Genomic DNA, 57,671 nt, shown 5'->3' with positions numbered 1-57,671 from the left:
ACCTGCACAGTAACCTTTCCTCAGTCCTCATTGCTTGTAAACAGCATACAGCATAGGGAGACTGCAAGACCATTGCTTGCGCTACCAGCAGTGGAAGCTCAGCAAATCTGCGGGCGGAGATCGCGTTGCTGGCATGGTCTGGAGGAGGTGCACGTACCGGCATTCACATGCTACAGTTAGAGGCAACCCTGCTAACCCCCAATCAGCCCATCAGTGGACCTGGCTAAGAATCAAAGGCTCAGCTCAGGCGAGGCGCTCGGCCCGGGCTGAGCTGAGATCCTGACTGCCGCATCTGCGCGGTGGTGGACCAGTGCGATTGTGGTTAGATGCCTCCGATTCCCAGACCGTGGAGAATCATCTCCACCGCGGTCGCCACAATCACTGGTAGAAAGACCAGGCGGATAACGCGGTTGCTCAAGCGCGAGAGCAAGCGGGAGCCGATCAAGGCTCCGAGGAGAATCCCCAGCGCGACCGGAGCGGCCACCAGGGGGGGAATATCGCCTCGGGCGAAGTAGATGCCAGCGCTGGCCGCAGCTGTCACGCCGATCATAAAGTTGCTCGTTGTCGTCGAGACCTTCAGGGGCAGGCGCATTACCACATCCATCGCCAGCACCTTAAAAGCGCCGCTGCCAATGCCCAGCAGGCCCGAGATGACCCCAGCCAGGAACATGAGGAACAGGCCCAGGGGAGTACGCGTTACCTGATAGCTTACCTCACGCCCGAGATGCTCATCGGGATAGCTACTTGCCAGATTCAGGTGGGCTGCCAGCCAATCGTTCTGCACGCCAGAGGGCAGCTCTTCGCCTATTTTGAAGAGTGTGGGCAAGGCCGATAGCAACAGAATGATGCCGAAGATAATCCCCAGGACGCCTGGAGCGAGCAGTCCGGCCAGGAAAGCGCCGCTGATGGCTCCGGTGGTGGTGGCCAACTCCAAGAACATGCCTACACGCATATTCGTGATGCGGTCGCGCACGTAAGCTGCTGCCGCGCCGCTGGAGGTGGCGATCACCGAGATGATGCTGGCACCGATAGCGAAGCTGATTGGCAACCCGAAAGCCAGCGTCAGCAAGGGCACGATCAAGACGCCGCCGCCCAGGCCGATCAGGGAGCCGAGAAGACCGGCAACCACCGAGCCGCAGAAAATCAGAGCGAAGACGAGGGCGGAAAACTGGAAGTGGGCCAGGCCACTGAGATGGGCGCTGCTGGTGCCCCGGTCGCCGAAGAAGAGGCTATAGAGCAAAATCAGGAGGACGGCCAGCGTAATCAGTACATAGCGGGCGTCGCGCTCTAAAGCGAAAGCGACGATCGAGGTAGCGACGCGCAGCACTGGAGTAGCGATCAGCACCACCAGGCCAAGCACAATGAGCGCAGGGGCTTGCCATTGGAGTAAACCAGCCAGCAGATCGGGAAGCGTGTGAGGAAACCGGGCTACACTCGTCGTCCCTGGGCCGCCAGGCTGCAGGAAGAGCCAAGCGACACCGATCAAAATAATGGCGGCGCTTACCAGGACGCCGCCCTGTAGAATCCAGCCGATAATGGTGGCAGCTTGAGCATCAATGGCGCGTGCTGCGGTTGCTGCCGTCTCAGTCGCAGTCTGCCGCTGCTCCAGCTGGGTGGCTGGCAGCGGCCCTGTGTTGTTACGGGTCATGCTCTCCTGTCTCTCCTGCTATCCTGTGATGATCAGTAGGTAGGTCACGGTCATGCTGGGGTAGAGGTGCCAGACTACTGTTGCACTGAACGGGTCAGCAAGGTGCGCTGGCTCTCTTTCTCCCCCCCATCTATGAACTATAGGTCACTTTTTGTAAAAATGCCATCCCATCAATCTCGCGTTCAGGTGCAGGAGCATGGGTCTGCCTGTCCTTGAAGAGCGTTGCGAGCGTGTTTGATCACATTGCTGATGACCAGCGAGACCAGAGGCAGACAAGGCGAAGAGACTGGCCGGGAAGAGACGAGTGGAGCTGGAAAGGTATCCCGACTCCTTGCTTGCTACTCTCCAGCGCTGGCACCTGGGGCCGCGTTGCACGAGGTGCCAGCGCTGCAAGCCTAGCTACTGAGGGGTATCTCCCTGATCCCACCACAGACCCATGCGGGCAGTGGTGCCGCCATCGACAAAGAGCACCTGGCCCGTAATGAAATCGGCGGCATCTGAGACGAGAAAAGCGACCGCCGGTCCGATATCTTCGGGGTGACCGACGCGTCCCCAGGGCACGAGGGTATTGCCCAACTCGCGGGTGTAGCCTGGAATGGCGAAATAGCGCGGTACCTCGATAATGCCGGGACCGACGGCGTTGACGCGGATGCGCTGCGGGGCCAGCTCGATAGCCAGCTCGCGTGTGAAGGCTATGATGGCCCCCTTGGTGGCAGCGTAGGCTGAGTGGCGCGGGAAGCCGGCGTAGCCATGAATCGAGGTAATATTAACGATCGAGCCGCCGCCGCGCTTTAGCATATAGGGGACGGCCTGCTGAGCGCAGAAGAAATAGCCGCGCATATTGAGGTCGAAGACTTCATTGTAGGTCTCTTCACTGATTTTGAGAAAATCATCGGCGCGGGTGACCCCGGCATTATTGACCAGGATATCCAGGCCGCTCAGGGCCTCAGCAACCTCGTCGACGACGCGACGGCACTCGGCCACGTGGGCCAGATTGCCCTTGACGGCGACCGCTTTGCCACCCAGAGCTTCAATGCGTGCCAGCGTTTCGCGGGCGCCCTCTTCGCTGTGCGCATAGTGAATACCAACGCTAGCGCCCTGGCGCGCCAGCTCGACGGCAATGCCCTGGCCGATGCCCATGCCGGCACCGGTGACTAACGCCAGGCGACCGGAAAGCATTCCCATAGCTTCGCTCCTCTTCCTTTCCCCTGGCGGGGAGTTTGGACTGTGACCTCGTTGTCCTTGGCTGCCTGCGAGTCAATAACACAGGCCGACTGGTGGACTCAGTTGGTGAACCTGGACCAGGCTCGCCCTTGCCCTCTCTGATGAGTCCCCATCGGGGTGACTGCCTCGCTCTCTCTGGACTCTCTGTCAAGCGGCAAGGGAAGTAGACCCGACGAAAAACAAGGCCAAAACCTGAAACTCAGCCTCGGACGGCCTCCCAGGCTACAATCCCTTCACGCTGAAGGCGGCGCACACGCCCGTAGCGCTCCAGCCAGCGCATATGCGCCTCCAGTGCATACTCCAGATCGGGGGGGAAGCCGAAGGGGCCGAGCAAAGGATCGGTCAGCTCAATCAAACGGACGAGCGTCAACGGCTCTGTGGCCTCGGCCAGCAGGCGGGCAAGCACAGCATCGGTGCGCAAGACGAAATCGCGGCTGGCCTGTAGGAAGGTGGTCACCTCCTGACCGCGCATGATGGGGAAATGGCCGGTGAGCAGGATCGCTGGCTGCAGCGAAGCGATTGTCTGGATCGAGGTGAGATAGATATCGCGGTCGGTATAGGGAGGAGGAGCCGTCGGAGCGCCATCGCGATCGATCTGGGTAGCGCCGTTGAGAGCATCGCCGATAATCGCTACGCGCCGGCGGGGTTCCCACAGCATCAGGTGGCCTGGCGTATGGCCGGGCACGTGGAGCACCTGGAGCACCAGCTCCGGCCCGCAACGGATATCCTCGCCGCCGGTCAGGCCGAGCGCTGTCGGGATCGGATTCCCTTGCCAGGAGCGCAGCATCTGGGTCATCTCCGGGACATAGGTCAGGCCATGATCGGCATGATAGGCGTCGTAACGCTCGCGGAAGATCGCCTCTGCGTCCTCGATCCAGCGCCGATCAAGAGCCGGCACCAGCGTCAACGCTCGCGGGCAGGCAGCGCGCAGCGTCTCCAGGCCGCCGAAGTGGTCGACATCGCCATGCGTCACCAGAATCATATCCAGGTGGGCGGGGTCGCCCAACTGTTCCGCGAGCCAGGGGATCAGCACCTCACGCGCCAGCTCGGGCGTGCCCGCATCGACCAGCAGCGAGCGCTCGCCAACGATCAAGTGATGGGCCATCAGCTTCTTGCCGATGTAGGCTTCCTGGCGATAAATGCCAGGTACAATCTCCATGACCTTCCTCCATTTCTTGACGCGGCTTGACGTTCAATGGCCACGTAACGTATAGTTGCTGTGGCAGGGCCACCGCCTGACAGGTGCCAGAAGATGAGAGGTCGGCATGTTCTAATGGTACATCAGACAAGTGCCGCTACTCAATGCATTCGTCCCCACTACCTCTTACCCAGTCAGCCCCCTCAAACGAGCACACGGCCTCGGTCGCTTGCGGCCCGGCTCCTGTCCTGCTCTGGGGCCGCTAGCGATATGGTCGGTCCGTCGGTAGAAAGAGGCATGAGGAGAGCCAGTCTGGTTCCTCCCGGAACATAAGGAAGGGAGAAAAGAGGCAGATCGGTAGAGCACGATATCGAACGAAAGGAAGCAATTAAGCGATGGCTGATCTCATCGTCGAAACCTCTGCCGGCAAAGTCAGAGGGACCACCATCCACGATATCGCAACCTTCAAGGGCATTCCCTATGGTGGGCCGACGGGAGGAGGCAACCGCTTCCGCCCGCCGACGAAGCCGGAACCCTGGGCTGGAGTCCGCGATGCCCTCAAGTATGGTCCGGCCTGTCCGCAGCCGCCCGAAGGGATGAAGCGTCTCCGGGCCATCATTGGCGAGGCAGGGCGCGAAGAAGAAAGCGAGGACTGCCTCTTCCTCAACGTCTGGACACCGGCGATCGCCGATGGACGCAGGCGTCCCGTCCTCTTCTGGTGTCATGGTGGTGGCTTCAGCATGGGTTCTGGCTCGGCAGCCTTCTATCGCGGCACCAATCTTGCGCGGCGTGGCGACGTCGTTGTCGTCACTGTCAATCACCGTCTAGGGCCGTTTGGCTACCTGCACCTGGCCGACCTCTTCGGCGACGACTATGCCGAGTCCGGCAACGTAGGCATGCTCGATCTCGTCGCAGCTCTAGAGTGGGTGCGTGACAACATCGAAGCCTTTGGTGGAGATCCCCAAAACGTCACCATCTTCGGTGAGTCGGGCGGCGGTGCCAAGGTTAGCGTCTTGATGGCTATGCCCTCCGCCGCCGGCCTCTTTCGGCGCGCCATTGTCCAAAGCGGGCCTGCCCTGCGCATGGCCACGCGCGAAAAGGCCAGCGAACGCGCCGAACGCCTGCTTCACGCCCTGGGCATCTCGCGAGCCAATAGGGAGCAGTTGCACGAGATCCCAACGCAGCGCATCATCGAAGCCAACGACGCCGTCAACCCCAATGCTCTTGGTCCCTGGGGACCAGTCGTCGATGGCCAGATTCTTCCGCAGCATCCTTTTGATCCCCAGGCACCGGCCATCTCCGCGCAGGTCCCGCTTATCATTGGCACCAACAAAGATGAAGCCACCCTCTTCCTGCTGAGCGATCCGCAGCTCAGCACACTTGACGAGGAGGGTCTACGTAAGCGGACCCAGGCCCTGCTCAGAGCGAACGATGCTGCTGAGCGCTTGCTGACGGCTTATGCACGTGCCTATCCCGACCGGACGCCGGCGGAGCGCTATGCGGCCCTGGTGAGCGATGCCATGATGCGTATCAATTCCATTCGCCAGGCCGAGCGCAAAGCCCTCCAGGGAGGAGCCCCCGTTTATATGTATCTCTTCACCTGGGAGACGCCGATTCTCGACGGCAGACTCAAATCCTGCCACGCCCTGGAGATCCCCTTTGTCTTCGACAACCTGGAGCCGGCGCGGCGCTTCCTGGGGGCCACTGCTGGTCTCACGCCGGAGCTACGGGAGCTGGCCGCCAGGATGAGTGGCGCCTGGCTGGCCTTCGCTCGCAACGGTGTACCTGCGGCTCCCGATCTGCCGGACTGGCCGCCCTATACATACGAGAGGCGGGCCACCATGATCTTTGATCTGCATTGTCGCGTCGAAGATGATCCTGGTGGCGAGCTGCGCCGTGCCTGGGAGGGTCTCCCCGTACGCAGCATGTCCGAATAGGCTGGGACAGTAGAGCCGCGTATAGTAAGCAAATAAATAAACAAGCGATCTCATGTGATGCAGCGCAAGTAATGAGGACAGGAGCGCAAAACAATGGATGAGCTGATGCAGGAGACGCGCGCCTTCCTGCGGCGGCTGGGTTTGCCGCCGGGTGACGCGCACGATCTGCCCACCTCTCCCAAGCGTTTCCCCGATGGAGCCCAGTATCGCGTCGAGATTCCCAGTGTAGAGGGGCCGGCAGCCCTGGAAGCCGTACGTGAAGCGGCGCGTGAATATGGTGTACGTGTCCATCGCGTCTCTCAGGGCAGCGGCATCATGTTGCTGCGCCGCGATGAGATTCAAGCGATGGCTCGTCTGGGGCACGAGATGGGTATTGAAGTCAGCCTCTTTGTCGGTCCGCGTGCCGGCTGGGATACAGGCGCCCAGTTCTGGAGCCGCTCAGGGCGCAACCTGGGAGCCAGGCAGCGCGGTATGGATCAGCTCCTCTATGCCCTGGAGGATATCCGTCGCGCCGCTCAATTGGGCATTCGCTCGGTACTGGTGGCCGACGAGGGACTCCTGTGGGTTGCCAGTGAAATGAAGAAAGCGGGTACGCTACCGTCGAACTTCGTCTTCAAGCTCTCCGTCCAGATCGGCACCGCCAACCCGGCGGCAGCGCGTGTCATGGAGCAGCTTGGGGGCAGCACCCTGAATACCCCCACCGATCTCTCGCTGGCGCAGCTGGCGGCCATTAGGCAAGCGACCGACATGCCACTTGATGTCTACGTCGAAGCTCCCGACGACTTCGGTGGCTTCGTGCGTCACTATGAAATCGCTGAGCTGGTGCGTGTTGCCGCCCCGGTCTACCTCAAATTTGGCCTGCGCAACGCCCCTGATGTCTACCCCAGCGGCAGTCATCTGGAAGCCACCGTCGTCGCCCTCTCACGCGAGCGTGTGCGGCGGGCCAGTATTGGCCTGGAACTCTTGCAACGTTACTATCCCGAAGCCACTACCTCTGAGCTGGGAGCGCCGGGGCTGGGTGTTCCCGAACTCCCGGGTGCAGATTAAGCAGGCTCACCATTGCAGACAAAAACAAAAGGAGCGACCGGGTAGGGGAATGACTCTACCCGGTCGCTCTTACTTGCGGCATGGGTTGTCAGCAGATGTACAGGCGGAATGGGGAAGCTAGGCCTCCAGCGTCGTCACATCGCCCAGCGGCTGGCCCAGCTCGCGGGCGCGCAGGACGCGGCGCATAATCTTGCCGGAGCGGGTCTTCGGCAGCGCGGTCACAAACTCGATCTCATCCGGTGTGGCGATGGGGCCGACGTTCGTGCGGACGTGCTGCTTCAGTTCCTGAACCATCGCCTCCGACGGCTCATTGCCAGCCTTCAGGATCACAAAGACCTTAATATGCTCGCCCTTGACTGGATCGGGCTTGCCGATCGCGGCGGCCTCGGCCACAGCCGGATGGCTCACCAGGCTTGACTCGATCTCCATTGAACCCAGGCGATGGCCAGCCACCTTGATCACATCGTCGACGCGGCCCTGGATGCGGAAGTAGCCGATCTCGTCGATCGTGGCCGCATCGCCCGCGAAGTAGACATCGGGGATTGTCTCCCAGTAGGTGCGATAGCGGGCCGGATCGCCGTAGATCGTGCGCATCATCGACGGCCAGGGATGGCGGATGATCAGGAAACCGCCCTTGCCCGTCTCGACAGGATTGCCGTCCTTATCGACCACCGCTGCGTCGATGGTCGGCAGCGGACGGGTGGCGCTGCCCGGCTTCAACGGCAGGATCACTGTCGGGCTGATCAAGATGGCCCCAGTCTCCGTCTGCCACCAGGTATCCATGACTGGCAGCGCATCGCGCCCGATGTTGTGGCGATACCACATCCAGGCCTCGGGATTGATCGGCTCGCCGACTGTGCCCAGGATGCGCAGGCTGGACAGGTCATGCTTGGCCGGCCACTCCTCGCCGAAGCGCATCAGGCCACGGATCGCTGTGGGCGAAGTGTAGATGATGGTTACCTTATACTTCTCGACCACGCTCCAGTAGCGATCGGGGGCGGGATACTGTGGGGTGCTCTCGAAGAGGACGCCGGTGGCGCCATTCAGCAAGGGGCCGTAAACGATGTAGCTGTGGCCGGTGACCCAGCCGATGTCGGCGGTACACCAATAGATGTCGTCGGGCTTGATATCGAAGACAAACTTTGTCGTGGCATAGACGCCGACAGCGTAGCCGCCGTGGACATGAACCACCCCCTTCGGCTTACCAGTGCTGCCACTGGTGTAGAGAATGTAGAGGAGATCCTCGCTATCCATCTCCTCGCATGGCACCACCGTATCGTTGGGGATATCCTGGAGCAGCTCGTCGGCGAAGAGATCGCGTCCGGCCTGCATCGGAACCTCGGTGCCCTCGCGCTTGAAGACGATCACCTTCTCGATCGTGGGAGTATTGGCAAGCGCCTCATCACAGATCTTCTTGTACTCAATCAGCTTTCCCCCGCGATGGGCCGTGTCGACGGTGATGAGCACCTTTGCACGAGCATCGTTGATGCGTTCCTCCAGAGCGCTCGCGGCGAACCCGCCGAAGACCACCGTATGAATAGCGCCCAGGCGGGTAGTGGCCAGCATAGCGGCGACCAGCTCGGGAGTGACAGGCATGTAAATAGCAACGCGGTCGCCTTTCTTGACACCGAGGTTCTGGAGGGCCTTGGCCAGGCGATTGGTCAGCACGTACAGATCCTCATACGTCAGCGTGCGGCTGGAGCCATCATCGGCCTCCCAGTAGTAGGCTACCTTCTGGCGCGTAGCGGTTTGCATATGGCGGTCAAGGCAGTTGTAGACGATATTGAACTTGCCGCCAACGAACCACTGGAAGAAGGGCTTCTCTGTCCACTGGAAAGTTGTATGCCAGGGCTGGAACCAGTGCAGTTCGCGCGCCATGTCGTTCCAGAATTCCTCGCGATGCTCCAGCGACCAGCGATAGAAGTTCTCGTAGTTGTCGAAGCCCTTGGACTTCATGTAGGCCATGATGTTGGCCCGCTCAACGACTTCGGGGGATGGGGGAAAGAGCCGCTCCTCCATCAGGATGGTGTCGGTGTTCTCAAAGCCGAGGTTGCTCATGACTGCTTTGTCCTTTCTGTCTGACGCTTGCTGCCATCGCCACCGACGGCGATGGAGTGGGGTTGAAGAAGAAACGACGTGCTGCAAGCTGATTGAGAAGGGCCAGTGTCGCGACGCGCCACGCGCGAGCGGTTAAAAAACGACCCTCTACCGGTCTATTGCCTGGCGAGCCAGGTTGCGCACCCTGGCCCGGGGCCATGCCAGGCACCGTTAAAGGGCCAACTCCCGCGCGTGATACAGATGGAGAGGAACGACGAGGTCCTGTCACTCCAGGTATTCCGCCGTGTGATACTGTATCGCGCAACCTATCGCACTGCGATACGTTATGCATGGTAGCATATTTGCTTGCCTGCGTCAAGGGTAGCTTCTACCTACCTGCGCGAAAGTACCAGCTCTGCCTGGTAGACAGATTGAATGTGTTGTTATGTCAAGTTCCTCAACGGAGAGTTTAATACTCTAAAATTTGGTATTAATGCAATTTGAACAGCTTTGAAGAGGAAATGCTTCATGATTGAACTCCCTCGCTGAGGAGAAAGGCTCATGTTCAGAACGACACTGGCAAATCGAGAAAGAGGATCTTGGGTAGCAAGAAGAGATCCTTGTCGATCCATGAAAGAAAGGACCTGGAGCAGCCGAGTCAAGGCGTACTGGTGCTGGTTATGGAGGCGTAGGGGATTGGCGCTGTGCGTGTTGCTCCTTGCTCTGCTTGTCGCCTGTGGAGGGAATCCAGCGAGTGGCGTAGCCACGCCGACTGCCTCCTCTATTTCCCTTTCCACGCCGACTACTGGTGTGACGGCCACCGTACCGACGGCGACTGGGGGAGGCACAGACTGGACCACCTACCATCGAGACAACACCCGCAGCGGCTACATAGCCGGCGTGCCTGATCCAACGCGCCTGGTCTCGCTATGGACTACCCATCTAGACGGAGCTGTCTATGCCGAACCTCTCGTTGTGCATGGGCGGGTCATCGTGGCGACCGAAGGCGACTCGCTCTACGCCCTTGACCTGAACAAGGGAGGTGTGATCTGGCATACCAACGTTGGAACGCCCGTACCGCTCGCGACCCTTCCTTGCGGGAACATTGATCCCCTGGGCATCACTGGCACGCCGGTCTATGATCCTGCCACCAACCTGATCTTTGCCGTAGCTGAAGTGAGTGGGCCGCGACATCTGCTCGTCGGCGTGGATGCCGACAGCGGAGCCCTCAAATTCAGCCGCAGCATTGATCCTCCGGGAGCCGATCCGCGTGTTCACCAGCAGCGGGCTGCTCTGGCCCTGGCCAATGGGCGCATCTATGTTGCCTATGGAGGACTCTACGGTGACTGTGGCGATTACCGTGGACGTGTGGTCGCCGTGCCTACCACCAACCCGCAGGCACCCATGCTGACCTTTACCGTACCCACGCCCCGCGAAGGAGGGATCTGGGCCCCTGCTGGACCGGCGGTTGATGACGCCGGTGACCTCTATGTCTCGGTAGGCAATGGCGCTGTCACCTCGGGCGCCTGGGATCATAGCGACTCGGTGTTACGTCTCTCCCCCACCCTCCAGCTTGAGGATGGCTTTGCTCCTACACAGTGGGCCAGCGATAACGCCGCCGATCTCGACCTCAGCTCCTTAGGGCCGGTCCTGCTGCCCAACGGCCTGCTCTTCATCGCCGGTAAATCGGGAATTGCCTATCTGCTGCGGGCCAGTGCTCTGGGTGGCGTAGGGGGGCAGCTCCAGGAGCAGCAGCTCTGTGATGCCTATGGCGGAGCGGCGCGCGTCGACAATGTCATTTATATCCCCTGCTCACTTGGCGTGCTCCAGGTAACCATTGCCAGTGGCCCGCGCCTGATCCGCGGCTGGCAGGCGCCAGCAAACATCAACGGCTCACCTATCGTGGGCGGAAATACCGTGTACGTTGTCGATCGCACGGGGGCGCTCTACGCTCTCAATCGCCAGACGGGGGCGGTCCGTGCTCGTCTCGCGATTGAGCCAACCTCGCGTTTTGCCACACCGACACTGGTGGGACGTACCCTGCTCATTGGCACGATGAGCGGGGTTGTGGCGGCAGAGATCGCCTGAGTCTCGCGAGTGAGAAGGGGGAGGGCGACCGAGGGGGGAAGAAAGGTACAGAGCTGCGAGGCCAGGCTGGCCTGGATGGGGCGGAGGAAGCTCCGGCACTGCTGTGGCCCCAGTTTCCTCCGCTGGCGTGGCCTGGTGTGGCTCTCGTTGCCAGCACCGTCCTGCAACGCATCCCCTTAGCTCTGGCGAAGCGCGACTCCTAGCGCGCGCAGCGTATCCTCCTCGGCTCTCTGCTGGGGTGGGGCTTTGACTCGAAGACTGGTGATGAAAGTTCCCTCAAAGGTGCACTCCAGTCCGGCCTCCAGCGGATCGTTCGCTTTGCCGCGACCTGCCCCGGCTATGAGACTCAGGCTGCCTTCGGTAGCGAAGGGCCGAACGGGCAGGCTCGCGAGCTGAAGGTGGGCGGTCACGCGGTTCTCCGCCTCACACAAATGTTGCAGGTGGAAGCGTAGGGTGGGAAGAGCGCTCTGAAGCGTCTGCAGCAGCTCCAGAAATTGAGGCTTGCTGAGATGCTGCGTGCCAGTCCCGTAATACACGAAGTGGTCAGCGAGGTAGGCGGCGGCTTGCTGGTAGTCCTTTTGTTCCAGAGCCGAGGCGAGCGCCACTAGTATTGCTGCCTTACTCATGCAAAGACCTCCTCTTCATGAATTTTTTGTTGTTGGCACATCTCAGACAGTAAGATCTCTCTTCCCTGAGAGCCTGCTTGATTGACCAAGGTGGAACGGTCATCCTCTTCCTGATACGTCATGTCCAAGGAAAAAGGTGACACTGCTGGTCAGAAAACAGGCATTAACCTCCTCTGGACACTGACAGTAAGTATGGTAGATAGAAGACGAACCAGCTCGTCGAGTACGAAGGGCAGCGCTGCCGAGAGCGACAGCTCGCGCCCGACATGCTCGCTGAGCCTGACCTGATCTGGCCGAGCACAGCGAGCGCGGTGAGGAGCCGTCGCCTTCTGATGACTCAGCCGACGGTGGCTGCGAGCATGATGGCCGGGAGCTTCGTCGGTGAAGGTGCGGCCAGAAACTCGATCAATTTCGGAAAGGTCTTCAGTGCCTTGCGTCCCTCGGTCACGAACCAAAGCGGGGTAGGTGTGCTACGGAAGGGGCCGCGCAGCACAGATTTCTGCGCGCGGGAGAACATCAGCGTATTGTGGACCACGCCGATGCCGGACTGGATATCGTAGCTGTCGTGGCCGGGGAAAGCTCCCCAAGTAGTGGCGGCCAGGGCGAAGCCGATGCCGGCCCAGTAGTTGACGCCGATAGTTCCATAGCGCAGGTTAGCGACGGCGCGCTCGACGGCGTGGGCGATGGCGGGAATCTTCAGCGACTCGGGATGGACGATCAGGGTGGCGTTGAGCGTGCCCCAGAGCCGTTCATTGGCGAAAGCCACGGCGCGATCGATATACTCGGCAATGCTTTCGGCAGCGAGAGCGGTCTCGGCGAAGAGGCCGCAGAAAGCCTCGGTGGTATAGCAGATATCGCCCTCGCGCTCGGGATCGAGTCCGGTGATGAGGGTCCAGGGGAGTCGCCCATCGCTGCCCTGTCCATACAACTCGGCCTCGGGATGTTCGGTGACGAAGGCGCGCTGGCGCTCGCTGGCGCCGGGGTAGTAGGCTAAGCGTGGAGGAACGGTCTGCAAGACACGCCGGATGGCATTGAGCAGCTCAGGCCGCTGCTCCCAGCCGGCATGCTGAATCAGTACGCGTGTGGCGTTGCAGTTGAAGCCGGCGTTGTTGGTGAGAGAGCTGACAATGTGGGCGGCCTGATAGGCAAGATCGCGCGCTGTCCAGGGGCCGGGAACGATGATAAGCGGGCTGACATTGCCAAGCTCGCCAGTGACACGCTTGTTGATCAGGGGTTGGCGAGCCGCTTTGCGTCGAGCCCCCTCGGGGCCGGGGCCGAAGACGATGGCCTCGTAGGTTTTGTCAGAGCCAGTGATGTGAATCTCCTCGACGCCTGGATGCTGGCAAAGGTAGGCCCCTTCTTCGGCGCCTCCATAGATCAGACGCAAGAAGCCTCTATCGATCAGCGGTTGAAAAGCCTCGCTCAGCAAGGGACCAAGATAGGCGTTTACCGGATTGGCTTTAAACAGGACAACCTGATCTTCGACGAAGAGTTTGTAGAGGATATCCATCGGCCCAATGCTGGCGACGTTGCCGGCGCCCAGTACAAGCGCCACTTTGCCGCTGTGTTGGTGGTCCTGGTAGATGAGAGCCTGGGTGTGCGGCAGCTCACTGATGCTCACCCCCGGTTCCATCCAGATCTCTGCGGTGAGGCCCATAAAAAAGAGGCGGTCGTAGACGCTCTGCGGAAAGACGCGCGCGGCCACCTGGCCGTTGGGCATGGTCAGCACCGGGCCGGGAATCCGGGGATGGCCGTAGCGCTCGATGTCGAGCAACGACTGCCGAAGCTGGCGCAGGTTGTTGATGACTGGTAAGACGCCCGCTCCCCACTCTTCGCTGGCCGCTGGCTCGTCGGCGGCGAGACCTTTGGCTTTGAGGCTGGCCTCAACCCAACGCGGGGCAATGGCCACGAAGTTGCTGAGGAGCTGCTCTAAGATGGCAATGCGCTCGCGCACCGGCACTGCGACCCAGTGGTCTTTGTGGGCCTGCAGCGCCTGCACGGCCTCATCCATGTCCTGCTGCGTGGATGGGGCTATACTGCCACTCACTGTGGGGAAGTGAGGAGAGCCGTGTCGGGTGCTGCTGGTGCTCATAAACTATACCTCCATTTGAAAGCATGGCTCACTCTACCCACTAACAAGAGCCATTCTACAGTATGTGACAGGCCAGGACAAGGGGAGGAGGGGGGGGTAATGAGGGAGTGAGTAAATAAGAAAGCTAATCTGTTTGCAAGATGTGTATACGGTTTTCTGGCTTTCTTTTCACGGCTGCTTGCTGCTTTTTCCGTCTCAGTGTATTTCCTCTTGTTATAGAGTCGAGGCGGACAGAAAGCCCTGCTAGCTTGGGGCGCGCCCCTGGCCGAGGCTGGCTGGACCGGCCAGGGGCATTGAGCTGAGCTATATTGAGACTCCGCGGCGCTTTGAAATGCTCAATCTGAGAACGGCATCAGGCGGTAGTGACCATTGCCTGTCGTCCTCGTGAACTAGCTGGCCATCGACAATGGAGCGCAAGGGATAGATGCAGAGCCAGCTCACCATCTGACTCCTGGTCATGGTGGCGCTCATCGGTTAGTATTCTCCTATTGTAGCAATTGTTTGATATAGTTGAAAAGTGCGGATTTCTTTTGTAGATCGACCCCTTTCTGGCGGTGGATCTTCTCGATCTCTCGGGCCAGCAGGCGTTGTGCTGCGGGCGAGGGCATTTGAGCCAGGGCGCCCAGAAGCTCCTGGCCTCCTTTCCGTTGAAGCTGCTCAGGGGTGAGGGCTGCCAGTTCCCTGGCTTTGGCCCGCGCTTCCTCCAGACCCTCGCCTTTCTCTTCCTGGGGGTCAGCGGGGTCGGCGCCGTTAGGGGGCGGCATGTTGGTTACCTGGTGGAAGTAGCCGTAGCCGGCGCTGGTCTTGCCGCCGATACCGTAGTCAGCCAGGGCCTGCTTGAGCAGGGCCAGAGCGAGGGCAGTATCGGCGCGGTCGCCAGGTGTGGGAGTACGTGGAGCGATGGCGAAGGCAAAGGTAGTCTTGGCCACGGTGAGGAAGGTGATCGGTACGGGCTGTTGATCGTTGCTGGGAGGTTTGCCCCCCTGATAATAGTCGGGATAGTGGGGCGTCATGACATCCAGCTCCAGCCTGGCCTCTCCTTTGAGTGGCATGGCATCGAAAAAGATGACGCTGCCGGCCTGATCGAGGGTGCCGAAAAGGCGGTTCAGGTCAGCTTCCGCTTTCTTTCTCTGCCGAGGCTGGCCTTGCTCATCGGGGATGGTGACCTCCCAGTCCTCTTGAGCGGCGTAGTTGCGCGTCAGACCTTTAAGGGCACTGCCGGGAACGATTGGCAGGCTGTAGTTGCGGTGCAGCGTCAGGTCGGTCTCCAGGACAGAGTTACCGCCCAAACCGACAACCATGCGCCAGTCGATCTCGGCCTCGAAATGAAGGGCGTTCAGAGCGCGGGTGAACGCCTGCCAGCGCTGGTACGCACCTGTGGCGAGGGCCTGGTCGGGTTGGTAGCCTTGGGCCAGGGCCTGCAACCACTGCTGGCGCGCCGCCGGGGACGCTTTGCTATCGGAGTCTGGCGAGAGCTGAAGAACCGCGCTGGGAATGTAGCGGTGGAGTTGCAGCCCCAGGTTGGGGCAGACTTTGGATGAGCCAAGGGCCTGCTGGACCAGGCTGGCTGCCTCCTGGGGCAGAAGATAGGGTGATAGGTGGCTCTCTGCGGTAGCCCTCTTCTTTCCACTGGGGCCACCTGGGGACTGCGGCGGTCTTCCGGGGGACCTTTGCCCTGGATGACTATGCTCCATTCCACTCATGTTCTTACTCTCTCCCTCCTTGCTGTCCTGGCCCGGTAGCCTGTTGGCTATCCTCTTTGGAGAGCTCGGCTTCGGCGAAACGACGGAGCCAGTCGCCGAAGGCCAGACATTCAGTGGTCGCCCGGCGGTACTCCTCTCGATCGGCCTCCTCCAGTACCCAGCTCAACAGGGCATCAAATTTCTGGTCTTCGTTAGCGACAAAACCACGCTGGTGCATCCAGTTGGTCAGATGCTGCAGTAGATAGCCGTAGGCGCTTAGTACTTGCTGCTCCTGTCCCCCCTTCTGCTCCTTTGTTGCTTTGGCCTTCAGAAAGCCGAGGGTGGCCCCCAGGCCGTTGATCTGCACCATCTGGTTAAAGGTCAAGGCCCGTGTGCGATATTCGGCCTGCAATTCTGCTGAGGGTAGCTTCTTTATCTCTTGAATACAGTTCCAGGCGAACTTGCCGCGCTCTTGTTCTAACAGGCGTCGTGCTGGTTGTTTCTCTTCTATCATAGTATTCACCTATTCTATTTATTATCTTTTATTATCTTTCTTCTAACTAAGAAGAAGGACGATAGCTTAGGGCCTACCGGTAGCGGAGCCAGTGAGCGGGACGGGGGGACTCCAGCGCACCTTGACGAAGCCGCGCCCTACGGTCTCGTCGCCGCCGAGCTGCAGGTAGGGGCCGGCCCCAGCCTGCTGGCTGAGGGCCTGGGCCTCTTGGAGCAGTTCCAGGCCCTGGCGCGGCACTTGGCCCTGCTCGCTGGGACGTCGCTCGTTGGTCGCGTAGATAGGAGCGTAGAGCAGGGTGTCTGTCGGCAGATGTTCCTCTGTCCAGAGGGCGCCCTCTTTGACCGTTTTCTTCTCCTGATCGATGGCAATGCGGGTGATCACCTCGGTTGAATAGAGCACGAAGTCGCGGAAATCGTCGTCGGCGAGGACGACCAGCGAATGTTGCAGTTTGTCTGCCCAATAGCCATCAAAGGGGAGGGCGTGCTCTGCCAGCCAGTGCGCTACGCTGGTCACCTGTTGGCTCCTGCTCACCTCGAAGCTAAACTCTTCCAGCAGCAAGCCGGGGCCGCTTTGAGAGGTGATCACCTCTGATTGCTCAGTCACAAGCGCCTGGCCATTCTTCAGTCGGGTCGACGGCAACTGCGGAAAAGTCTGCTCCTGGTGGACGTGGATGAGATCCTTTCTGAAGCGTTCCAGGACGTCGAAAGACGTGGTGTAGGCGAAAACTCCCTGGAGGGAGCGCACAGGGAAGAGCAGGATGCGGGCATCGCCGACAATCAAGGCCCCAGCGTGAAGCTGGTCTGTCTCTTGAGTTTCACGCTCGTGACCAAAGAGCGCCTTGACCCGTCTGTCGGAGTTGCTGCCACACTGATCGGCGATCAGAGCGCGCAGTTTCCCTTTGATGCTGCTGCCCTGGATCATGGGATACTGGGTATGGCGCTCGCGCTGAATTGGTAGCTCGACACTGCTCAGGCCACTACCCACGCCGGCATGCAAGGGCGTTTCTGTATAGATGTACATCATGCTCGTTGCTGTAATCATTTCACCAGGCTCCTTTAAGGGTCATACCGTATCCTATTTCTTTGCCGATATCTGTTAGCTGGTAGAGATCTCCATCTGTTTGCTTGTCAAAGAAGTAGACGCTTCCTTCAGGAACGCAGCGTCGGGCCGTTTTGCTCTGGCCGCCGTGATGGCGGGGGGTCATCTGCCAGCCGCCAATCCACCGATAGTGGCTGATAGCCGCGGCGATGGGTTGTCCAAGAGCTGCAGGCCAGCGCTCTGGTCGCCAGCCACCGGCAAAGATCGCCGGGGTGGTCAGATAGAGCAGAAGCCGCTGCCCGCGTTCGGGATCTGGTGGCTGAGGTGTGGCGGCCCGCACCGGTGTAGCCTGGGGATCAATCAGCCAGACGGTTGCAGGACGGCTCTCACCGCCCAGGATATGGACGAAGTGCGCCGGAGGCGCAGGCAGGCGCAAGAGCGAAGCGGTCTGCTCGTCAGGTAGCAACTGATCGCTGAGGGGGTCAGCTGTCTGAGCCAGGCGCAGGTCGACCATAAAGCCATAGCCGGGTCGCATCCGAACAGCGTAGATAGTATAGAGCATGCCCTCCTCGGTCGCCCCTGTGCTCTCCTGACGGGCGATCCCCGTGCGAGGCTCTTCCTCATGGGTCTCGCTGGCGGAGACGATCATGGCGTCGGTCAGCTGACCATCGGGGCGCAGGGCTGCCTCCAGTCCTTCTGCTGTCAGCCAGCCTTGCAGCTTGCTCCCCTTGCCAAGCGGTTGCTCTTGCTCCTGGCCTTGAGGATAGAGCAGTTGCAACCCCTGGGGAAGGTTCGTCGAGACCCCGGCGGGCGAGGCCGGTTTCAAGCGCAGTAGGCGGGTTTGCTGGCCTTGTGGCCCAGGTCCGCGCAGCAAATGGGCGGGCATAGGATAGAGCAGCTCAAAGTTCTGGCTCCCGTTCTGGGCTGGCCGGCGTCGCCCGAGCGTGATGAGCTGAATGCGCAGGCGCCCATAGCTCTGTTGATCGCCGATGAGGGCGGTCAGCTCCCGATCGAGGAACAGCTCCGGCAGGCTTTTGCGCTGATCCCAGTTGCTGGCAATCAAAGCCCGCAGCGCTCCCTGCAGAGTTTCTGGTGTTGGAGGAAAGAGCGATTCCGCAAAGCCCACCTCGCCCGCGTCGAAGGGGCGCCCGCTGCGAAAAAGGAGCGTCTCATGTGGCTCAATGAAGAGATACATTCTTTCCTGCCTCCCTCGCAAGAAAAGCCAGAATCTGCAGCCAGTTCAGGACCTCCTTCAGGCCAGAGTTGTCGGGGCCGGAGAAGGCGCCAGGGTGGCTCTTTTCCATGAGAGCTGCGAGATGGACCAGGGCATAGGCCAGGGCGTAAGGCATGAGCCTGGTGGACGATTCGGAGCTGGCAGTGTCCCGCAGTGTCTTGTCGTGGGCCAGGCTCTGCGATGGCTTCTTGTCGGACTGAAGGGCGGTAGTGTTCCATTGCCGTTTCAGTACACGCGCGATCTCACTGCAACGCGCCTCCTGTGGCAAGCCCTCTAGCCCCGGCAGCTCCCTTTTGAGGATGTCCAGGCAGCGTGGCGACAGCGTAGTGCTCGCAAAAAGGTTTACTACATGTTGGAAGATTTGCAGCGGGAGCATAGTCAGCCAGCCACCCTCCGAAAAAGGATATTCCCAGCGGCAGCCAGCAGAGAGCATATTGCCGGAGCGCCAAAGGATCGTCACCACCAGGGCATTGCGGCCATAGCGCTGTTTAGCCTGTTCCTCAGCCTCGCGAGCCATCCGGCGTACCAGTGTCAGCGGCATCAGGTGATGAGCGATGGCGATGCCCATACTGACCGTGGCCGTTCTCGTCCCGCTGGAGGCCTTTTGCACACTCGACCCTACGATCTCGTGATAGGCCTGCTGCAGGGTTGAAGCGATAGCGAACGCCTGCGCCAGCGGAGCAAAAGCCAGCACATCATCGCCGCCAGCGTAGATCAGTTTGCCGGGACGCTCGTCCTCGACGATTTCGGGAACGTGCTGGCGAGCGAATGTCGAGAGTGCTGTGCTGATGCTACGGTGATCATCCTGGCTCTGGATCTCGCCAATAATGGTGCCCATCTGATCGCCGTCCATTTGCAGCAAGGCGTAGTAGGGGGTTGGCTCGCCGAAGTGCTGGTAGAGCTGTCTCAGGGCCTTGCGAGCCTCGTCGAGGAAGGTCGGATGGAGGACCAACTTGCCAGGAGTTACAGGCTCCCGGGACTCGATCACGGCACTGTAATCCGTGCGTAGCCGCTGGGCGGTAAAGGTCTCAGCAAAGACACAATCGCCATCAACCTGCATGAGCCAGGAGTAGCGAGCTGGCTGCCCATGCTGCTCTTCCTTCCGCGCTTTCTGCTCCAGATAGGGAAGGGCCAGGCGAGCTTTCAGTGGCTTGACGATCTGGCTCCATCTCTCTATAGTCTCCCTCCTGGTTGACTCTGATGTCTCCTCCGGGGTCAACAGTTGATCGATGAAGGTAGCGGCGGCCATCGTGCTGGTTGATGGGAAAGCCAGGCTCTGGTTTGACACCTGATAGCCATTCCCGGAGCCTGAGCGGAGGCTCTCTGAGAGCAGAGCGAAGCGCTTCACTGTGTCGATGGCGTCCAGGCGCTCGGAGCCATCCAGGGCGAGGTCCTTGCCTGAAACCCCTGCTTTTTGGGAGATCTGCCTCCAGAACTCTCGGACCTGGTGCCGGCTGCCGCCCTGGGTGTGCAGAGCCTCGCGCTCGCCGGAGAGGGTGCTCTTCTCGCCAGGCTCATCTTGAGCGACGAAATCGCGCAGGCTCTTGCGGGCATCGAGCGCCTGGGAGGTGCGTTTGAACCAGTCCCCATATGCCAGCGGGCGGCCCTGACCATCGGTGTTGGCGGCAATGGCCCAGTAGATTTCGAAGAGGCGTCGGGGATCGGTCTGGCGTTCCCAAATGGCGCGCAGTACCTGGTCATCCTTCCAGCCGGAGCCATTGCTGGCAAAGAGCTGCTGGTAGACTTCACTGCAGATCTGCTGCCAGGTGGCGTAAATCGCCCGCTCGCTCTGCTCAGCCGTTTGGCGGGCTGCTGCCAGCGGGTCAGGCCGGGTCTCCGTTGGGGAGAAGACCGCAACGTAGCGATTGGGCAGGTCGGGTACCCAGCGCGTGCGATCAATGCGCGGGTCGGTCGGGAAGACCAGCGCTTCCTTTGGCACAGTTGTGAGGGCCGCCTCCATCAGGCGCGAGAGCAGGAAGCTGCCCAACCAGAGATCGCGCGTCTTGCGCGCCTGAGCGATGAAAGATTGCACCGGCCCCAGGGCGAAGATGAGCATGTAGGACTGGGTCATAACTCTATCTCCCTTTTAGTTGCTTCTGGGAAATTTTTTATAAAATTTTTAATGACATTGAAATGTCTCTGCTGTAGTAATCTATTTTTAAATATGGTTGCAACACATAAATAAGAGCTATCAATAGTTGTAATATGCAAATGAAGAGGCGAAGCCAGGCGTTTCTTGAGCGTAGGCAAAGGCAGGCCGAATGCTCTGCGGTCATCTGCTGGCAGAGATCGGCGATATTGCTGCAACTGCTTGCCGACAGCCTCTAGCGCCTCATCTACTCTTAGCCATCCATTTTGGGGAGAGAGGAGAGCTATATAGCAATTACCTGGGGCAATGATATCAAAGCGGGCGTTTTCAACACTGGATAGCTTACTAACACTGAGAAAACGCTTAATCTCTTGAAGTCCCAGTGTAAGGAGAGCAGCCAACGTGTCAAGATCTGTGGCCTGGCCTGGCGACAGTAGGGGTAGCTCTAGCTCAGAAGCGAAGGAGAGAGCAGATGAGCGAATCACCAGGCTGCCAGCGCAGCGGCGAGAACGCGCGCCCAGTCCGCCAAGGTTGGTTAGGAGCCAGAGGCTGATAATGGCCTCTATTAGGGCTTGCTGATCTTTCTCGTGTGCTGTAAGCGTAAGCTGAAAGCGGGTACCAGGCTGATAGTACTGGCGGCAAGGTCGATCTTTGGTCCTGTCCATAGACCAGAAGAGATAGCTTGCGCCTGGTTGATCGTCGGTCCGCTTGAAAGTGGGCAACTCTCGCTGTGGCAGCGTCACCTCAGAGATACGAATGCTTATCGGCGAGCCATGTTCGGCCTCTCCGAACACCTGCGCCTCGCGTCGGCGTACCTCCGCCAGATTGCCTCCGGTAATCCCGCCGATCAGTGCCCGATACCAGTAGCGCAGAGGCCCCCGCAACGAAGGAGGACGCAGCTCTACCTCTGCCTGATTGGCCCCGGCCAGAAAGAGCGGAGTTGTGACCTCGATCTCAAACGTTGCTTTTAACATTGTTAAAACTCACTTTATTACGAAGAAGTTGAGAGGAGAGTCTGCACTCTCTTTTCCTGATGATAGCCTTTACACTACAGCTTTGCCGCCTCAGAAGCTATGAACTTCCTCACAACCTGTGATGAATGCAGAGTGCGATGGCATCCCCCGGTCGGGAGTCTACCCCTTTGATAGACGGATTGCTAACGGCTAGCCGAAAGTGGCTGTATGCGTGTGTCTTTCAGCTTTCTTGTGTAAAGCCTGCCGGGTTGATTTTGCATTAGAAAACGGCGAATGAAGGGAGGGGAGGATCGGAGTAGGTTGCTGCTAGTAGAAGCCCAATGCGGCAGTAGAGGAGAGCGGCGGAGCAGCAACGACCAGCACTGCACGGGCAGAGCTGTCCTTGCCGCTCCGCCAACCAGAGAGAAGGCGGCAGGAGGTGATCTTCTCATCAGAGGTCGCCGCGCACTGCATGCGCGATGTTCGATGCATGGGACAGCACGCGACTGAGAGCGTTCAAGAGATCGAGATGGATTGCGCTTGACTCCCAGCTAGGAGAGAGGCCACTCTGCAAGCGGCGCACGTGGCGCAGATGGAGCTGGCGCTTCATCTTGCTCAGCTCCGCCTTCCGCACAAAGAAGTCGTTGGCCAACGAGGTATCCTGCGAAGCCAGTGCAGCCAGGGCCTGCTCCAGGGCCTCCGTCACCTCGTCGTGGTAATTGAGCAGATCCTGCCAGCCCTCCTCAGAGAAAGCAACCTGGCGGCGTTGCTTGCGTCGGGCCAGGCGCATCATCTGTCGATCGATGATATCGCCGATGGCCTCAAGATCAGTAATAATATAGAGGAGTGCCAGCTCGCGCTGGACCTGCTCGCGCGTCAGGCGGCTCTCATCGAGCTGCGTCAGATAGCGCTTAATGGCTGCATTAAGCTGATCAAGCTGGTCATCCAGCTCATTGATGCGCTCCGGCACGCGGGCATCGGGCTTTTCGAAGGCCAGCATACTCAAGCGCAGCATCTCCGTCACGATATCGGCCATACGGAGAACCTCGCGCGTTGCCTGGCCCAGGGCGACCGCCGGCGAGGCCAGGGCCTCGGGATCAAGATAGCGCGGCCCCAGTTGCTGCTCATAATGATTCTCCTGCTCTGGCAGGAGCAAGGTCACCAGACGTGTAACGGGAGCAGCCAGCGGAACAAAGACCGCGGCCAAGGCCAGATTAAAGATCAAGTGAGTCAGGGCCACCTGCCAGACAGGTTCCAGGCCGAGCCGGGCCAGCAGGTTGGTCAATAGCGGCAGCAGAGCCAGAGCAATGGCAGCCCCCAGTGACTTGGTGCCAGTATGGAGCAGGGCCAGACGGCGGCCTGTAACCGAGGGGCGACTGATGGCTGTCAACAGAGCCGTCAGCGTTGAGCCGATATTGGCCCCAAAGAGCAAGGCCAGAGCCGCAAAGACCGAGAGCGCGCCACTGGCTGTCAAGACCAGCACCAGGCCGATGGCCGCCGCACTCGACGCGAAGGCCAGAGCCAGGAGCAAGCCCAGCAGGGCCAGCACCAGCGGCGCCCCCATCAAAGAGCGCAGTACCTCGGCGGTGATCGGGCTGGCTGCGATCGGGGCGCTACCAACCTGGAGCGCCGCCAGTCCAAGCAAGATCACCCCAAAGCCGAAAGCCGCTTGACCGAGGTCGCGCTGCGGCTTATGCTGTGTCAACAGGCCCAGGGCGGCCCCTGCTCCGGCGATGGGGATGGCGTAGTCGGTCACATGGAAAGCAAGCAACTGCACGACCAGCGTGGAGCCGACGTTGGTACCCAGAATCATGACAAAGGCCGTCGTCAGCGGAACCAGTTCAGCGTTCACCAGCTCCACCAGCAGCGAGGAGGTCGCGCTCGAACTCTGCGTCAGGGCCGTCGCGACGACGCCGACACCGAAAGCCATGAAAGGGCGCTGGGCCAGCGCCATCGTTGCCTTCTGCAGGCGCGGACCGGCTGCGCGCTGCATAGCCTCCGACAGGAGGCGCAGGCCGTAGAGCAGTAACAGGGCCCCGCCCAGTAACAGGCCCACAACCATTGTCGGATTGCTTGTCGTTGCCATTGCTTGCTCTCTCTCCCCCCCATTGCTTGAGTTTAGTGAGATAGCTTGGATAGCCTGGAAGCAGGCAATTGCTCACACTTGCAGGCACCGCTCTGATGGCGCAAGCGTGGATAAGCAGATAAACTAGCAGATCGCAAGGTGGGCTGTGGACTCACCTTCTGCACGTGATGCTGTCTGGAGCGGCGCGGGCGCGCGATGGCCGACCCTTGTGCTCGTCGCTGTGTCCGGCTGCTCTGCTCTCAAGGCATGCTTTGCCTGGTGCCAGTAGCTCTGAGGCCCGCCTGATGGCCTGGCTCGCTGTGCCCACGCGGGCGGCGCTGCCCGGCTGTTCTGTGACTGGGGAAGTGTTAAGCTGATATTAACCTTATGTTAAGGGAATGTTAAATACACTATAGCATGCGGAGACGACGATCGCAAGAGGAAGCGGCAAAGCTGATGGGGAAGCGTAAATTTCTAGCGCCCAAGCAGCGCAGGTTATAAGTAGATTGGCGTTGGCGGGCCGGACTGTTTCTCTGCTCTCTGCCAGTTGGCGGGACTGAGATCGTTTAGAAACAGGGGTTCAGGCCTTCCCTCGCTAGCTCTACTCAACCTGATCAGTCGGTCAGCCGGCCTGTCTGTCTGAACATTTCAAGGAGCAAGGATGATAAAGGATAAATTCAGATATTGGCCTAGGAAAGGTTATTATTCAGGCAACTCAGTGAGGACGAAGCATTTGAGAAAGAGGCCTTTGCAACCTGCACGCGAAAAGATTTTTCATTCCGATATAGGATAAATATTATTGAAACATTATCTCTTTAATCAAGAGTACACCTGTTATGGGGGGTTTGAGCATAGCCTACAGGGGAAGAAAGGCTTCCTTTTTGACTATCTGCATAGGTCGTTCGTTATACCAGTGAACCTCAGCAAGGAAGCGGAGAAAGATAGCAGGAGAAGAGTAATCCTGTAATCTGTTATACAAAGGAGAGAAGAGCACTTTCTATGAAACGTGCGCCAACCGCCGACATTCTCTGGCTCTTTATCCTGACCCGCATCGCGCTCATCGTGGTGACCTACTTTGCGTATACGCTACTCCACGGACCGCGCCCACCGCAGTATATAGCGCCACCGGTAAGCTTGCTGGCGACGGCCATGTCGTGGAAGCGCTGGGATGCTATACACTATGTAGAGATTGCTCAATTTGGCTATCGCAGCCCTTTTGATAGTGCATTCTTTCCTCTCTTTCCTCTCTTGATCAGCATCTGTGCCCATCTCGTGGGAAATCACGGGTATCTCCTCTTTGGCATGCTCATCAGCAATCTCGCTCTGCTCGGCGCTTTATTCACGCTCTATCAGCTTGCCAGCGAGGCGCTGGGTGATCAAGTCAGCCGTCGCACGCTGCTCTACCTCTGTATTTTTCCAACGGCCTTCTTCTTCTTTGCCGCCTATAATGAATCGCTCTTTTTGCTATTGGTAACTGGCTGCTTCCTGGCCTTGCGCCGACGACGCTGGTGGCTGGCCGGGCTGCTGGGCATGCTGGCCTCCCTGACTCGCTCGCCGGGCATCTTACTCGTGCTGCCCTTCCTTTGGGAAGCATGGATAGCCCGCGATAACCTGGGCCTGCTGGCCGAGCCGGCTGAACGCAGTCACTGGCGCGCCTTTCTCTGGCGAGCGCTGCCGGTTGTGCTGATTCCGGTAGGCACTGCTCTCTACAGTCTCTATTGCTGGCATCTCTTCCACTCACCTTTCAGCTTCGCGGCGGTGCAGTATCGCTGGTCCCATCGCACCGTCTGGCCCTGGGAAGGCATCTGGAAGGCGCTGGTAGAACTCTTCTGGCTGCAGCCCGTCGGCTCGCTCTTCTCGGTCCATCTGGTGCTCGATCTCAGCGCCACTCTGGGCTTTATCGTGCTGGCTGTGCTGGGTTGGCGCCGTCTGCGCTTCAGCTATACGCTCTGGATGGCGGCCTTGCTGCTGCTCTATTTAGTGGAACCGAGTATCAATCAGCCCGATTCCCTGATCTCCAACCAGCGCTTCGTCCTGGAGATGTTCCCAGGCTTCATGACCCTGGCGGCCCTGGCCTGCGAACATCGGCGCCTTCATCAAGCGATCACTTTGATCTTCCCGCCGCTGCTGGCCACCCTGACCATTATTTTTATCATGGGGCTCTGGATGGTCTGAGGATGATTGGCTAACCGGGGTTCGTAGCGCTCTAGCACTGCGCTCGCCCCGGACGGCCAATGCTTGCCCCTTCTATCTACAATTTGGATGTACGCGATACAGGTTATGACCGAAACGCTGTTCATAGACAATCAGATCAAGAAGCAGGCAGTACGTGCAAAACCACCGCGGGTCGGCCTTGGGTTCTTGTGCGTCGCTCTGCTGCTTGCTGGTTATCTGACCATTATCGTGGCGGCCATTGCTCCGCTCGAGCAGTTAGCCAGGCATCCTGTCGCCGGCCAGCTCCCAGGAAAGGCTCTCGGGCTTTTTGGCTTCTGGGTGCCAGCCAGACTAGTACTCTTCTTCAGGCAATTTTGGCCTTTTTTAAATAGAGCAGATCTCTCTTTTCATTTGATGATTTTTATTCTTTTTCTGCTCTATCTGGGCCTGCTCTGGCTGAGCTGGAAATTGGCCACCACGGCGGGTCGTCGCCGGGGGATGCTGTGGCTCACGGGTGCTGTACTTCTCATCTGTGGAAGTATACTCGTGGTGGCGCCCGGGATGCTCTCGCACGATATCTTTGTCTACGCCGGCTATGGCCGTGTCATGGTAGCGCATGGGGCCAATCCGTACTTTGTGCCGCTCTCTGCTTTCCCGGGTGATCCTCTTGCCCCGCTGGATGACTGGAGGACGGCGGTGGCGGCCTATGGTCCGGTCTGGTTGCTGATCTGTGCCGTCCTCAGCTGGCTCCTGGGGGCCAATGCGCCAGCCTATGTGCTGGCTTTTCGTCTCCTGGCCTTGATGGCTCACCTGCTCAATATGGTCCTGATCGCTCGCCTGCTACGAGCACTGGGGCGTTCGGAGCGCGTGATCACGCTGGGGGCCATGCTCTACGCTCTCAATCCGCTGATGCTCTTCGAAAGTGCGCTGGGGGCCCATAACGATGTCTTGATGATGACCTGCATGCTGCTGGGTTGCTGGTGCTGGGCTGAGGCCAACGGCAGAGGCTTGGAGCGTGTGCGTTGCTGGTTGCCGGCTCTGGTCTTCATGCTGCTGGCTGTCTTGATCAAGTTTACGGCCCTGCTTGGGGTGGCGCTCTTCCTCTGTCTCCTGCTCTTCCGTACCCTTCAGCGCGACGGCAAGCAGCGTCTGCTGCTAGCGCTGCGTCTGCGCTGGCGACCGGCGTTAGCACAGCTACTCCTGGCGCTTGGCTGCGCAATCGTCGTGGCGGGACTGGCCTATCTTCCTTTCTGGCTCGGCCATAGTCCTCATGAGGTTGTTGTCAGCCTGTTGGCTCCGCCCTCGACGAGTCGCGAGCTAGGGCAGTTTTCGATTCTGCGCGCTATTCAGGAGTGGCGACATTATCATCCACAGCCGCTGGAAGGTTGGATGGGCCAGCTGCTCGCCCTCCTGGGACGGCGCAGTACCTGGAATCTCATTCAGGGGCTGGCGCTGCTGGTAACTCTAGGCATGGCCCTGTGGCTGCTCTGGGAGCAACCGCGGCTAGAGCGTTGGGCGGTTGGGGCACTGCTGATGATGGGGGCAATCTTCCTGGTGACGCCCTGGTTTTTCCCCTGGTACCTGGCCTGGCTCCTCGCGCTGGCTCCGCTCGCCTGGCCGCGGTACCAGCAGCCGGCGGCATTGGAGTACGCCTTGCAGATCTTTGTGCTGGTCTTCTCGCTCTCTGCCTTTGCCATTTATTTCTCTCGTGGCTACCTGCCGGCAGGGGGTGGCTGGATCGGCTGGATGGGTTTCAGTACCGTAGGGCCTCCGCTTCTGGCTTTTGGTCTGACCTGGCTGGGAAGCTGGTGGCAGACCAGAAGACGGCAGCGTACCGACGGCGGTTTCCAGCTACCTGTGTCTGGCTCTTGAGGTTGTCTTTGGCCGGGCCAGGGCGTATACTGGCCCGGTAAAAGATTGCTTGCTTGATTTGTGAGGACCCGCGGAAGCGAAGGAGGGTGCATGTTCTGGTGGTCGCGCCTGGTACTGGTGAACGTTGCCAGCCGATCAGTTCCGTTTTTTGGGGTGATCGCAGCGTTGATCTCGCTGCAGACGCTGCAGGATGCGCTGCATGTCTGGGGCTATCCCGCGGTGGCGCTCTTTATTATGATTGAAAGCTCGGGCATTCCCTTTCCTGGGGAGACCATGCTCTTGCTGGCCTCGTTTCTGGCAGGGGTCGATCGCCAGTTGCAAATTCCTCTCGTCATTGCCTGCGCAGCGCTGGGGGCCATTGTGGGCGATAATCTAGGGTATCTGCTTGGGCGCCACGGCGGCAGGCCGCTGGTGGAACGCTTCGGACGTTATATCTTCCTCAAGCCTGAGCATCTGGAGCGCGCCGAGCAGTTCTTTGCCCGTCACGGAGACAAAACGGTTTTCTTCGGACGTTTCATCGCCGTGCTGCGGGCCTGGGCGGCCTTTCTGGCCGGTGTGAACCGGATGCGCTGGCGGACATTTCTGGTCTACAATGCGGCGGGTGGCATTATCTGGGCGACCGTTTTCGGATCGCTGGGCTACTTCGCCGGACGCGTCTTTCACGATAATTTTGCGGCTGTTGAGCGCCTGGCCCGCACCATTAGTTGGGCCGGGGCGCTGGTATTGGTCATAGTGGGATTGGTGGCTTTGCTCCTCTACCGCCTGCGCCGCGCTCGTCTGGCCAGGCAGCGGCAGACAGCGCTTGCTCAGCGTCGTCAGGATGAGGGCAGTCACGAGAGCGGCGCTGTTGCTTCCGTTGAGCAGCAGGAGAGAGCACTCGCGGCGGTCCCGCGTGCTGAAAGAGCCTCGTCCTCCTCGGCGGACCCCGCCAGAACCGAACCTGATGCGCCTCCTGCGGGCGAAGAAGGGAAGGTGTCTCAGCAGTGGAGGGAAGAGGAGGCCGCGGTCGATCACGAGGACTGCTGAGTTCTCTTGCGGGCTGCTGCTCCCTTGTGTCTCCACATCTTGGAGGAGCTTGAGGATCGTCCTGCGGTTTTCCTGCTACCTGACAGGTTCCCCGATTTAGTACTACTGCTTTGCTGTCTGCCAGCAGAAACATGCTACAATAGCGACAGATGCTATCTGGGGAAAAAGCGAGGTCGCCTATGCCGGCATTGCGAGAAGGCCAGCGGTTCGAACGCTATCGCGTGATCAGACTCCTTGGTAGCGGAGTAGCCGGTGAGAGCTACGAGGCTGAGGATACGCTACTGCTACGGAAGGTGGTACTCAAGCTGTTGCATCCCTGGGCGCCGCTCTCGGATGCAGCGCGGCGGCAGTTTTTCCGCGAGATGCAGGGGATCAGTCAGCTCACTCACCGCTACCTGGCGCCAGTGCTCGATTATGGGGAGCTGCACGGCGCTCTGTATGTTGCGCGGCGGTTGTTCAGTAGTGGCTCGCTGCTTAACAGCGACGGGCGTTTATGGTTTAGTCCGCCACTGGAGCTGTCAGCGGCGGTGAGCTACGCTCAGCAGTTGGCGCAGGCGCTGCAACATGTGCATCATGCCGGCTATCTGCATGGAGGGCTGAGCTTGACGAATATTATGGTGCTGCGCGGGCCAAATGTGGAAGGCGCGTCGGATTATGCCCCCTTCATGCTGGCCGATGTGGGCCTGGCTCACTTTGTGCGTCGCTTCGGGCGGCTGCAGCGTCCCATCTTGCCGGTGACGGCAGCTCCAGAGCAGCTCGGCGGACGAGCGACGCAGGCCAGCGATCAGTTCGCTCTGGCGGTGATTGTCTATACGTGGATCGCTGGACGCCCTCCTTATTTGGGGTTACCCGAGGAGATCGCTCAGGCGAAGCTGAGTGAGTCGTTCCCGTCCCTCCTGTCGCTGAATCCACAGATACCTGTGGAGATTGAAGGGGTGATTCGCCGCGCGCTCTCGGTCTATCCCGAGGATCGCTATCCTTCGGTGCTTGCCTTCACCGAGGCGCTACAGCAAGCGGCTCCCCGCCTGGTGGCCGCTGCCGGGCAGGCTGCCCCTGGTCCGCAGGGGGAGCCGCTCCAGGGAGAACCGATCTCTCTGCCGGCAGACGGCAAGGCAAGGGAGCCTGCGTCTGACGGCAGCCAGCTGGAGCAAACCGCAGCTGGGCAGTCGGAGGCTGTGATGGTTGCAGGCGAGGAGGTGCACGCTGCTGTACAGACTGCTCCTGACGAGCCAGCTGAGGCTGAGTTGTCGGAGGAGGGAATGTCTACAGCGAGTGCAGAGGCGCTGATAGCTTCTCCTGTGCAGGAAGCTATCCCGGCAGATGCGGAGGTTGTGACCGTGCTGGCCGGACCGCAGTCCGATGAGACAGTCCTTGCGGCTGAAGCCGGGACCCAGGTGGCGGATGGGGCCGCGTGCGATGAGCAGCCGGCGACAGGCAATGCTGGAAGCTCTGCCTCACTCTTGCCGGAGCCGCAGCAAGCGGCGGCGAGTGACCAGAACCAGGTGATGGCCCCGGAGGAGAGCGAGCCAGTGGCGGAGTCGCTGACGGCGAGCGATGAGGCGGCCCTGCCTGAGCCAGGGCTGAATCCAGAACCGACGGCCATAGAGGCCACCATCAAACAAACAGACGGCCACGCTCTCTCTGGCTCTGCCCTGACCTATTTTGAAGCTCTGCTCCAAGCGACCCGTCCCCCAAATGTACCAGCCCCTGAGAGGGCGAGAGAGGCAGCTTCTTCAGCGGTGGGCGAGCCAGCAGCTTTCGCGCCAGAGGTTGCAGCGGCTATCATCGCAGGGCAGGAACAGGCTGACCCGCCTGAAAGCGCAGCAGTGGTCCAGCAGACTGTAACTGTAGAACTGCCGCAGACATCGCCCGCTGAGGTTTCCCTGCTCGAAGTGCTTTCGGGCCTGCATACGCGGCCATCGACTGCCCCTGTATCTGCGAGCCAGGGGCCGCAGGAAGCAGAAGTAGTCCCTATCGCGGAGGCTGCCCAGGTGCTGCGCGGTGCTAACGGCGCTCAGCCTGAAGCAACTCATGAGGAGGTGAGCGCCGTTACGGATGGCCGAGGAGAGGCAAGCCAGGAGGGCGAGCGTGGGCGGACGGACGAAGAGCCGGTGACAGCGCGAATTGAGCCGGCACCTGCTCCGGCTGAGGACCCGCACGGTGAAGCAGCTCCAGCCTATATCCTGGTCTTGCCGCCGACAATGGCTGGACGTCAGGCCACTATTGTAGAGCTTTCAACTCCCGAGGTCAGCATCGGACGCGCTGGTGATAGCGGTATTCTGCTTGAGGGAGATCGCCGTGTCTCGCGTCGCCATGCCTTTCTGCGACGGGCAGGAACTGAGTTGCTTATTCAAGACGGAGATAACACCGAGGGAGTTTTTGTCAACGGCCAGCGTCTGGAGCAAGGGGGAAGCCGGGTGCTCCGCTCTGGTGATCAGCTTCGCATTGGTGACCACGAGCTGATTGTGTGCCGGAGCCGGCAAGAGGCTCGCCAGCTCCAGCAAGAGCGCACCGTCTCCACCGGCCAGACCGACGCTCAGGAAGCTTCCGATCCTACGGCCTCCTCGTCCTCCTCACCGGCGCTCTAGACGAAAACGCCGGCCAGCGGTGGTGCTCCGCTCCTTCAAACTGGCCTGGCTGTCGCTATGCTGCTCGCCTGCCCCTCTTGCCGTCGGCGATCAGAATGGCTGGCTGGGAGGTGAGACGGTCCCTTCCCCGACTGGTAAGCTCCCCAGTCGGGCTTTTTCGTCTTGTTCCTGTTCTTGTGGATCGCGCTCAAGCGTTCTCTTGCGTGGTGCTCTGTGGCCGCTGGGCTGAGGGTGAGATTGAGTAAGAGTGGGAGGGCCTCCTCTTCCCAGATGCAGTACAATGAGAACCATAGCCCATTGGCTGATGTGAGGAGAGGAGAGGCAACCTGTGGTCTATAGCCTGCTCAAGGCCATTGTGAGCATCTGTTTCAATCTGCTCAATCTTCTGCTGGTAGGCAATTTGCCGCCGCTTGGTGCGGTCAATGTGGTCGTTGAGAACGAAGGGCGCTTTTTGGTCGTGCGCACGGCCCGCGGCACCTGGAGCTTTCCAGGCGGTTTTATGCGCTGGCGCGAAACGCCCTTCGAGGCGGCGGTGCGCGAGTGTGAGGAGGAGACCGGCCTGCGCATTCGGGCGCAGAGCATTATCGGCTGCTATTGGTTGGTAAGTGCTTCCGTGACACAGATGAGTTCGCTGACGGCGGTCGTCTGTGGCGAGGTGATCGGTGGCCAGCTGCGGGCGAGTATGGAGGGTGAGCCGCTCTGGCTAGAGCGTGAGGAGGCCCTGCGCCGCCTGGGCGAAGCAACTCAGTCCATCTTCGCTGACTATGAACGCTTTCTTGCCAGGCAAGCAAGCGATAGGCAGGGACCAGAGTCAGAGCGGGAGCTGCATTCGGGCCAAGGACACTAGCCTGTCTGATCGCCCTGGCCCTGGCCGTGTACTGCCGCTGGAGAGACTCTCGTCGGTGGCCGAGCGCTCTTCCCAACTGGCGAGTGCGTTGCTTTGTGTCGGCTGGCTGGCCCTCTCTTCTTTTGCAAAGAGGCCAGACCAGCGCTAGCTCCTAATCAAGAAGGTGGTTGCTCAGGTACTCATGGCAGACGATATCAAGGCAGTCTCTACTGAGGTAGTCCCTGTTGATGCGCGGCAGCCCGAGGCCGCCGTCATTGAGCGAGCGGCGGCGCTGTTGCGCGCAGGCGAACTGGTGGTCTTCCCAACAGAGACCGTCTACGGTCTGGGGGGCGACGCTTTGCGGGAAGAGGCGGCCCGCCGGATCTTTGCGGCCAAGGGTCGACCGTTGACTGATCCGCTGATTGTTCATATAGCACAGGTAGAAGAGCTAGAGCGGGTGGCTGCCGCTGTTCCGGAACGTGCATGGCGGCTGGCCGAAGCGTTCTGGCCGGGGCCGTTGACGCTGATTCTGCCGCGTAGCGAGCACGTGCCGCGGCTGGTCACAGCGGGCCTGGAGACCGTGGCGGTGCGCATGCCGAGCCATCCGGTGGCGCAGGCCCTGATTCGCGCTGCCGCTACGCCCATCGCGGCTCCCAGTGCCAACCGCTTCAAGCATGTCAGTCCGACAACGGCGCAGCATGCCCTGGCCGACCTGAACGGGCGCGTGCCGCTGATCCTGGATGGCGGCCCGACGCCGGTCGGCGTTGAGTCGACGGTCATTGATCTATGTGCAGCGGTGCCCCGCATCTTGCGCCCCGGCGGGACGAGTCTGGAGGCTTTGCGTGAGGTCCTGCCGGAAATTGAGCCTCCGCTGCCGCCGCGGGCCACGGCCTCTGGCCAGCCTGAGAGCGAGGAGGGCCAGGCTCAGCGCGCGCCCGGCCAGTTGCTGGTACACTATTCGCCGACGGTACCCCTGTGCCTCTTCGAGGGCGAGGATCAGGCTCAGCGGACAGCGATTGTAGCAGAAGCCCTGCGGCATCTGAAGCGCGGCGAGCGCGTGGGTATTCTGGCGGCCAGCGAGGATGTGGAGGCTCTGCGCCCATGCGAAGAGCGCGGGGCGCTGGTGCGGGCGCCAGCCTCGCTGGAGGAACCGGAGAAGGTGGCGGCGGCTCTCTTCGCCACGCTGCGGGAGCTAGAGGCGGCGGCGGTCGATGTGATCCTCTGTCGCAGCTTCAGGCCCGTGGGCCTGGGACTGGCGGTGCAGGACCGCCTGCGGCGCGCGGCTGGTGGACGGGTCATTCGGGTTGACCCTTCCGCAGCCGCGGCTGAAGGAGTTCGGTGAGCTTTTGAAGCAACATTTCGAGCAGAGTCCCGCAGGTTGAACTGAGTATCAGCCAGATGGGGAAGAAACAACAGTACAGGCTAACGTACTCCTCGAACTGTTGGTTCGACGGCTGCGACAGCTGGTCTAAAGGAGTGCTGTAGATCAGACCGATCGTGAGAGTAGCCAGCATGATCAGCAGGCCAGCGAGGTGAAGCCGCCAGGCGCGTCGAAAGGAGCGAAAAGGATTACGCCAGACTCGCCAGCCGGTGAGTGCGGAGGCCAGGGGCCAGCCAGCCAGGGCGACGGCGCTCTGCCAGGTGGTTGGGAAAAAGCCATGCCTTGACAGAGGCGCATTAAGGTTCCAGAGGACCAGGATGGTCATGCAGCTGACCAGGGCGCCGCGCCAGCCTCCAAAGATCTTCCCGGCCAGAGTCGGGGCGACTGGCAAGAGCAGTAGCACGGTTAGCAGGTTGATGATAGCCCAGCTCGGTAGGGGCGTGGTTGTTGGGGGCATCTGATAAGCCAGCAGAAAGAGTGGTAGGGTGGGGCCAAGTGCCAGCAGCAGGTAGAGCAGCATGGCAACGGCCTGGCTTACGGTAAGGTGGCCACGTGCTAGCGGCAGATAGTTGAGTGGAAAGGGAGGTGGTGGTGGCCATGTGGTCTGGGGACTGGCGTGACCGGCGGAGTAGACTGCGAAAGAAGCCCAGCTGGCAGTGCTTCTCCTTTGAGCAGCTCGGGGAGCTCGGGGAGCATATGGACGCCTGGTTGCTGTCCTGGTACGCTTGGGAGATGCTGGAAGCCGCGCCTGGCTCGTGGTATCTGAGTCCCGGGAGACGGCATACTGGGATCTGTTGCGATCAGGCAGAACGCCAGGCTCGCTGGCTGTCAAATCGAGAACGCTAGAGCTAAGAGGAGAAGTGGAGATAGGCATGCTGCCCGGAGGGGGCTGAGACGCGGCAGAAGGGGGCGGGCCAGGCTGCGGGCTGGAGGAGACCCTGATGGTCTCGGCTGTGGCCTCCACAAGCGCACTGGCAAAATCCCGTATAGAGGGAAAGCGAGCGCGCCAATCCTTCGCCAGGGCGCGTAGAATTGCCTGTTCGATGTCCGGATGAAGGTCAGACACCTGCTGGCTGAGCGGGGGTGGTGCGGCGGTGCAGTGCTGAGCGGCCACCTCAGCAAAGCTGCCCCTAAAAGGGGGTCTTCCACAAAGCCATTCGTAGAGCACCACCGCTAACGCGTACTGATCGCTCTCCGGACGGGGATGGCCCTGGATCTGCTCGGGTGCCATATAGGTGACCGTGCCTGCCAGATCCTCAACGGTGGCCAGGCGAGTGCTGGCCGCGATCGTGGCAATGCCAAAGTCTGCGAGCAGCACGCTGTTGTCGCGCCCGATCAGCATGTTCTCGGGTTTGACGTCACGGTGAACGATACGGGCCTCGTGCGCATACTGCAGCGCTTCGCCGATCTGGCGCGTGTAGTCCAAAGCCACGGCCAGCGGCAGACGGCTGCCAGGAGGGTGGCGTTGACGCAGTGTGCCGCCGGGAAGGTAGTCCATGACCAGATAGGGAATACGTCCTTCGTGCAGGCCGAAATCGAAGACACGCACAATATGAGGGTGCAACAAAGCAGCGATGGTGCGCGCCTCGCGACGGAATTGCTCGATGGCGCTCTGGTCGGTGACCTGGTGAAGAATCTTGACCGCCGCCTTGGTGTCCAGATGAAGATGGGTTGCCAGGTAGACCTGGGCGAAGGCACCCTGGCCAAGGAGGCGCTCCAGACGATAGTGCCCCAGCTGCTGCCCGCTATAGTCAGCCATTATCTCCTTCCTCCCGTTGAAGTCCCCTCATCCTTCCCACCGGGGAGAGTGTAACAATTTCTCATCTTTACTGTCAAGCTGCTTGTTTCTCAGTGAAATACCACGAGGTAGCAGCCCCAGTAGACTTCAGGCAGCCACTATCTGACCCGCGCTTCCTGGCCGTCTATCCCTGCTCACCAGAAGAACCAACCAGTCTTTAGCAATCACGCCCCTTACTGCCTCACTGTCTGATGATCAGGCTCCTGAGCAGAATGACCTGTGAGAGGGTGGCCTGCGCTAGATTGCATTATTATTTATCGGCATATAGGTTGCTATGCAATAGAAAACATATCTGGTAGGTTCAATAATATTGAAAAATGATAGAATTACTACAGTAGAAATAGAAGGAGCAGCTTCGGCTCCCTCAGCCCTGTCGGCGCTCTAGCCAGCGCTGGAGTGCCATCTCAACAGTCGCAGCGAGCAGCAGTGTGACCAGGAGAGAGGCCAGCACGCCCCAGAACAATCCATTCGTCAAACCTGGTACCAGCGTCGCCAGCGTCACCAGCAGCGCCAGCGTGACCTCAGCCATGCTCGTTTTCCCCTGCAGATTGCCCAGCAGCGGCCCCAGGATCAGCAGTAGAGCGCCCGGCAGCAAAGCCAGGAGCGCGCGCCCGAAGCCGCGCAGCGTACGTCGCTCATAGATGCAGCCGGTTACGAAGGCCGCCACCGGAGGCACCAGCAAGAAGGGCGAAAACGGCAGCCAGCGCCCCGCCAGGCTGATCGCCGCCAGAAAGAGGGCATAGGCTCCATTTATCAAGGCTCCGCGCCAGCTCCCCCAGAGTGCCCCCGCCAGTAACGTCCCGCTTCCCAGCAGTGTGCCGCCAATGGCTGTATAGAGCCAGAGCGGCAGGCCCAACGTCTGCCAGGGAGCCGGCAGCAAAAGCAGCGGAAGAAAAGGCGCGATCAGCATGCCCACATAAGCGAACAACCAGAAAAGCTGGCGAGAAAGCAGACCGTCGCGCACCAGTGGCAAATAATTCAGGGCCATCGGTGGTGGAGGCAGGCGCGGCGGAGGTGCTCCCGTCTCCGCGTAGTAAGAGAAAGCTGGCGAGGCCTGCTGTGTTGGAAGAGCTGCGGCCTCGGCTGTGAGGAGACTCCCTTCTGAGGCGGAGAGATGCAGTGGTGCGCCAACGCTGGCCACTCTCAGCGTCAATCCACTGGCCTCTGCCAGCGCAGCCGCGAAGGCCCGCAGCGAAGGAAAGCGCGCCTGCCAATCCTTAGCCAAAGCCCGCAGAATAACCTCCTCTACCGCCGGCGACAACTCCGGAACCCGAGCGCGCAACGGCGGCGGAGCCAGCGTACAATGGCGTACTGCTACCTCAGCGAAGCTGCCCGTGAAAGGCGGTGCCCCAGAGAGCCACTCGTAGAGCACCACTGCCAGCGCATACTGGTCGCTCTCCGGGCGAGGATGGGCCTGGATCTGCTCGGGTGCCATATAGGTGACCGTGCCCGCCAGATCCTGACTGCCTGTCGCTGCCGCCCCTGGAGCATGGCTTAGTGTCCCCGTTGTCGCCAGAATAGTCGCGATCCCGAAATCGGCCAGGCGCAACAGACCATCCTCCCCGAGCAGCATGTTCTCCGGCTTCACGTCGCGATGGACGATGCGTCGCTCGTGAGCATACTGCAGCGCCTCCGCCGCCTGGCGTACATAGCTCAGGGCCAACTCCAGAGGCAGGCGGCTGCCGCGCGGATAGCGCTGGCGCAGCGAGCCGCCTGGTTGATAATCCATCACCAGATAAGGAAGGTGCCCCTCGTGTAGCCCGAAATCCAGCACGCGCACAATATGCGGGTGCACCAGGGAGGCAATCGTCCGCGCCTCGCGGCGGAACTGCTCGACCGCCTCGGGACCGAGCGCAGCATGGAGCACCTTCACCGCGACCCGCGTCTGCAGGTGCACATGGGTCGCCAGATAGACCTGGGCAAAACTGCCCGCCCCAAGTAAGTGCTCCAGGCGATAATGGCCGAACTGCAGGCCGCTGTAGTCGCTCATTGCTCCTATCCCTTGCATGCATAGCGTGATCAGCTACTAAAAGCCACCCCTCCGCGACCAACCTGCTTGCCCCCTGGACTTGTCGCAGGCAGCCTGGCAGAAAAGGCGCGCCGTTCACTGGTAGGCATATGCTCACCTCTCCGGCATAGCAGGCGGACGCTCAGGGCCTGGCCAGCCTCAGCCCTGCTTGGCCACGAACTCCCCGCGCATAAAACCCAGCAAATAGTCGCTCGCTGGATGGCGCACGCGCCGGATCGCCTCCATCACTGCCTCGCGATCATAAGGAACACGTCGCAGCTGAAGCTGGTAACCGCTGTTGTTGGCCTTGACAATCGCGTAGCTGGCCACCAGCTCCGGCGTCACCGGATTGCTCACGCTTCCCAGGTTCACCACACGAATCCCTGACACCGTACGATCGAGCGGGATATGGGTATGGCCAACACAGATCAGATCGGCGTTACAATCCTTCACCAGGGCCTCCAGCTCAGCCTCGCTCAGACGGGGATGGATGCCCGGGCCATCATCGGTACCGGGAGCTGCGTGCACACCGAGCAAGCGCGTCCCATCCGGCAAAGTCAGCCGCTGCTCCAGGGGCAGGCGGCCTAACCAATCCAGCCAGCCAGTGGCCGTCAAATAGCCCTTTGTCCAGGCAAAGCTCTTCACGGTACTCAGCAGCTTGGGCAGCAGCTCAAGGCGGCTCTGGGCCTGAATCTGCTCGATCGAGATGGGCAGCTCATCGCTCACCACATAGCGGTCAGTATTCCCACGTGTAAAACGCACCCGTGGCAGTTTCGTCACCCGCTCCAGCACGGTGACAGGATCATAGCCAATGGCGACCAGATCGCCCAGAATCCAGTACTCATCGATTGGTCCCTGTCTCTGGACATCGGCCAGCACTGCATCCAGCGCGATCGGGTTGCCATGAATATCCGACAAAATCGCAATGCGCATGCCAGAAGTCCTCTCTTCGCTGTAGCTCAGTTGCAGTCAACTCAAGTATCTCACAGAGAAAACACCTCTTTTACCGGAAAGCAGAACCGATAGAGCCAAAGAAAGCATCAGCGTGCCAGCTTCGACTCAACAGTGATCACTTGCGAGAGGAGGGTAGTTCTGGGCTGCCTCTCTCCTCACCACCTTGGGGGAGGTCTGACCCATACCCCCGAAAAACCCTGGGAACCCAGCGGCGCAGCGGTCCTGCTCTGTCTCGCCTCAGTCAGGCGGTTCACAATGGTACATCTCTGTAAAGGATAGCACATCGGTAGCCGTCTGGTAGCTATTACAGACTATCGGGCTATGGCTGAGATTCCTGCCGGGGTGAAGAGAGGCTCCTGACGCGGAAGAGCGCGAGCAGGAGAATAAGCAGAGCAGGATGGTGAAAATCTATGAGAGATACAGCTCAGCGTTCCTGAAGCATGTAGCGGATTTTCAGGGCGATCTGTAAGGAGAGGCGCAGCTCTGAATCCTCGAGGGACTGGCCGAGCAATTCCTCGATGCGCTCCAGGCGATAGAGCAGCGAATTGCGGTGCATATGCATAGCGCGCGCGGCCTCGCTGAGGTTTCCATTACAGCGGAAGAAGCACTCCAGTGTCTCGATCAACTCGCCGCCGCGGCTATCGTGTTCCAGTAGCGGACCGAGTGTCTCGCGGTAGAAAGCCGTCAGCTCCTCGTGGCCATAGAGGTGGAAGAGGAGGCGATAAATGCCGAGGCGAGCGAACGAATGGAGGCGGCCCTCGCCGAAGAGGCGGCGCCCAATCTCCAGAGCCTGTTGAGCCTCCCGCATCGACTGTCCGATGCCCTGGATCTGCTGAGCGATGCGCCCGACGCCCACCGAGTAGAGCGGCTCGCTCTCGTTACGTGCCGGGGAGCGCGAGCTGCCAGCGGAGGCGCTTTCCCCCTTCAGAAAATTGGTGCTCTGCAGAATACGACTGTGTACCCGTTCCAGGCGTGACAAAAGCGTCTGCTCTAGCTCATGGTCGGAGTGCGCATCGCTGCCACCGGTGCGCAGGTCGCCGAGCGGCAGCAAGGCTGTCACTCGCTGCTGCTCCGTAACCACCCAGGCCGAAGGCCAGGAGCGCAGGAGCTCCTCGCGCACGCGCCGGCTCCAGCCCGCGGCGATCGTCCCGACCAGCGGAGTCCCCTGCTGGGGGGACAGCTCAAAGACCACCACCACCTGGGGAGGAGTCAGATCGTGGCCTAACAGGCGGGCGCGGGTCTGCATCTCCTCTGGCTGCTGGTAGTTGCCCTGAACCACATCGAGGAAGGCCTCCAGCTGATAGCGGCTCTCCACCTCGCTGCGCTCGCGCTCGCGCACAAACTCCAGCGCCAGGATAGGAGAGACCTGGCCAAGCAGCAGGCGCTCCTGATAATCAAAAGTCTGTTCCCGGCCCACCAGAGAGAGATAGCCGACGATCTCGTGGCGGATCAGAATCGGGACCACCACGCGCGCCAGGCCCTCTTGACGCAAAGCATCCTCGTCCTGCAGAGGGGGCAGGCTGGGGGGGAGCATGCCCTCTGGCAAGACAGAAGGAGGAGCCACCTGCCAGCGGGGCGAGTAGTCTGCCTCCTGCACCACGACCCATTTGCCGGTCACGCGCGCCAGATGCTCGCAGAGGCCCTGGATGCCGACACCCTGGACACTGAGCTGCATCAACTGGTGGGCCACCTCAGTAGCACGGCGCTCGATCTCGCTGCGGAAGCTGGCCACAAAGGTAATGACCTCGCGCACGATCTCCTCCAGTGGGGCCGAGGCTGGCAGGTAGATCAACGGCAGGTGCAGGCGATTGGCCACGGCCTCGGCCTCCGGTCCCAGGGACTCGATCGAGGGGGCAGCGACCGCCACCGCGGCGATCCCTTCCCGATGCAGCGTCTGCAGCAAGTGTGGCAATGTTTCATCGAGGCGACGCAGCTGCGTCAGGCTGAGCAGCGCCAGCTCGCCGCCTCGGATGCTCTCAAAAGCTGGCAGGCGGGCGCGCATCCGTAAAGCCCAGGTCACGCGGCGCTCCAGTCCCTCGGCGCCGGCTACCAGCTGGGCATCGCGGGAAGCGAGCAGGGTTAATACGTTGCGCACCGTCGCCGCTGAAGCGGGGGACGGGCTAGTCATCGCAGCGCCTCCATACAACAGGGAAGCGCGGCGTTACCGCCGCGCCGTATTCGAAGCCGCACTCGCGCTGGCTCGCTGAGCCTTGCGCTTCTCCCTGTGTTTCTTCTCCTTAATGCGATGTTTGCGCAGAGCGACTCGTTTCCGCTTATTCATAGCAAGCACAACCTCTTTCCAGATGAGAGTAGCTCAATAGATAAGAGAAGAGATGCAGATCAGAGATAGCAACAGCAGCGGCCATTGACCGGCGAGCATCCTGGCGCCTGGCACGGCTGCCAGGTCGGGAAGAGCGGGCGCTGCGCTGGGAGAAGCAGCCAGGTCGTCCCTGGCGGGTTGGGGCCGGCCTGCTCTCCTGGCTACTCCTCGACATCGCTACCCGACTCGAAATCGAGGTCGCTGTACTCATCGCTATCGTCAGCGCCCTCGTAGTACTCGTCCTCGCTGAGCAGCTCATCCTCCTCGTCGCGGTCGTAGCGCAGCATGCTATCCTTCGTGTACGGCCTGACGAGTTCACCACCAGCCTGGGCCGGGAAGCTCACCGTGCCCACCATGCTTGGATGCTGATAGGATTCGCTGATCACCACACGGACGTGGTTGTTATCCAGCGTTGAGATGGCGGCCTCGTAGCGATTGCCGTGCTCCATCAGGGTGATCAGGCGGTTGGCCAGCCGCGGCTCAATCTGGCCGATCCGCTCACCCGTAGCGGAGCGCACGTAGATCGCATGGCCATCGCGCTCAAGCTGGACCTTCTCGCCGGTGCTGACCCGGGCCAGAACCTGGGGTTCGGCGAGGTTGATCAGGTCGGTAGTCGTCCGCTTGCCTGGCTCCTCGTTGAAGATCACCGGATCGATGGCGACCGTGGCAGCGTTGATGCGGGCCTGATCCTCCTGGATAAGAGCGAGCTGTTCCAAATTTTTGCGTGCGATCGTGTTATTAGGATTGAGCTTGAGCGTCTGTGAGTAGGCCTCGCGGGCCTCGGCGTACATACCCAGCTCGCGGTAGGCCTTGCCCAGGCGATTGTAGGCCTCGGCCTCAGTTGGGAAGAGGCTCAAGATATTCTTGTTTGTGACCACTGCTTCCTGCCACTGGCTAGTCAGGGCCTGCTGAATGGCCAGCTCCGTCCACTGTTTCTTCAGCCGGGCCTTCTCCTCCGCCGATAGCGCTTGCGTCATCAGAAGCCACCTCCATCTACGAACGAACTGCGAAATGCCGCGGGCCAGGGCCTGGCCCGCCTATTATACCGCAACGGCGCAACCCTGCAAGGACCAGGCGGTAGCGCGCTCGATGCGCACCTGCACCAGGTCGCCGGGGCGCAGCGCCTCCAGATCGACGCCCGCCTCGCGTCCATCGTGGAAGGACAGATGTCCTTCGTCATCAGCGGGAGGGAAGTAGACCAGCTTATTGCCGCGGTTGCGGCCCTTCCACTGACGGCGGCCATGCAGTGTATTGCTCTCCTCGATCAGCACTTCCTCCACCCGTCCCACATAGTGCTGATTCAGTTCCAGCGCAATGCGGGCCTGCAGTTCCTCAACGGCATGCAGCCGGCGTTTCTTCTCGGCCAGCGGCACATCGTCGGCCCAGCGGGCTGCCACCGTGCCCGGGCGAGGTGAGTAGGCGGCCACGTGAACTACGTCGAAGCGGATCTCTTCCAGCAGGTCGAGCGTATGCTGAAACTCCTCCTCGGTCTCGCCGCAGAAGCCGACGATGACATCCGTCGAGAGCGTCACGCCAGGCCACCAGGCACGCAACTTGGCAATCAGCTCGCGGTACTCGGAGATCGTATAGCCACGCTTCATGCGGCGCAGTACGGCGTCGTCGCCCGACTGCACAGGAATATTGACATGCTCGCAGACCTTGGGCAGGGCCGCCATGCGCTGGATCATGCGATCCGTCATGTGACGCGGGTAGGAGGTCATAAAGCGGATGCGCGTGAGGCCCTCGATCTCGCTCAGCTTCTCCATCAGGTCGGCCAGGTCGGGTTGGCCGGGCAGATCGAGACCATAGGCCTCGATGGTCTGGCCGAGGAGGGTCAGCTCGCGGGCCCCCTTGGCCACCAGCGACTGCGCTTCGGCGTAGACCTCCTCCAGCGGGCGGCTGCGCTCACGGCCCCGGCGGTAGGGGACAATGCAGTAGGTGCACACCTTGTTGCAGCCCAAGATCACCGGCAGCCAGGCGGTAGGAGCCACGTAACGCGCCTCGATCCTGGTCGGATAGTGGGCTACGCGCTCGCCTGGGCGAGGGGTGATGGCCATCGGCAAGACCGTGCGCTGCCCGCTCCGGTTGAGCGAGGTGGCGATCGTTGGCGCCGGCTGGCTCTGCTGGGGCTGCTCCTCTGCCGCCAACGGTAGGGGCTGAAGCTGATGCAGCTGGCCGCTCTCGTCCTGATACTCAATATCCAGGCAGCCCGCTCCGGAGATAGGCGTCCAGCGCTCTTCGAGGAAGCGCGGCAGGATATCTGCCTGCTCTACCTTGAAGAGTAGATCGATATGGGGATAGCGGCGCGTCAGCTCGTCGATCGTCTTCTGATTGCCGATCATGCAGCCCATCAGAGCAATCAGCAGATCGCTGCGCCGCTCCTTCATCTGCTTGAGGCGCACCAGCAGATTGTGGGCCTTCTCCTCGGGCGCCTGGCGCACGCTGCAGGTATTGAGCACCACCAGATTGGCCTGCTCCAGGCTCGCCTCTTCCCACCCCAGCTCATCAAGCATGCTCTGAATGCGCTGCGAGTCGGCCTGATTCATCTGACAGCCGACCGTCCAGATGTGATACTTCCCCTTGGGAATGGTGGCAGTTATGGTCATGATGGATCGTCCCTCTCCGAGCCTCAAGGCTTTACATGGATGCTTCCTTCTGTTCTGCGCGTACTCTGTCGGCTTCTCTCTCCTGTATCTGCCGACCCTGCGCTGGCTGGCAGATAGCCCTGTTTCGTGGAATCCTCTCTTTTCCTGGCTGGGTATTATACACCATCCACTCGGGATTTAGAAAGTCCAGACTTTGAGGTTGCGATAGGCCACCTCTGTTAGTTGCCCACCATCGGCGAATGGCACTGACAGCAGGGCCAGCTGTCCGGCTCGATAGTGCCCATCGGTGACCGCCACCACCTGCTGGTGATTGAGGTAGAGTGTCAGGTGGTTGCCGCGGGCCACGAGCGCCAGCAGATTGGTCTGGCCGAGGCCGCGCTCGTAGGTTAGGGCGACGCCCCGCGCCAGCTCCGCGGTCTGGTCGCCGCCGGTGTAGACAAACAGCGTATAGATGCCAGTCGTGCTGACCTGGAAGAGGTAATATTTATTGTTACCGATATCCGCCCCACGGAAGAGCAGTCCCCCCTGATCCCCTGCTACGATGGTCATCTCGACTTCGAGGGTGAAGTCGCTGTAACTGATGCCGTTGCTGCAGTGGTCGAAGTAGCGTGGGTCCTGGCTCACGACGTGATAAGCACCGGAGTGGAAGGTACAATGAATGCTGGTTTCCCAGCCGATGCTGTTCTGCGCATCACTCAGGGGGGTGTAGAGCACCAGCTTGCCCCCGCCCGCTGGGTAGGGATTGGGATTGGCGGCGATCACCGAGGCGGTTGCCTGGGCGGCAACCGTGGCCTGAGCCACGACGCTGGCCTGCGCGTCTGCCTGCCTGGTAGCTGCGAGGGCAGTAGCGGCGGCGCTGGTGGCGGTAGCGCTGGCCTGCCCCTGGGCCTGCTGCCAATGCTGCCCCAGCAGAACCGCGCTGCTGATCAGCACGAGAAGCACCACAGCGGTCGCCACCAGCCAGAGAGGGCGCCTTGAGCTGGCGCTCTTCTGCTGAGCCGGTGCTGACCGGGGCCAGGATGGTGACGGAGAGGACCGGGTCTGCGGCAGTGGACCCGGTGTTTGAGAAGATGGGAGCGCCGCCTGCCCTGTCGTTGGGAGAGAGGGGGCGAGGGCGGTAGGTACCGCCAACTGGAGCCGGTCGCCGCTGAGTAGCGTAGGGGCTTCTTCCTCGGAAGGGAGGCCGGGCGCTCCCCCCGGGGGTGGTCCGGGCAGCACGGTGATGGTGAGCTGGAGCGAACCATAGGTGCCATCGTCTCGGCGCCGCCCCTGGCCGGCGAAGCTCAGCTGCTGGCCCGATTGGACACCCGCCGGCAGCGTAATCGGCAACTGGCGCCCATCGGGCAGGGTGAGGATGCGGCTGGTGCCGATTCTGGCTTCCTCGGCGCTGATGGCCAGGGTGGCGTAGAGATCGTCGCGGCGCTGTGGTTCGGACGGTGAGGGCATTGCTGGCTGTGACCTCCTGATTACCTCCTGCTGCGTACACACACCTCCGGGCAGGCGTGGTCAGAAACGTGATAGGCTTGTGTTGTGGCCGCGTGCGGTTCCCTCTTCCTTCTTCCAAAACGGCTGAGCGGGTCGCCAGTGACGCCCGGGCTTGCAGGTCCTCTCAGGAGAGAACGCGCTGGGCCTGCAGAATCCGCAGGCCGCCGAGGAGCAGACAGAGGTCCGCTACTTGTAGGAAGAACAGGTTGTTGAAGCTGTTCGTAATCCCGGGAATGGAGAGGAGAAGGATGATGAGGGGAAACAGCCCGAAAAGAAAGGTCGGCCCCGGATGGAGGCGCCAGCAGGTAGGGCGCAGCCACCAGACCAGCAGTGCCAGCCAGAGGGCCAGGGCCGCAATGGCATCGGCGACCGTCGTCAAGGAGCGCTGATCGGGGGCGGTCAGCAGATAGTCGGCCAGGACGGCGCCGCTCCCGCCCAGCAGAGTCAGGGCAAAGAACCAGGTGTCCCAGCGGGGGGCACGCGCCCGCTCTGTGGCGAAGCAGAGGTACATGCCCAGCAAGGAGAGGTTCCCCGAGGCATTCAAATAGGCGACCGCTGGCTGGGAGCTGGCGCGCAGATTGAGGAGCAGATTGAGGCCCACAAAGCAGGCCCACAGGCAGCCGAAGATAGCTCCCAGTCTCACCCAGGCTGTGCGCCCACGCACCAGCAGTCCGAGCCAGAGCAGCAGTAAAGCCGCCAGATGGGCGAGCTGGGGCCAGTTGCCGCCGTAGAGGTGGGCCAGCCAGCCGTTGGTCAGGAGACATTCAGCGCTCAGGCCCAAACCAAGGGTCAGAGCAAAAGCCACGATGAAGCCTGGCGTCCATAGTACCGTCTCAGCTGGCTCGCTCCTCCGGTCTCTTTCTTCTGTCGCTGGCCCCTCAGCCGGCGTCAGGCTGGAGGTGGCCGGGGCCGTCTCTGGGCAGGTTGCCTGCTCTGGCAGGGTGGGGCGCTCATGCTGAGCCGCGGCCCGCTCCGGCGGCTCGATGGCGCTCTCGGCCATGCTCTCTCCCTCTTTTCTTCTCAGAATAAGCCTTATGCTTCTCCCCCTCAGCCTCCTCGCGCGGATCAACTCCCCTGCATTATACTCCACCAGAGGTGGAGAGCAGTAGCGCTTGCCGCCAAGTCCTAGGCGGGGCGGGCTGCCTCTCGGCTTGCCGGCCTGTTCTACTCAGCAAGCTCCACCCCAACGATGCGCGCCGCCTGACGACGCAACACCTGCAGCCCTTCGCTGAAGTGCACGGGATATGGCTCCTGCACGGTCAGCGCCCGATACTTCTCGGGCAGGGCGGCCAGATTTTGCTGGGCTAGCTCGCGGATCTCCGAGAGCGGTGGCAGGCTGCCCGGCACCATCTCGCCGTTGCGCATCACTGGCTTCAGCAGGCGGTGGTAGCCGGCTGGGGCTGGTTCATGGGCCAGTTGCACCACATCCTCCTCCCACTGGGGATGGCGATAGATCTCTTTTTTGCCCGGCCAGGTTGATTTCTCTCTGGCCAGCTTTACTTTGGGATACTCCGTGCCGTTCTCGTCGACGTACCAGACCTCTTTGTAGACCGCTCCGAGCGAGCCACCGGCGATTCCGCGCTCAACCGAGCCGGCGCCGCTTCCCAGGGCGGTGCCGACGCCGAAGGCATCGATGGCTGCGCCGGCCTGCAGCAGCTCTAGAATCTTCCACTCGTCCAGGTCGCCACTGGCCAGGATGCGTACGTGTTGCAGACCCGCCTTATCAAGCTGCTCGCGGATGTAGAGGCTATCGGCCACCAGGTTGCCGCTATCGATGCGTACAGCGGCCAGCGTATGGCCCAGGGTCTCCTGAGCGCGCAGCGCCACCTCGATGGCCGTGTGAATAGCGCGGCGCGGATCGTAGGTATCGAGCAGCAGCGTATAGCGGTTGTAAGCCTGAGCGATGGCCTCGAAGGCCTCTTCCTCGCTGTCGAACAGCTCGATCAGGGCGTGGGGAACGGTGCCGGTCGCCGGTAGACGGAACTCGTAGGCGGCGTTCAGCAGCGAGGTGCTGGCGCAGCCGCCGATGTAGGCCGCACGGGCGACCGTCATCGGCTCCTGGGCGCGGCGGAAAGCGAACTCGGCCACGCGGCGCGACTGGCCCTGCTGGGCGGCGTAGACAATACGCGAGGCCTTGGTGGCGATCAGCGTCGCCAGGTTAATGGCCTGCAAGATGCCGGCCTCTAGCAGGAGCGCCTCGCGGAACGGCGCCGTCACACGCAGAATCGGCTCGTTGGGGAAGGCGATTGATCCTTCCGGCATAGCGAGGATCTCGCCAGTGAAGCGCAGATTGGCCAGTTCGTCCAGAAAGGCGGCGTCGTAGTCACGGATGCGCGCCAGAAAGGTCAGCTCTTCTTCGGTATAGCGGAACGACTGCACGAATTCGAGCGCGGCCTCCAGGCCGGCGACGAGCAGGTAAGCGCCGCCGAAGGGGGCGGTGCGCGCGTAAAGGTCAAAGGTGGCCAGGCCGTTGCGACCGGTGCGCCAGCTCACGTAGGCTGCGTCTGGATGGTACATGTCGGTCATTAATCCCGGGTGCACACTGGGGGCGCGGCGATGCATCGGAAGCCCTCCTCAGTTAGTGTACTTTATACCCTATTAAAAAATCAGGGATATTGTACCACAAGCGAGCGGGGGAGGGGCAAGGAATCGGCTTTACGGGCCTGGTGTCGATTGACACTCAGCCCTTTCGTGTGCTACTCTCTATCTGTTAGCTGACGCGAGTTCTTGCCGGTCTGGCGCGCTTACCTGAAGCGTGCCGCCTTCGCAGAGAGCTGCCGCGACTCTCTCACGCTGTTGCGGTGACCAGCCTGCGGCCCGGTGCCAGCCTCAGCGGGCGCAGGTGTGGCCTGGGGAGGAGGCTGGCCGGTGAGCGACTCGGCGTGACCCGGCGCGCATGGTGCTCAAAAGGTCGTTCTCTCTGGGCGTGTGTATGGAGCGAGAAAGGAAGGAGAAGCCACAGCTATGAAGAGGCAGGGAGGCAGCGATCTGGCGAGCCTGCCCTGTTGATCCTTTCCCCGTGTACGAAGCATCCAGAGCAAGTTGTCTGCCAATAGGGGCATCTAAGCGCCTGCGGCCCTGGGCCGATGGCCAGCGCGCTCAGGCCATCCGCTCCCCCGGCTGCAGCCCAATGGATAAGAGCTGTTCCCTTATGGTCCTATGCTGTTCGTTCCAGGCCCCTGTATACTGAACTGAGGGCAGAAATTCACTCACGGGCCTGATCAAACCGACCACATGGAGGGTATCACCAATGACGACGAAGCGCGAAATCACGGTGACTGTGAATGGTCAGCAATACCGTTCAGAGGTCGAACCGCGCATGTTGCTGGTGCATTATTTACGCGATGTGCTGGATCTGACAGGCACGCACATCGGCTGCGACACCTCGCAGTGTGGGGCCTGCACCGTGCTGCTCAATGGCGAGGCGGTCAAGTCCTGCACCGTGCTGGCCGTGCAGGCGGATGGCTGTGAGGTGACGACCATCGAGGGCCTGGCTCCAGAGGGACAGCTTCATCCGCTGCAGGAAGGCTTTTGGGAGAAGCATGGGCTGCAGTGTGGCTTTTGTACGCCAGGTATGATCATGGCGGCCTACCAGTTGCTCAAGACCAACCCCAACCCGAGCGAGGATGAGATCCGCAAAGGGCTGGAGGGCAATATTTGCCGCTGCACAGGCTACCAGAATATTGTGCGGGCTGTCCAGTATGCGGCTGAAAAGCTACAGGCGGGCGCCTCGCAACCTGTGGGAGCCAGCGAGTAGCGTCAGGCCCTCCCTCCCTGGCCTGTCTCCTGTTGCGCTGAGCCGGCATCTGGCCGGCCCGGCCTCCAACCCCGTTGACCCGGCAATGCCAGCCGCGCCGGTCTGCGCCGGCGAGGCCCGGCTGCGCCCAACTGTCGTTACTGGCGTTCGTATAGTCATCCAGCAGGAAGAGTGCTTACCTGGTTCAGACAGCGCTGTCTGCAGGCCGCCTGCCGTTCCGTTCCGTTCCGTTCGGGGCCGGACGGGGCGAGGCGAGGCGAGGCGGGCTGTGTTGGCTGGCTTGAACTGGCCAGGTCTCCTCTAGACGTCTCTGTTGCCTGTTACGAGGAGAAAGGAACGGTTGCTTATGGGTATCGCTGCACTGGTTGGTACGCCGATTAAGCGGCGCGAAGATCCCCGTCTGATCACTGGTCAGGCGACCTACGTCGACGATATCAAGCTCCCCGGCATGCTCTATATGGCCGTCTTGCGCAGTCCCTACGGCCATGCCCGTATTCGCAGCATCAATACGGAGGCGGCCAAACAGGCGCCGGGCGTGGTGGCGGTCTACACGGCTCAGGACCTCAAAGGGGTGGTTGGTAATATCCCGGTGGCGGCCCCGTTGCCTCCACACATTACGAATGGCATGGGCCGGCGCGGGCCGCTGGCCGAGGGTAAGGTCCGCTTCTATGGCGACCCGGTGGCGGTGGTGATCGCCGAGAGCCGCTACGGGGCGCGCGATGCCCTCGATCTGATCGAGGTCGACTATGAGCCGCTGCCGGCGGTGGTTGATCCTGAGAAGGCCGCTCAGCCCGATGCGCCCTTGCTTTATGAGGAGTTCGGCACCAACGTGGCCGCTTCGGTGCGTCCTCCAACTGATGAGATCGACCGCGTCTTTGCTGAGACCCAGGCCAATGGGGGCATTGTGGTCAAGCAGCGTATGGTCAATCAGCGCCTGGCCCCTTCGCCGATGGAGACGCGCGGCGTGGTGGCCGAGTTCCGCAAGGCGGACCGCACGCTGACCATCTGGAGTTCTTCGCAGATTCCTCATCTGTTGCGCAACTACCTGGCCGAGCAGCTCGGTCTGCCACAGCATCAGGTGCGTGTGATCGTGCCCGAGGTCGGCGGTGGCTTCGGCTGCAAGCTGAATATTTACCCCGAGGAGGCCCTGGCGGCCTTTGCGGCCATGAAGACGGGCCATCCGGTGAAGTGGATCGAGGACCGCAGCGAGAACCTGGCGGTGACCATCCACGGACGCGATCAGATCAATTATGTGGAGGTGGCGGCGACTCGCGAGGGGAAGATCACCGGCCTCAAGGTCCATGTGGTTTCGGATCTGGGCGCCTACCTGCAGTTCTTTACGGATGTGATCGCGATTGCCTTCACGCTGCCGATGATCTGTGGCTGCTACGATATCCCGGTGGCCTATGGCAGTTGCGATATTGTCTTTACCAATAAGGCGCCGACCGATGCCTATCGCGGAGCGGGCCGGCCCGAGGCGGCTTATATCGCGGAGCGGGCCGTTGATCTGGTGGCTCATGCCCTGGGCAAAGATCCTGCCGAGGTGCGCATGATCAATTTTGTGAAGCCGGAGCAGTTCCCGCATAAGATGGCCACCGGTACGGTCTACGATAGTGGCAACTATCAGCTGGCCCTGGAGAAGGCCATGCAGTTGATTGGCTATCAGCAGCTGCGCGCCGAGCAGGCTCAGAAGCGGGCCCAGGGGAAGCTGATGGGGATTGGCATCTCTTCCTATGTGGAGATCTGCGGCATTGGTCCCAAGGGCTTGACCCCCTTTGGTCTGTATGAGAGCGCACGGGTGCGCGTCGATCAGAGCGGCGATGTCTTGATCTATACGGGGGCTTCGCCGCATGGCCAGGGCGAGGAGACGACCTTTGCGCAGATCGCCGCCGATGAGTTCGGCATTCCGATCGAGCGCGTGCTGGTGCTCCACGGCGATACCGATTCGACGCCCGAGGGACGCGGCACCTACGGCAGCCGGACGACGGCGGTGGGCGGGACGGCGGTCTATAATGCGGTGCAGAAGCTGAAGGAGAAGATGAAGCAGATCGCCGCCCATATGCTGGAGGCCAGCCCGGCGGATGTGACGCTGGAGGATGGCAAGTTCTCGGTGGCTGGGGCGCCGCAGAAGGCGGTAACCTTCGCCGAGGTGGCGGCGGCGGCCAATTTCTCGAATACGCTGCCGCCGGGGATTGAGCCGGGACTGGAGACGACGGTCTTCTTTGAGCCGGAAGCCTGTACCTTCCCGTTCGGGACGCATATCTGCGTTGTGGAGATCGATAAGGATACGGGCGAGGTGCATCTGAGACGCTATGTGGCCGTCGATGATTGCGGGCGCCAGCTGAATCCGCTCCTGGTGGCGGGCCAGATCCACGGTGGCATTGTCCAGGGGGTCGGGCAGGCCCTCTTTGAGGGCGTGGTCTACGATGAGAATGGCCAGTTGCTGACGTCGACGTTTATGGACTATGCGATGCCGCTGGCTTCGGAGCTGCCTCCTTTTGAGCTGGATCATACGGTGACGCCAACGCCGTATAATCCGCTCGGGGTCAAGGGCGTGGGCGAGGCCGGGACGATCGCCGCTACGCCAGCGGTGGCCGGAGCGGTGGCCGATGCGCTCGGTTTGCCGCATGTCGATATCCCGTTTACGCCCGAGCGCATCTGGCGGATTATCCAGCAGCAACAGGCCCAGCCGCAGGCGTGAAGCTGCCTGTAAGCTGTTGCCCTGACAAACGTCGCTGATGAAGGCCAGGGCCAGGGATGGGCAGGCGGTCCGGCAGGTGGGCAGGCCGTCGATCGGCTCTCTCTGGCTGGTCTGCGCTCCCTCGCCCTGGCTGACTGACTGACGTACGATGCGAGGAGGAGATGTCTGATGATTCCTGCCACGTTTGAGTATCATCCTGCGTCCTCGGTGGATGAGGCCATTGCCCTGCTCTCGCAGTACGGTGATGATGCCAAGCTGCTGGCCGGCGGCCATAGTCTGATCCCAACGATGAAGCTGCGTCTGGCTCAGCCGGCTCACTTGATCGATATTGGCCGTATTCCGGGCCTTTCTTATATTCGAGAAGAGGGCAATGTGGTGGCGGTGGGTGCCTTGACGACCTATGCGACGATTGAGCGCTCGGAGGTCTTGCGCCGGCATTTTGCCCTCTTGCCCGAGTGCGCTTCGGTGATCGGTGATCCGCAGGTGCGCAATCGGGGGACGATCGGCGGCAGTATTTCGCATGCTGATCCGTCGGCAGACATGCCGGGGGCGGTGCGGGCCTTGAAGGCGGAGATTCGTGTGCGCGGCCCCAATGGGGAGCGAACGGTCGCGGCGGATGATTTCTTCCTGGGGACCTTCACGACGGCCCTGGAGCCGGGCGAGATGGTGACGGAGATTCGTTTCCCGCTGCCGCCGGCGCGCACGGGCAGCGCCTACACGAAGCTGGCCAATAAGGCGTCGCACTATGCGGTCGCGGGCTGTGCGGCGGTGGTGACGCTGGGGGCCGATGGCGCCTGCACGGCGGCCAGTGTGGTGATTACGGGGGCCGGGACGATGCCGACACGGGCCTCGGCGGTGGAGGCGGCCCTGGTGGGCAAGCAACTGAATGAGGCAACGGTGGCCGAGGCGGCCAGCCATGCCGCTGAGGGCCTGGAGCTGATGGAGGATATCCACGGTTCAAAACAGTATCGGGCGCAGATGGCCGCTGTGATGGCGCGCCGTGCCATTCTGAAGGCTGCCGAGCGCGCGCGCGGCTAAGCATCGGCATCTATGCGGCGACTCCTATCCCCCACCACCGGTCCATGACTGGCTGGGCGCGGGACTTGAGGACCCTGGGCGGGCCAGCCCGAGCAGGCTCCGCTCAGGGTCCTCTGCGTTAGCAAGAAGGTGAGGGGGCCGGCCCTCGTCTGGCTTGCTACCCGGCTGAGCGAGCGGACTAACGGATCAGCGGCAGCTCTCCGCGTCGCTCGGCCTCAAGGATGTGTCTGATCAGCTCGGCATGGTCGAGAAAGAGGGTGGGCAGCGCGGTCAGGCTGAAAATCTCCAGCCGCAGGACGCTGTTCCCCGGCTTGACGACCTGCTGAAGGCGGCTCAGATCGCAGTCGACCAGATAGGCCAGCGAGAGGACCTGCGCGCGCTCGGCCAGCGGGGCCTGGAGAAAGCGGGGATCGCGTTCGGGCCGCAGGAGACCAAAGAGTCCGGCGAGTTGCCAGCACAGGATGCCGCTGGCCTGCAGCTTGCGGTTGAGTTCGCCATTGACGCGGCTGGGCAGGATCTTTGTCAGGCCCAGCTCTTCGCGCAAGGCGCGCAGAAAAGCCTGATCAGCGCGCTCTCCCCAGCGCATTTTTTCTCCCAGCAGGGCGTAACGTTGCTCGTCCGCGCGCAAGATCAGGGCAATCTGGCTGCGATCCGCGTCGGTGAGGATGAGGTCGAGGCCGATGGCGAAGCGGGCATCTTCTGGGCGTAATGGCATGACGTCAACTCCTCTTCTGCTTCTGCTGATGATCCTTGGGTTGCGTGGCGTGCCCTGGCTGAGCAGGTGGGCGCCTGGACGTTCGCCTCATGCCGGCGCGCCTGGGGCGTCCGCCCAGGGCCTGCCCACAAACTGGCTTCCCTGCCCTCTGCTGCAGCTAGCGTCAGAGACTGGGGTGCGATGAGTCTGCTATGGGTCTGCTATGGGGTTTGCTATGGGTCTGCTGGCCCTTGTGCGGGTCCTTGCTGCTCCAGGGAGCCAGGCGGGGCTTCCAGTGGGCATTTCTCCCAGGGCGCTTGCTCGATGGCCTGGCGCCAGGAGTGAACGCCAAGCGTCTCGTAGATGCGCTGGAAATAGAGGTTGATAGTCTCGACTTTGACACCCAGTTGGGCGGCAATTTGGCGTCGGGCCAGTCCTTGACGGGCCAGGATGAGAACACGCCATTCCTGCGGGCGGAGGCCGCCAGGACTGGCGACCCGTGGCCCGCGGTGATAGGGTCGCCGCATAGCTGTTCTTTTCATGCTTTTCCCCTCTTCTTCCTTTCTTCTCCAGCTGTTCGGCTTCGGTCTGGGAGCGGACAGAGCTGATGTGACCAGGCCGACTGCGCTCTCCGGCTGCGCTTGGGCTTAGCGCTGGCCTGCCGCCAGGTAGCAGGCGTAGCGTGTTTGGTGCTGGTTGCACTCTTGCTCAAGGGCGGCGATGGTCTGGCGAAAGTGCTCGGGGGTGATGCCGCATGCGCGGACGGCCAGGGCTTCCAGTCCATTGAAGCCTGCCGCGAGGTCGCGCATGAACAGGAGCCCCAGGCGCCCGGCCCAGGCACCAACGGGCAGCCAGAGGGTGTGTGTGTAGATCTGACGGCAGCCAGCCTGCTGGAGCCATTCGCCCAGGCGGCTCATCTGGGTGCCGTCGATGCCACGCGGGGCTGCGAGCTGACGCCCCCAGGCGATGAGCTGCTGCAGGCAAGGGCCAGCGTTGCGTGTCTCGGCCCCAAGCTCGATCAGCTCGATCCAGCCGCCCGGGACGGTGACGCGGTAAAGCTCGCAGATCGCCCCCGGCCAGCGCTCCAGGGGAATGGCGGCCACGAGGAAGCGCTGATGAGTGTAGTGAAAGGTGCTGTCGGCGAAGGGCAGGCCCTGGAGGAGATTCCCCTGGATAAAGCGATAGTTGGGAGGCGGCGTCGTCGCTTTGGCCTGTTCCAGGTCCAGGCCCGTGACGTGAGTCAGGGGGTAGAGCCGGGCGATTTCGATGGCCCAGCGGCCCGTTCCGCAGCCGACGTCGAGCACCTGCCCGCCCTGCCGAAGCTGCTCGTCGACGGGGGCAAAGATGAGCCGTCCCAGAGCCAGGCGCAGGACATAATGCTGAAAGTCCAGACGGTTGATCTCGTCCAGATCCTTGGGTAGCAGGTAGGGCACGTCTGACAGGCGCCGACGCCCATTGCTCTCGTGGTCTGGAACCGCTGCTTCAGTCTGGTTGATCTCGTCGACGGCCTGCCCTGGCTCTGCCGGGGAGGAGCGCAACCGTTTCCTGAGGCGCATGAAGAACATGCTCAGTCTCCTTTGTATTCAGGGGTAGACGGTCGGCGGATCAGCAAGGGCGCTTTCTTCGCCGTGCAGGTGCGCGCCCAGCTCCTCGCTACTGATGGGTTGCGGCCAGAGGGCGGCGGGCGTGGCGATGATCTGCCAGGCGCGCGCCGCCCCGAAGCGGGCGATGAGAAGGTCGATGGTTTCCCACATGTCAAGCAGCCAATCAATGAGGTGCTCGGTCTCCTCACTTGCCCCTAGCTCGGCCCGCAGGGCGCTGAGATGGTCCTGGCGGCTCTCGGGTAGGCGGCACTGACTGAAGGAAGATCGCTGGCTGAAGTCTGCTTCGCGACAGCGAGGACAGCGATGCCTGGGGACCTCGCTGCCGCGAGAAAGAAGGGCGGTGGCCATGATGCGGCTCTCCTGTTCTAGATGATCATCCTGACGTCGATACGTATGGTCAGCAGTATCATCGAGCATTGAAAAAGCCTCGTCATTGGTTTTGAGTGAATAGTCTCCCTTACCCTTTTTCTAGAGAAAGATAGGGTTAATACGATGAAGAAGCTATATCTTGACCTGCTGTCGAATCTACTATAGCCAGCTTTGCCGCCACAGTAAAGAGAGTTTTGTGACAGCTTTGTCTCAAGTTCATTTCCGTTAAAAAAGGAAGCCTTGAACTCGGTATGACCTGCTGTTATACTGTCAGAGGGAATACGAAATTCAGGCCCCTTGGTGTCCTTTTGTGGAAGAGTAAGCGCAGAGGAGAAAGGGATGAGCCTGTTGCGAAAGCTGCGGGAGCAGGAGCTAGCGGGCTTGAGGGAGCAGGCGGGGAAGATAGGGATTGCAGTAGGGACGCTGCTGGCAGCGGAGCATGGGCGCCCGCTGCGACTGGATACGATCCGATTGATCTGCGAATACTACGGCAAGACGGCGGCAGAGCTGGGGCTGGTCTGCCAGCAGAGAGGGAAGAGGAAGACAGCCCCGAAGGAGGACGACATCAAGCGACGCGATGCACTCTATGTCCTGACGGCAGGGAGCGGCTTAGCCTTTTTGTCTCCTGCTCTGCCCTACACCACAGCGGAAGCGCTCGGAGTGTCGCGGACGTTGTTAGGGGTGCTGTGGAGAGCCTCGTTTTCAGAGCAGGTGGAGGCAATCCAGACGCTGGGAGAGGTCTTGCTGAGTTTTTTGGAGAGTCATCCGGCGCTGAGAGAGGAGCAGAGAGCGGCGGCCTCGCTGATGGCGGAAGTCCATCTCATTCTGGCCACGACGGCCCGGCATTTGCTGCTGCCACAAGCGAGGATAGGGCACTTGCAGCAAGCAGAGCGCTTTGCACTTCTAGCTGATGATCCACTGGCGCACAGGGTTGTACTCGACTATTGGGGATTCAGCTATGCATGGAATCTTGCCCCTGGGACAGACGATTACGGGCCGCGGCCAGAGAAGGCGCTGCTCTGCTTTCAGCGTGGGCTGGCCCTCAGAGGGGGACCGGCCTCGCCAGCGCTGGAGGCGAGCCTCCTTAGAGGACTAGCAGAGGCTTGTAGCCTCCTGCGTGACTCAAAGCAGGCTGCCAAGGCTCTAGTGCTGGCAGAGGAGCGCTATGCGAGCGTCTCGCCATCTGGCGATCCAGGTTATACCCTTGCGGATTGCCCCCCCTATGGGGCTCTTCTCTGCCGAGCGAGGGTGCTGTTGAACCTGGGGCAGGCGAGAGAGGCGCTGTCGGCGTTGGAGGAGAGTCAGCGGCTCTACCAGGTCCACGGCCAAGGAGGGAGAGGGCTGGCCGATTTGCAGCCGAAGCGGATGGCGGTCGCGCTGGCGTTAGGGGATCAAGATCTCTTTGTGGAGGCGCTGCAGGCGAGTGTGGAGGGGGTGCAGAGGAGTGGGAGCCGGTACGGGAGGGCGGAAGTGAAGCAGTTGCTGAGGCAGGGGCAGGCGCGCTGGCCGCAGGTGAAGCAGCTAGAGGAGTGGGCGGCGCAGATCGAGGTATCGGCATAACAGAAGAGCCTGTTAAGGGAGCGAGAGGAGGAGAAGAGGAGGGATGAGCCTGTTGCGAAAGCTGCGGGAGCAGGAGCTAGCGGGCTTGAGGGAGCAGGCGGGGAAGATAGGGATTGCAGTAGGGACGCTGCTGGCAGCGGAGCATGGGCGCCCGCTGCGACTGGATACGATCCGAATGATCTGCGAGTACTACGGCAAGACGGCGGCAGAGCTGGGGCTGGTCTGCCAGCAGAGAGGGAAGAGGAAGGCAGCCCCAAAGGAGGACGACATCAAGCGACGCGATGCACTCTATGTCCTGACGGCAGGGAGCGGCTTAGCCTTTTTGTCTCCTGCTCTGCCCTATACCACAGCGGAAGCGCTCGGAGTGTCGCGGACGTTGTTAGGGGTGCTGTGGAGAGCCTCACTAGCAGAGCATGTAGAGACGATCCACGGGCTGGCGGCCCTCCTCCTGCGATTTCTAGAGAGCCATCCAGCTTTCGAAGGGGAGCGGGAGACAAGGGCCTCGCTGATGGCTGAGGTGCACCTTATTCTAGCCACGGTGGCACGTCATCTAATGCGGCCAGACAAGCGCCTGGATCATCTGCGGCAAGCTGAGCAGCAAGCTCAGCTCTCGCCAGACCCGTTGCTCACCAAGGCCGTGCTCGATTACTTGGGGTACGGCTACAACTGGAATCTGGCTCCCGGGAAGGAGCAGTACGGGCCGCGGCCAGAGAAGGCGCTGCTCTGCTTTCAACGCGGGCTGGCTCTCAAAGATGGGCCTGCGTCCCCTGCGCTCGAATCCGATTTGCTTGGTGGCCTGGCAGAGGCGTACAGCCTGCTTCAAGAGTCACGCCAGGCGCTTAAGACTCTCTCTCTTGCTGAAGACCGCTATGCCTCAACCTCACCAGCTACTGATCCGGGCTACTGGCTAGCCGATGCTCCTGCGTATACGATTCCTCTCCGACGCGTGCGGATTCTTATCAATCTGGGGCAAACGCAGGGTGTGATGGCTGCTTTGGAAGAGAGCCAGCGGCTCTACGAGGCGCAGTGGCCGCAAGCGAAAGGCAGAGCGCTGGCGGAGCTACAGCCAAGGCGAGCGGCGGTAGCGTTAGCGTTGAGTGATCAGGAGCTATTTGTGGAAGCGCTAGGGGCAAGTCTGGGGGCGGCGCAGCAAAGCGGCAGCCGTTATGCGCTGGCGATGGTCAGGCAGTTGCTGAGGCAGGGGCAGGCGCGCTGGCCGCAGGTGAAGCAGCTAGAGGAGTGGGCGGCGCAGGTCGAGGTATCGGCATAACAGAAGAGCCTGTTGAGGGAGCGAGAGGAAGAGAAGAGGAGGGATGAGCCTGTTACGAAAGCTGCGGGAGCAGGAGCTGGCGGGCTTGAGGGAGCAGGCGGGGAAGATAGGGATTGCAGTAGGGACGCTGCTGGCAGCGGAGCATGGGCGCCCGCTGCGACTGGATACGATCCGAATGATCTGCGAGTACTACGGCAAGACGGCGGCAGAGCTGGGGCTGGTCTGCCAGCAGAGAGGGAAGAGGAAGA

General features: G+C 61.2%; 42 protein-coding genes and 1 pseudogene (1 of these 43 cut by a window edge). 15 read left to right on the top strand and 28 right to left on the bottom strand.

The window, feature by feature from the left end:
* From KTAU_RS08605 to KTAU_RS08590, 5 genes and pseudogenes are all read right to left on the bottom strand, one after another.
* Positions 1–8, bottom strand: the start of a protein-coding gene (locus KTAU_RS08605) for a DMT family transporter (RefSeq protein ID WP_228026367.1). 907 nt of this gene lie to the left of the window's left edge; 8 of the gene's 915 nt are visible here — the first part of the coding sequence; its start codon is at positions 6–8; its stop codon lies off the left edge, out of view.
* Between the two features lie 314 nt (positions 9–322).
* Positions 323–1,147, bottom strand: a complete 825-nt coding sequence (locus tag KTAU_RS22345; RefSeq protein ID WP_353739819.1) for a sulfite exporter TauE/SafE family protein — start codon at positions 1,145–1,147, stop codon at positions 323–325.
* A gap of 87 nt (positions 1,148–1,234) precedes the next feature.
* A pseudogene (locus KTAU_RS22340) lies at positions 1,235–1,648 on the bottom strand (DUF1634 domain-containing protein); the annotation flags it as partial.
* Between the two features lie 399 nt (positions 1,649–2,047).
* Positions 2,048–2,833 (bottom strand): SDR family NAD(P)-dependent oxidoreductase, encoded by a 786-nt coding sequence (locus KTAU_RS08595; protein WP_151727993.1) that lies wholly within the window; start codon positions 2,831–2,833, stop codon positions 2,048–2,050.
* 238 nt (positions 2,834–3,071) lie between these two features.
* A complete protein-coding gene (locus tag KTAU_RS08590) occupies positions 3,072–4,031 on the bottom strand; it encodes an MBL fold metallo-hydrolase (RefSeq protein WP_151727992.1) in 960 nt (319 codons plus the stop codon).
* Positions 4,032–4,405: 374 nt separating this feature from the next.
* Here KTAU_RS08590 and KTAU_RS08585 point away from each other — a divergent pair, with 374 nt between their 5' ends.
* Complete coding sequence (locus tag KTAU_RS08585) at positions 4,406–5,947, top strand: carboxylesterase/lipase family protein (protein ID WP_151727991.1); 1,542 nt, start codon at positions 4,406–4,408, stop codon at positions 5,945–5,947.
* A 105-nt stretch (positions 5,948–6,052) separates the two neighbouring features.
* A complete protein-coding gene (locus tag KTAU_RS08580) occupies positions 6,053–6,994 on the top strand; it encodes a U32 family peptidase (protein ID WP_151728218.1) in 942 nt (313 codons plus the stop codon).
* Between the two features lie 117 nt (positions 6,995–7,111).
* Here KTAU_RS08580 and acs read toward each other — a convergent pair whose 3' ends face one another.
* Positions 7,112–9,052, bottom strand: coding sequence for an acetate--CoA ligase (acs, locus tag KTAU_RS08575; protein WP_151727990.1), 1,941 nt, complete (start codon positions 9,050–9,052; stop codon positions 7,112–7,114).
* 687 nt (positions 9,053–9,739) lie between these two features.
* On the opposite strand from acs, the gene KTAU_RS08570 reads away from it, so the two are divergent.
* On the top strand, positions 9,740–11,119 hold the full coding sequence (locus tag KTAU_RS08570; protein WP_170293160.1) for an outer membrane protein assembly factor BamB family protein: 1,380 nt from the start codon (positions 9,740–9,742) through the stop codon (positions 11,117–11,119).
* Between the two features lie 176 nt (positions 11,120–11,295).
* On the opposite strand, the gene KTAU_RS08565 is transcribed toward KTAU_RS08570, so the two are convergent.
* From KTAU_RS08565 to KTAU_RS08525, 9 genes are all read right to left on the bottom strand, one after another.
* A complete protein-coding gene (locus tag KTAU_RS08565; RefSeq protein WP_151727988.1) occupies positions 11,296–11,745 on the bottom strand; it encodes a nuclear transport factor 2 family protein in 450 nt (149 codons plus the stop codon).
* Between the two features lie 337 nt (positions 11,746–12,082).
* Entirely contained in the window at positions 12,083–13,837 is a 1,755-nt protein-coding gene (locus tag KTAU_RS08560) for an aldehyde dehydrogenase family protein (RefSeq protein ID WP_151727987.1), read from the bottom strand.
* Between the two features lie 485 nt (positions 13,838–14,322).
* A complete protein-coding gene (gene cmr6, locus KTAU_RS08555) occupies positions 14,323–15,540 on the bottom strand; it encodes a type III-B CRISPR module RAMP protein Cmr6 (RefSeq protein ID WP_151727986.1) in 1,218 nt (405 codons plus the stop codon).
* Positions 15,541–15,544: 4 nt separating this feature from the next.
* A complete protein-coding gene (gene cmr5 / locus KTAU_RS08550) occupies positions 15,545–16,033 on the bottom strand; it encodes a type III-B CRISPR module-associated protein Cmr5 (RefSeq protein ID WP_151727985.1) in 489 nt (162 codons plus the stop codon).
* A gap of 66 nt (positions 16,034–16,099) precedes the next feature.
* Positions 16,100–17,074 (bottom strand): type III-B CRISPR module RAMP protein Cmr4, encoded by a 975-nt coding sequence (gene cmr4, locus KTAU_RS08545; protein WP_151727984.1) that lies wholly within the window; start codon positions 17,072–17,074, stop codon positions 16,100–16,102.
* A gap of 1 nt (position 17,075) precedes the next feature.
* Positions 17,076–18,266 carry a type III-B CRISPR module-associated Cmr3 family protein gene (locus KTAU_RS08540; protein WP_151727983.1) on the bottom strand — a complete coding sequence of 397 codons (1,191 nt, stop codon included), beginning with the start codon at positions 18,264–18,266 and terminating at the stop codon, positions 17,076–17,078.
* Entirely contained in the window at positions 18,250–20,376 is a 2,127-nt protein-coding gene (cas10, locus tag KTAU_RS08535; RefSeq protein ID WP_151727982.1) for a type III-B CRISPR-associated protein Cas10/Cmr2, read from the bottom strand. Before cas10 ends, KTAU_RS08540 begins: the two co-directional genes overlap by 17 nt.
* Positions 20,373–21,368 carry a type III-B CRISPR module RAMP protein Cmr1 gene (gene cmr1 / locus KTAU_RS08530; RefSeq protein WP_151727981.1) on the bottom strand — a complete coding sequence of 332 codons (996 nt, stop codon included), beginning with the start codon at positions 21,366–21,368 and terminating at the stop codon, positions 20,373–20,375. Before cmr1 ends, cas10 begins: the two co-directional genes overlap by 4 nt.
* Positions 21,369–21,798: 430 nt before the next feature.
* Positions 21,799–23,433 carry a Na/Pi cotransporter family protein gene (locus KTAU_RS08525; protein ID WP_151727980.1) on the bottom strand — a complete coding sequence of 545 codons (1,635 nt, stop codon included), beginning with the start codon at positions 23,431–23,433 and terminating at the stop codon, positions 21,799–21,801.
* A 978-nt stretch (positions 23,434–24,411) separates the two neighbouring features.
* Here KTAU_RS08525 and KTAU_RS08520 point away from each other — a divergent pair.
* The 6 genes from KTAU_RS08520 (at position 24,412) to KTAU_RS08495 (ending at position 33,220) form a co-directional block, all read left to right on the top strand.
* Positions 24,412–25,587, top strand: coding sequence for a mannosyltransferase family protein (locus tag KTAU_RS08520; RefSeq protein ID WP_112433082.1), 1,176 nt, complete (start codon positions 24,412–24,414; stop codon positions 25,585–25,587).
* A gap of 393 nt (positions 25,588–25,980) precedes the next feature.
* Positions 25,981–27,438, top strand: a complete 1,458-nt coding sequence (locus KTAU_RS08515) for an MptA/MptB family glycosyltransferase (RefSeq protein ID WP_228026384.1) — start codon at positions 25,981–25,983, stop codon at positions 27,436–27,438.
* Positions 27,439–27,528: 90 nt separating this feature from the next.
* The gene (locus KTAU_RS08510; RefSeq protein ID WP_151727978.1) at positions 27,529–28,464 is read left to right on the top strand and encodes a DedA family protein; all 936 of its coding nucleotides are present in this window, start codon (positions 27,529–27,531) and stop codon (positions 28,462–28,464) included.
* 179 nt (positions 28,465–28,643) lie between these two features.
* Positions 28,644–31,052, top strand: coding sequence for a protein kinase domain-containing protein (locus KTAU_RS08505; protein WP_170293158.1), 2,409 nt, complete (start codon positions 28,644–28,646; stop codon positions 31,050–31,052).
* A 328-nt stretch (positions 31,053–31,380) separates the two neighbouring features.
* A complete protein-coding gene (locus KTAU_RS08500; RefSeq protein WP_151727976.1) occupies positions 31,381–31,899 on the top strand; it encodes an NUDIX hydrolase in 519 nt (172 codons plus the stop codon).
* Positions 31,900–32,080: 181 nt separating this feature from the next.
* A complete protein-coding gene (locus KTAU_RS08495) occupies positions 32,081–33,220 on the top strand; it encodes an L-threonylcarbamoyladenylate synthase (RefSeq protein WP_151727975.1) in 1,140 nt (379 codons plus the stop codon).
* Here the strand turns inward: KTAU_RS08495 and KTAU_RS08490 are convergent.
* The 9 genes from KTAU_RS08490 to pncB form a co-directional block, all read right to left on the bottom strand.
* Positions 33,174–35,018, bottom strand: coding sequence for a serine/threonine-protein kinase (locus tag KTAU_RS08490; protein ID WP_151727974.1), 1,845 nt, complete (start codon positions 35,016–35,018; stop codon positions 33,174–33,176). The genes KTAU_RS08495 and KTAU_RS08490 overlap by 47 nt on opposite strands.
* A gap of 403 nt (positions 35,019–35,421) precedes the next feature.
* The gene (locus KTAU_RS08485; RefSeq protein ID WP_170293157.1) at positions 35,422–37,047 is read right to left on the bottom strand and encodes a serine/threonine-protein kinase; all 1,626 of its coding nucleotides are present in this window, start codon (positions 37,045–37,047) and stop codon (positions 35,422–35,424) included.
* Positions 37,048–37,224: 177 nt separating this feature from the next.
* Positions 37,225–37,998, bottom strand: coding sequence for a metallophosphoesterase family protein (locus tag KTAU_RS08480; RefSeq protein ID WP_151727972.1), 774 nt, complete (start codon positions 37,996–37,998; stop codon positions 37,225–37,227).
* A 445-nt stretch (positions 37,999–38,443) separates the two neighbouring features.
* Positions 38,444–40,147 (bottom strand): helix-turn-helix domain-containing protein, encoded by a 1,704-nt coding sequence (locus KTAU_RS08475; RefSeq protein WP_151727971.1) that lies wholly within the window; start codon positions 40,145–40,147, stop codon positions 38,444–38,446.
* 353 nt (positions 40,148–40,500) lie between these two features.
* Positions 40,501–41,316, bottom strand: coding sequence for a tetratricopeptide repeat protein (locus tag KTAU_RS08470; protein WP_112433106.1), 816 nt, complete (start codon positions 41,314–41,316; stop codon positions 40,501–40,503).
* 63 nt (positions 41,317–41,379) lie between these two features.
* Positions 41,380–42,945 carry a MiaB/RimO family radical SAM methylthiotransferase gene (locus KTAU_RS08465; RefSeq protein WP_151727970.1) on the bottom strand — a complete coding sequence of 522 codons (1,566 nt, stop codon included), beginning with the start codon at positions 42,943–42,945 and terminating at the stop codon, positions 41,380–41,382.
* A gap of 177 nt (positions 42,946–43,122) precedes the next feature.
* Positions 43,123–44,391: a 3-keto-alpha-glucoside-1,2-lyase-like domain-containing protein gene (locus KTAU_RS08460; protein ID WP_151727969.1), complete on the bottom strand. Its 1,269-nt coding sequence runs from the start codon at positions 44,389–44,391 to the stop codon at positions 43,123–43,125.
* Between the two features lie 163 nt (positions 44,392–44,554).
* Positions 44,555–45,430 (bottom strand): hypothetical protein, encoded by an 876-nt coding sequence (locus KTAU_RS08455; RefSeq protein ID WP_151727968.1) that lies wholly within the window; start codon positions 45,428–45,430, stop codon positions 44,555–44,557.
* Between the two features lie 164 nt (positions 45,431–45,594).
* Positions 45,595–46,992, bottom strand: coding sequence for a nicotinate phosphoribosyltransferase (pncB, locus tag KTAU_RS08450; protein ID WP_151727967.1), 1,398 nt, complete (start codon positions 46,990–46,992; stop codon positions 45,595–45,597).
* 688 nt (positions 46,993–47,680) lie between these two features.
* Here pncB and KTAU_RS08445 point away from each other — a divergent pair.
* From KTAU_RS08445 to KTAU_RS08435, 3 genes are all read left to right on the top strand, one after another.
* Positions 47,681–48,187, top strand: coding sequence for a (2Fe-2S)-binding protein (locus KTAU_RS08445; protein WP_112433114.1), 507 nt, complete (start codon positions 47,681–47,683; stop codon positions 48,185–48,187).
* Positions 48,188–48,533: 346 nt separating this feature from the next.
* Positions 48,534–50,888: a xanthine dehydrogenase family protein molybdopterin-binding subunit gene (locus KTAU_RS08440; RefSeq protein ID WP_151727966.1), complete on the top strand. Its 2,355-nt coding sequence runs from the start codon at positions 48,534–48,536 to the stop codon at positions 50,886–50,888.
* Between the two features lie 168 nt (positions 50,889–51,056).
* Positions 51,057–51,926 carry an FAD binding domain-containing protein gene (locus KTAU_RS08435; protein WP_151727965.1) on the top strand — a complete coding sequence of 290 codons (870 nt, stop codon included), beginning with the start codon at positions 51,057–51,059 and terminating at the stop codon, positions 51,924–51,926.
* 178 nt (positions 51,927–52,104) lie between these two features.
* Here the strand turns inward: KTAU_RS08435 and KTAU_RS08430 are convergent, their stop codons facing one another.
* From KTAU_RS08430 to KTAU_RS08415, 4 genes are all read right to left on the bottom strand, one after another.
* On the bottom strand, positions 52,105–52,641 hold the full coding sequence (locus KTAU_RS08430) for an NUDIX hydrolase (protein ID WP_151727964.1): 537 nt from the start codon (positions 52,639–52,641) through the stop codon (positions 52,105–52,107).
* Positions 52,642–52,853: 212 nt separating this feature from the next.
* Positions 52,854–53,162, bottom strand: a complete 309-nt coding sequence (locus KTAU_RS08425; protein ID WP_151727963.1) for a helix-turn-helix domain-containing protein — start codon at positions 53,160–53,162, stop codon at positions 52,854–52,856.
* Positions 53,163–53,267: 105 nt separating this feature from the next.
* Positions 53,268–54,185 (bottom strand): class I SAM-dependent methyltransferase, encoded by a 918-nt coding sequence (locus tag KTAU_RS08420; protein ID WP_151727962.1) that lies wholly within the window; start codon positions 54,183–54,185, stop codon positions 53,268–53,270.
* A gap of 18 nt (positions 54,186–54,203) precedes the next feature.
* Entirely contained in the window at positions 54,204–54,641 is a 438-nt protein-coding gene (locus KTAU_RS08415) for a hypothetical protein (RefSeq protein ID WP_151727961.1), read from the bottom strand.
* Between the two features lie 291 nt (positions 54,642–54,932).
* Here KTAU_RS08415 and KTAU_RS08410 point away from each other — a divergent pair, with 291 nt between their 5' ends.
* From KTAU_RS08410 to KTAU_RS21530, 3 genes are all read left to right on the top strand, one after another.
* Positions 54,933–56,153 carry a helix-turn-helix transcriptional regulator gene (locus KTAU_RS08410; protein WP_151727960.1) on the top strand — a complete coding sequence of 407 codons (1,221 nt, stop codon included), beginning with the start codon at positions 54,933–54,935 and terminating at the stop codon, positions 56,151–56,153.
* 43 nt (positions 56,154–56,196) lie between these two features.
* Entirely contained in the window at positions 56,197–57,423 is a 1,227-nt protein-coding gene (locus KTAU_RS08405) for a hypothetical protein (RefSeq protein ID WP_151727959.1), read from the top strand.
* 43 nt (positions 57,424–57,466) lie between these two features.
* A partial coding sequence (locus KTAU_RS21530; protein WP_228026365.1) for a hypothetical protein occupies positions 57,467–57,671 on the top strand: 205 nt, incomplete at its 3' end.

It is taken from the genome of Thermogemmatispora aurantia, from assembly GCF_008974285.1.
Lineage (GTDB): Bacteria > Chloroflexota > Ktedonobacteria > Ktedonobacterales > Ktedonobacteraceae > Thermogemmatispora > Thermogemmatispora aurantia.
This window is presented reverse-complemented; position numbering and strand designations above follow the sequence as displayed.

Bases quoted from the DNA above. Each gene is read 5' to 3' on its own strand.
- KTAU_RS08595 (WP_151727993.1), bottom strand. From the start codon at position 2,833: ATGGGAATGCTTTCCGGTCGCCTGGCGTTAGTCACCGGTGCCGGCATG.
- KTAU_RS08590 (WP_151727992.1), bottom strand. From the start codon at position 4,031: ATGGAGATTGTACCTGGCATTTATCGCCAGGAAGCCTACATCGGCAAG.
- KTAU_RS08585 (WP_151727991.1), top strand. From the start codon at position 4,406: ATGGCTGATCTCATCGTCGAAACCTCTGCCGGCAAAGTCAGAGGGACC.
- KTAU_RS08580 (WP_151728218.1), top strand. From the start codon at position 6,053: ATGCAGGAGACGCGCGCCTTCCTGCGGCGGCTGGGTTTGCCGCCGGGT.
- acs (WP_151727990.1), bottom strand. From the start codon at position 9,052: ATGAGCAACCTCGGCTTTGAGAACACCGACACCATCCTGATGGAGGAG.
- KTAU_RS08565 (WP_151727988.1), bottom strand. From the start codon at position 11,745: ATGAGTAAGGCAGCAATACTAGTGGCGCTCGCCTCGGCTCTGGAACAA.
- KTAU_RS08560 (WP_151727987.1), bottom strand. From the start codon at position 13,837: ATGAGCACCAGCAGCACCCGACACGGCTCTCCTCACTTCCCCACAGTG.
- cmr6 (WP_151727986.1), bottom strand. From the start codon at position 15,540: ATGAGTGGAATGGAGCATAGTCATCCAGGGCAAAGGTCCCCCGGAAGA.
- cmr5 (WP_151727985.1), bottom strand. From the start codon at position 16,033: ATGATAGAAGAGAAACAACCAGCACGACGCCTGTTAGAACAAGAGCGC.
- cmr4 (WP_151727984.1), bottom strand. From the start codon at position 17,074: ATGATTACAGCAACGAGCATGATGTACATCTATACAGAAACGCCCTTG.
- KTAU_RS08540 (WP_151727983.1), bottom strand. From the start codon at position 18,266: ATGTATCTCTTCATTGAGCCACATGAGACGCTCCTTTTTCGCAGCGGG.
- cas10 (WP_151727982.1), bottom strand. From the start codon at position 20,376: ATGACCCAGTCCTACATGCTCATCTTCGCCCTGGGGCCGGTGCAATCT.
- cmr1 (WP_151727981.1), bottom strand. From the start codon at position 21,368: ATGTTAAAAGCAACGTTTGAGATCGAGGTCACAACTCCGCTCTTTCTG.
- KTAU_RS08525 (WP_151727980.1), bottom strand. From the start codon at position 23,433: ATGGCAACGACAAGCAATCCGACAATGGTTGTGGGCCTGTTACTGGGC.
- KTAU_RS08520 (WP_112433082.1), top strand. From the start codon at position 24,412: ATGAAACGTGCGCCAACCGCCGACATTCTCTGGCTCTTTATCCTGACC.
- KTAU_RS08515 (WP_228026384.1), top strand. From the start codon at position 25,981: ATGATTTTTATTCTTTTTCTGCTCTATCTGGGCCTGCTCTGGCTGAGC.
- KTAU_RS08510 (WP_151727978.1), top strand. From the start codon at position 27,529: ATGTTCTGGTGGTCGCGCCTGGTACTGGTGAACGTTGCCAGCCGATCA.
- KTAU_RS08505 (WP_170293158.1), top strand. From the start codon at position 28,644: ATGCCGGCATTGCGAGAAGGCCAGCGGTTCGAACGCTATCGCGTGATC.
- KTAU_RS08495 (WP_151727975.1), top strand. From the start codon at position 32,081: ATGGCAGACGATATCAAGGCAGTCTCTACTGAGGTAGTCCCTGTTGAT.
- KTAU_RS08490 (WP_151727974.1), bottom strand. From the start codon at position 35,018: ATGGCTGACTATAGCGGGCAGCAGCTGGGGCACTATCGTCTGGAGCGC.
- KTAU_RS08485 (WP_170293157.1), bottom strand. From the start codon at position 37,047: ATGAGCGACTACAGCGGCCTGCAGTTCGGCCATTATCGCCTGGAGCAC.
- KTAU_RS08480 (WP_151727972.1), bottom strand. From the start codon at position 37,998: ATGCGCATTGCGATTTTGTCGGATATTCATGGCAACCCGATCGCGCTG.
- KTAU_RS08475 (WP_151727971.1), bottom strand. From the start codon at position 40,147: ATGACTAGCCCGTCCCCCGCTTCAGCGGCGACGGTGCGCAACGTATTA.
- KTAU_RS08470 (WP_112433106.1), bottom strand. From the start codon at position 41,316: ATGACGCAAGCGCTATCGGCGGAGGAGAAGGCCCGGCTGAAGAAACAG.
- KTAU_RS08465 (WP_151727970.1), bottom strand. From the start codon at position 42,945: ATGACCATAACTGCCACCATTCCCAAGGGGAAGTATCACATCTGGACG.
- KTAU_RS08460 (WP_151727969.1), bottom strand. From the start codon at position 44,391: ATGCCCTCACCGTCCGAACCACAGCGCCGCGACGATCTCTACGCCACC.
- KTAU_RS08455 (WP_151727968.1), bottom strand. From the start codon at position 45,430: ATGGCCGAGAGCGCCATCGAGCCGCCGGAGCGGGCCGCGGCTCAGCAT.
- pncB (WP_151727967.1), bottom strand. From the start codon at position 46,992: ATGCATCGCCGCGCCCCCAGTGTGCACCCGGGATTAATGACCGACATG.
- KTAU_RS08445 (WP_112433114.1), top strand. From the start codon at position 47,681: ATGACGACGAAGCGCGAAATCACGGTGACTGTGAATGGTCAGCAATAC.
- KTAU_RS08440 (WP_151727966.1), top strand. From the start codon at position 48,534: ATGGGTATCGCTGCACTGGTTGGTACGCCGATTAAGCGGCGCGAAGAT.
- KTAU_RS08435 (WP_151727965.1), top strand. From the start codon at position 51,057: ATGATTCCTGCCACGTTTGAGTATCATCCTGCGTCCTCGGTGGATGAG.
- KTAU_RS08430 (WP_151727964.1), bottom strand. From the start codon at position 52,641: ATGCCATTACGCCCAGAAGATGCCCGCTTCGCCATCGGCCTCGACCTC.
- KTAU_RS08425 (WP_151727963.1), bottom strand. From the start codon at position 53,162: ATGAAAAGAACAGCTATGCGGCGACCCTATCACCGCGGGCCACGGGTC.
- KTAU_RS08420 (WP_151727962.1), bottom strand. From the start codon at position 54,185: ATGTTCTTCATGCGCCTCAGGAAACGGTTGCGCTCCTCCCCGGCAGAG.
- KTAU_RS08415 (WP_151727961.1), bottom strand. From the start codon at position 54,641: ATGCTCGATGATACTGCTGACCATACGTATCGACGTCAGGATGATCAT.
- KTAU_RS08410 (WP_151727960.1), top strand. From the start codon at position 54,933: ATGAGCCTGTTGCGAAAGCTGCGGGAGCAGGAGCTAGCGGGCTTGAGG.
- KTAU_RS08405 (WP_151727959.1), top strand. From the start codon at position 56,197: ATGAGCCTGTTGCGAAAGCTGCGGGAGCAGGAGCTAGCGGGCTTGAGG.